52 protein-coding genes and 2 pseudogenes (1 of these 54 running past the window's edge) are annotated in these 55373 nt (G+C 70.7%); 30 read left to right on the top strand and 24 right to left on the bottom strand.

Annotated features, from left to right (window positions below; genetic code table 11):
- Positions 1–332 precede the first annotated feature (332 nt).
- Positions 333–710: a hypothetical protein gene (locus ACFFIC_RS28755; RefSeq protein WP_377056942.1), complete on the bottom strand. Its 378-nt coding sequence runs from the start codon at positions 708–710 to the stop codon at positions 333–335.
- 57 nt (positions 711–767) lie between these two features.
- Between ACFFIC_RS28755 and ACFFIC_RS28760 the strand changes: the two genes are divergently transcribed.
- Genes ACFFIC_RS28760 through ACFFIC_RS28785 form a run of 6 tightly spaced genes read left to right on the top strand, consistent with a single transcriptional unit; the run spans position 768 to position 9265 of the window.
- A complete protein-coding gene (locus tag ACFFIC_RS28760) occupies positions 768–1700 on the top strand; it encodes an ArsR/SmtB family transcription factor (RefSeq protein WP_377056944.1) in 933 nt (310 codons plus the stop codon).
- Between the two features lie 10 nt (positions 1701–1710).
- Positions 1711–5211 carry a methionine synthase gene (gene metH, locus ACFFIC_RS28765; protein ID WP_377056946.1) on the top strand — a complete coding sequence of 1167 codons (3501 nt, stop codon included), beginning with the start codon at positions 1711–1713 and terminating at the stop codon, positions 5209–5211.
- Positions 5212–5251: 40 nt separating this feature from the next.
- On the top strand, positions 5252–6139 hold the full coding sequence (locus ACFFIC_RS28770; protein WP_377056948.1) for a cation diffusion facilitator family transporter: 888 nt from the start codon (positions 5252–5254) through the stop codon (positions 6137–6139).
- A gap of 37 nt (positions 6140–6176) precedes the next feature.
- Complete coding sequence (locus tag ACFFIC_RS28775) at positions 6177–7127, top strand: energy transducer TonB (protein ID WP_377056950.1); 951 nt, start codon at positions 6177–6179, stop codon at positions 7125–7127.
- Between the two features lie 46 nt (positions 7128–7173).
- Positions 7174–7719 carry a cob(I)yrinic acid a,c-diamide adenosyltransferase gene (locus tag ACFFIC_RS28780; RefSeq protein ID WP_377056952.1) on the top strand — a complete coding sequence of 182 codons (546 nt, stop codon included), beginning with the start codon at positions 7174–7176 and terminating at the stop codon, positions 7717–7719.
- Between the two features lie 10 nt (positions 7720–7729).
- Positions 7730–9265, top strand: a complete 1536-nt coding sequence (locus ACFFIC_RS28785; protein ID WP_377056954.1) for a cryptochrome/photolyase family protein — start codon at positions 7730–7732, stop codon at positions 9263–9265.
- Between the two features lie 27 nt (positions 9266–9292).
- Here the strand turns inward: ACFFIC_RS28785 and ACFFIC_RS28790 are convergent, their stop codons facing one another.
- The 4 genes from ACFFIC_RS28790 to ACFFIC_RS28805 form a co-directional block, all read right to left on the bottom strand.
- On the bottom strand, positions 9293–9505 hold the full coding sequence (locus tag ACFFIC_RS28790) for a hypothetical protein (RefSeq protein ID WP_377056956.1): 213 nt from the start codon (positions 9503–9505) through the stop codon (positions 9293–9295).
- 158 nt (positions 9506–9663) lie between these two features.
- Positions 9664–10203, bottom strand: a complete 540-nt coding sequence (locus tag ACFFIC_RS28795) for a DUF4142 domain-containing protein (protein WP_377056958.1) — start codon at positions 10201–10203, stop codon at positions 9664–9666.
- Positions 10204–10258: 55 nt separating this feature from the next.
- Complete coding sequence (locus ACFFIC_RS28800; RefSeq protein WP_377056960.1) at positions 10259–10768, bottom strand: ferritin-like domain-containing protein; 510 nt, start codon at positions 10766–10768, stop codon at positions 10259–10261.
- Between the two features lie 184 nt (positions 10769–10952).
- Positions 10953–12062, bottom strand: a complete 1110-nt coding sequence (locus ACFFIC_RS28805; RefSeq protein ID WP_377056962.1) for a M20 family metallopeptidase — start codon at positions 12060–12062, stop codon at positions 10953–10955.
- 73 nt (positions 12063–12135) lie between these two features.
- Here ACFFIC_RS28805 and ACFFIC_RS28810 point away from each other — a divergent pair, with 73 nt between their 5' ends.
- The 3 genes from ACFFIC_RS28810 to dctA all read left to right on the top strand — a co-directional run bounded on the left by ACFFIC_RS28810 (position 12136) and on the right by dctA (position 15186).
- The gene (locus tag ACFFIC_RS28810; RefSeq protein ID WP_377056964.1) at positions 12136–13269 is read left to right on the top strand and encodes a threonine synthase; all 1134 of its coding nucleotides are present in this window, start codon (positions 12136–12138) and stop codon (positions 13267–13269) included.
- A gap of 97 nt (positions 13270–13366) precedes the next feature.
- Complete coding sequence (locus ACFFIC_RS28815) at positions 13367–13678, top strand: hypothetical protein (RefSeq protein ID WP_377056966.1); 312 nt, start codon at positions 13367–13369, stop codon at positions 13676–13678.
- Positions 13679–13863: 185 nt separating this feature from the next.
- Entirely contained in the window at positions 13864–15186 is a 1323-nt protein-coding gene (gene dctA / locus ACFFIC_RS28820; RefSeq protein ID WP_377056968.1) for a C4-dicarboxylate transporter DctA, read from the top strand.
- Positions 15187–15279: 93 nt separating this feature from the next.
- Here the strand turns inward: dctA and ACFFIC_RS28825 are convergent, their stop codons facing one another.
- From ACFFIC_RS28825 to ACFFIC_RS28850, 6 genes are all read right to left on the bottom strand, one after another.
- Positions 15280–15942, bottom strand: a complete 663-nt coding sequence (locus ACFFIC_RS28825; protein WP_377056970.1) for a PEP-CTERM sorting domain-containing protein — start codon at positions 15940–15942, stop codon at positions 15280–15282.
- Between the two features lie 238 nt (positions 15943–16180).
- Positions 16181–16834 carry a trimeric intracellular cation channel family protein gene (locus tag ACFFIC_RS28830; RefSeq protein WP_377056972.1) on the bottom strand — a complete coding sequence of 218 codons (654 nt, stop codon included), beginning with the start codon at positions 16832–16834 and terminating at the stop codon, positions 16181–16183.
- Positions 16835–16842: 8 nt separating this feature from the next.
- Positions 16843–18081 carry an MFS transporter gene (locus ACFFIC_RS28835; protein WP_377056974.1) on the bottom strand — a complete coding sequence of 413 codons (1239 nt, stop codon included), beginning with the start codon at positions 18079–18081 and terminating at the stop codon, positions 16843–16845.
- Positions 18082–18149: 68 nt separating this feature from the next.
- The gene (locus ACFFIC_RS28840; protein WP_377056976.1) at positions 18150–19031 is read right to left on the bottom strand and encodes a LysR family transcriptional regulator; all 882 of its coding nucleotides are present in this window, start codon (positions 19029–19031) and stop codon (positions 18150–18152) included.
- 100 nt (positions 19032–19131) lie between these two features.
- Entirely contained in the window at positions 19132–19959 is an 828-nt protein-coding gene (locus tag ACFFIC_RS28845) for a DUF2076 domain-containing protein (RefSeq protein WP_377056978.1), read from the bottom strand.
- A gap of 83 nt (positions 19960–20042) precedes the next feature.
- On the bottom strand, positions 20043–20498 hold the full coding sequence (locus ACFFIC_RS28850; protein ID WP_377056980.1) for a CoA-binding protein: 456 nt from the start codon (positions 20496–20498) through the stop codon (positions 20043–20045).
- A 134-nt stretch (positions 20499–20632) separates the two neighbouring features.
- On the opposite strand from ACFFIC_RS28850, the gene ACFFIC_RS28855 reads away from it, so the two are divergent.
- Complete coding sequence (locus tag ACFFIC_RS28855; RefSeq protein ID WP_377056982.1) at positions 20633–22306, top strand: glycoside hydrolase family 17 protein; 1674 nt, start codon at positions 20633–20635, stop codon at positions 22304–22306.
- Here the strand turns inward: ACFFIC_RS28855 and ACFFIC_RS28860 are convergent.
- On the bottom strand, positions 22293–22526 hold the full coding sequence (locus ACFFIC_RS28860; RefSeq protein ID WP_377056984.1) for a hypothetical protein: 234 nt from the start codon (positions 22524–22526) through the stop codon (positions 22293–22295). The two genes, ACFFIC_RS28855 and ACFFIC_RS28860, sit on opposite strands and share 14 nt — an antisense overlap.
- Positions 22527–22717: 191 nt before the next feature.
- Here ACFFIC_RS28860 and ACFFIC_RS28865 point away from each other — a divergent pair, with 191 nt between their 5' ends.
- Complete coding sequence (locus tag ACFFIC_RS28865) at positions 22718–23221, top strand: YciE/YciF ferroxidase family protein (RefSeq protein ID WP_377056986.1); 504 nt, start codon at positions 22718–22720, stop codon at positions 23219–23221.
- 108 nt (positions 23222–23329) lie between these two features.
- On the opposite strand, the gene ACFFIC_RS28870 is transcribed toward ACFFIC_RS28865, so the two are convergent.
- Positions 23330–23644, bottom strand: a complete 315-nt coding sequence (locus tag ACFFIC_RS28870) for a DUF167 domain-containing protein (RefSeq protein WP_377056988.1) — start codon at positions 23642–23644, stop codon at positions 23330–23332.
- Positions 23645–23657: 13 nt separating this feature from the next.
- Positions 23658–24056, bottom strand: coding sequence for a hypothetical protein (locus ACFFIC_RS28875; RefSeq protein ID WP_377056990.1), 399 nt, complete (start codon positions 24054–24056; stop codon positions 23658–23660).
- Between the two features lie 137 nt (positions 24057–24193).
- Here ACFFIC_RS28875 and ACFFIC_RS28880 point away from each other — a divergent pair, with 137 nt between their 5' ends.
- From ACFFIC_RS28880 to ACFFIC_RS28900, 5 genes are all read left to right on the top strand, one after another.
- Positions 24194–25027 carry a S49 family peptidase gene (locus ACFFIC_RS28880; RefSeq protein ID WP_377056992.1) on the top strand — a complete coding sequence of 278 codons (834 nt, stop codon included), beginning with the start codon at positions 24194–24196 and terminating at the stop codon, positions 25025–25027.
- Positions 25028–25087: 60 nt separating this feature from the next.
- A complete protein-coding gene (locus ACFFIC_RS28885; protein ID WP_456306979.1) occupies positions 25088–25999 on the top strand; it encodes a glycine--tRNA ligase subunit alpha in 912 nt (303 codons plus the stop codon).
- A complete protein-coding gene (glyS, locus tag ACFFIC_RS28890; protein WP_377056993.1) occupies positions 25999–28236 on the top strand; it encodes a glycine--tRNA ligase subunit beta in 2238 nt (745 codons plus the stop codon). Before ACFFIC_RS28885 ends, glyS begins: the two co-directional genes overlap by 1 nt.
- 12 nt (positions 28237–28248) lie before the next feature.
- A complete protein-coding gene (gene ppdK, locus ACFFIC_RS28895; protein WP_377056995.1) occupies positions 28249–30933 on the top strand; it encodes a pyruvate, phosphate dikinase in 2685 nt (894 codons plus the stop codon).
- 728 nt (positions 30934–31661) lie between these two features.
- Positions 31662–32687: a hypothetical protein gene (locus ACFFIC_RS28900; protein ID WP_377056997.1), complete on the top strand. Its 1026-nt coding sequence runs from the start codon at positions 31662–31664 to the stop codon at positions 32685–32687.
- 207 nt (positions 32688–32894) lie between these two features.
- Here ACFFIC_RS28900 and ACFFIC_RS28905 read toward each other — a convergent pair whose 3' ends face one another.
- From ACFFIC_RS28905 to ACFFIC_RS28920, 4 genes are all read right to left on the bottom strand, one after another.
- Positions 32895–33725, bottom strand: a complete 831-nt coding sequence (locus tag ACFFIC_RS28905) for an exodeoxyribonuclease III (protein ID WP_377057001.1) — start codon at positions 33723–33725, stop codon at positions 32895–32897.
- Complete coding sequence (locus ACFFIC_RS28910; RefSeq protein WP_377057003.1) at positions 33725–34408, bottom strand: fumarylacetoacetate hydrolase family protein; 684 nt, start codon at positions 34406–34408, stop codon at positions 33725–33727. The genes ACFFIC_RS28905 and ACFFIC_RS28910 overlap by 1 nt, the downstream gene beginning before the upstream one ends.
- Before the next feature lie 333 nt (positions 34409–34741).
- Positions 34742–35539 carry a gamma-glutamyl-gamma-aminobutyrate hydrolase family protein gene (locus ACFFIC_RS28915; protein ID WP_377057005.1) on the bottom strand — a complete coding sequence of 266 codons (798 nt, stop codon included), beginning with the start codon at positions 35537–35539 and terminating at the stop codon, positions 34742–34744.
- A 97-nt stretch (positions 35540–35636) separates the two neighbouring features.
- A complete protein-coding gene (locus ACFFIC_RS28920) occupies positions 35637–36287 on the bottom strand; it encodes a LolA family protein (protein ID WP_377057007.1) in 651 nt (216 codons plus the stop codon).
- A gap of 282 nt (positions 36288–36569) precedes the next feature.
- On the opposite strand from ACFFIC_RS28920, the gene ACFFIC_RS28925 reads away from it, so the two are divergent.
- The 10 genes from ACFFIC_RS28925 to ACFFIC_RS28970 all read left to right on the top strand — a co-directional run bounded on the left by ACFFIC_RS28925 (position 36570) and on the right by ACFFIC_RS28970 (position 45580).
- Entirely contained in the window at positions 36570–37175 is a 606-nt protein-coding gene (locus tag ACFFIC_RS28925; protein ID WP_377057009.1) for a hypothetical protein, read from the top strand.
- 120 nt (positions 37176–37295) lie between these two features.
- On the top strand, positions 37296–37634 hold the full coding sequence (locus ACFFIC_RS28930; RefSeq protein ID WP_456306980.1) for an ArsR/SmtB family transcription factor: 339 nt from the start codon (positions 37296–37298) through the stop codon (positions 37632–37634).
- Positions 37635–37867: 233 nt separating this feature from the next.
- Positions 37868–38782 carry a cytochrome c oxidase subunit II gene (gene coxB, locus ACFFIC_RS28935; protein WP_377057011.1) on the top strand — a complete coding sequence of 305 codons (915 nt, stop codon included), beginning with the start codon at positions 37868–37870 and terminating at the stop codon, positions 38780–38782.
- Between the two features lie 26 nt (positions 38783–38808).
- On the top strand, positions 38809–40416 hold the full coding sequence (gene ctaD / locus ACFFIC_RS28940; RefSeq protein WP_377057013.1) for a cytochrome c oxidase subunit I: 1608 nt from the start codon (positions 38809–38811) through the stop codon (positions 40414–40416).
- Between the two features lie 54 nt (positions 40417–40470).
- Entirely contained in the window at positions 40471–41439 is a 969-nt protein-coding gene (locus ACFFIC_RS28945; protein WP_377057015.1) for a heme o synthase, read from the top strand.
- Complete coding sequence (locus tag ACFFIC_RS28950; RefSeq protein ID WP_377057017.1) at positions 41439–41609, top strand: hypothetical protein; 171 nt, start codon at positions 41439–41441, stop codon at positions 41607–41609. The genes ACFFIC_RS28945 and ACFFIC_RS28950 overlap by 1 nt, the downstream gene beginning before the upstream one ends.
- Positions 41610–41635: 26 nt before the next feature.
- On the top strand, positions 41636–42277 hold the full coding sequence (locus tag ACFFIC_RS28955) for a cytochrome c oxidase assembly protein (RefSeq protein ID WP_377057019.1): 642 nt from the start codon (positions 41636–41638) through the stop codon (positions 42275–42277).
- Between the two features lie 181 nt (positions 42278–42458).
- Complete coding sequence (locus tag ACFFIC_RS28960) at positions 42459–43325, top strand: cytochrome c oxidase subunit 3 (protein WP_377057021.1); 867 nt, start codon at positions 42459–42461, stop codon at positions 43323–43325.
- A gap of 84 nt (positions 43326–43409) precedes the next feature.
- Complete coding sequence (locus ACFFIC_RS28965) at positions 43410–44099, top strand: SURF1 family protein (protein ID WP_377057023.1); 690 nt, start codon at positions 43410–43412, stop codon at positions 44097–44099.
- Entirely contained in the window at positions 44096–45580 is a 1485-nt protein-coding gene (locus ACFFIC_RS28970) for a carboxypeptidase M32 (protein WP_377057025.1), read from the top strand. Before ACFFIC_RS28965 ends, ACFFIC_RS28970 begins: the two co-directional genes overlap by 4 nt.
- A 10-nt stretch (positions 45581–45590) precedes the next feature.
- On the opposite strand, the gene ACFFIC_RS28975 is transcribed toward ACFFIC_RS28970, so the two are convergent.
- Together ACFFIC_RS28975 and mbfA are read right to left on the bottom strand one after the other, a co-directional pair.
- Entirely contained in the window at positions 45591–46412 is an 822-nt protein-coding gene (locus tag ACFFIC_RS28975; RefSeq protein ID WP_377057027.1) for a DUF2272 domain-containing protein, read from the bottom strand.
- A 51-nt stretch (positions 46413–46463) separates the two neighbouring features.
- On the bottom strand, positions 46464–47420 hold the full coding sequence (gene mbfA, locus ACFFIC_RS28980; protein WP_377057029.1) for an iron exporter MbfA: 957 nt from the start codon (positions 47418–47420) through the stop codon (positions 46464–46466).
- An 82-nt stretch (positions 47421–47502) separates the two neighbouring features.
- On the opposite strand from mbfA, the pseudogene ACFFIC_RS28985 reads away from it, so the two are divergent.
- Positions 47503–47616, top strand: a pseudogene (locus ACFFIC_RS28985) (hypothetical protein); the annotation flags it as partial.
- On the opposite strand, the pseudogene lpxK reads toward ACFFIC_RS28985, so the two are convergent.
- From lpxK to ACFFIC_RS29005, 4 genes and pseudogenes are all read right to left on the bottom strand, one after another.
- A pseudogene (gene lpxK / locus ACFFIC_RS28990) lies at positions 47565–48512 on the bottom strand (tetraacyldisaccharide 4'-kinase); the annotation flags it as partial. The pseudogenes ACFFIC_RS28985 and lpxK sit on opposite strands and share 52 nt — an antisense overlap.
- 17 nt (positions 48513–48529) lie before the next feature.
- Positions 48530–49864, bottom strand: coding sequence for a 3-deoxy-D-manno-octulosonic acid transferase (locus ACFFIC_RS28995; RefSeq protein WP_377057133.1), 1335 nt, complete (start codon positions 49862–49864; stop codon positions 48530–48532).
- A gap of 2 nt (positions 49865–49866) precedes the next feature.
- Positions 49867–50685 carry a lysophospholipid acyltransferase family protein gene (locus ACFFIC_RS29000; protein WP_377057031.1) on the bottom strand — a complete coding sequence of 273 codons (819 nt, stop codon included), beginning with the start codon at positions 50683–50685 and terminating at the stop codon, positions 49867–49869.
- Between the two features lie 68 nt (positions 50686–50753).
- The gene (locus ACFFIC_RS29005; protein ID WP_377057135.1) at positions 50754–51170 is read right to left on the bottom strand and encodes a DUF1489 family protein; all 417 of its coding nucleotides are present in this window, start codon (positions 51168–51170) and stop codon (positions 50754–50756) included.
- 163 nt (positions 51171–51333) lie between these two features.
- Here ACFFIC_RS29005 and ACFFIC_RS29010 point away from each other — a divergent pair, with 163 nt between their 5' ends.
- From ACFFIC_RS29010 to sdhC, 3 genes are all read left to right on the top strand, one after another.
- Positions 51334–53652 (top strand): methyl-accepting chemotaxis protein, encoded by a 2319-nt coding sequence (locus tag ACFFIC_RS29010; protein WP_377057033.1) that lies wholly within the window; start codon positions 51334–51336, stop codon positions 53650–53652.
- A gap of 112 nt (positions 53653–53764) precedes the next feature.
- The gene (locus ACFFIC_RS29015) at positions 53765–54772 is read left to right on the top strand and encodes an aspartate-semialdehyde dehydrogenase (protein WP_377057035.1); all 1008 of its coding nucleotides are present in this window, start codon (positions 53765–53767) and stop codon (positions 54770–54772) included.
- Positions 54773–54981: 209 nt separating this feature from the next.
- Positions 54982–55373, top strand: the 5' portion of a protein-coding gene (gene sdhC / locus ACFFIC_RS29020) for a succinate dehydrogenase, cytochrome b556 subunit (RefSeq protein WP_377057037.1). The gene runs 61 nt beyond the window's last position; only the first 392 of its 453 coding nucleotides appear in the window; the start codon lies at positions 54982–54984; the stop codon falls past the right edge of the window.

A 55373-nucleotide genomic window follows, 5' to 3' on the forward strand; every position in this document is an offset into this window, starting at 1 on the left:
CGTACACAACATAAACCCCCACATGCTCATAAACAGCATGTGGGGGTTCGCCGTTGAAGAGTGTGCGAGACTTCGCTTGTCAGGGAATGCACCTTTTTGCATAGCCTGCGTCCACTCACCGCTGCTTTGAAGTCAGCGAGCCTGTCGCACCCGCCGAAGCTTCAGTTCTTTCATCCCATCGTCGTGGTGCTCATTCCCCGACACGGGATGATGGCCTTTCCTCTAAAGAAGCGTTGGTTCAGCACCTTGCCCACGTAGAGTGCAGGCTAGGAACCGAGCGGGCGTTGAACCAGATTCCCGCAAGGTAACTACGCCTGCGACCTCCAGCCTTTTCACAAGTCTGCAGCCCGGAAACGGCTGGAAACCACCGCGTCTCCGCGCAACGCACTGGCCAGGGCCGCGCGAGCGTCCTCGCCGGGCACGAAGGCCACCACGCGGTTGAACCAGGGCGACTGCCCCCGCACCCTCGCCAGGAACAGCCGATCCATCGCCTGCGCCAGCGGCGTGCGACCGTTACAGCACGTGCAGGCCTGTGGGTGCGAGGACAGGTAGAGGTCGAAGCTCGCCATGGCGACAGCTCCCTCCGGCAGGTCCGGTGGAGGAGCCTCCGCCAGGATCGCTGAACCGGGATGCGCGGCGAGGGTGGCCCGCATGGCCGCCTCGTCCCCGACCGACACGACGGGAATACGGCCATCCGCAAAGACAGGCATGGTAGAGGCGCTCCTTCTCGATAGACATAAAGATATCGTTATGTCATGATCAAGGGCATGGACGAAATTTTGGCCCAGCTTCGCGCCGCCGCCGAGCCGACCCGCCTTCGCCTGCTCGCCCTCTGCGCGCGCGGGGCGCTCTGCGTGACCGACCTTTGCGCCGCCCTCGGCCAGTCTCAGCCGCGGTTGTCGCGGCACCTCAAGCTGCTGGTAGAAGCCGGATTGCTGGAGCGGATGCCGGAGGGGCCAAACGTCTACTTCGCCCTGTCGGCCCGAGCGGGGCTGGCGCATACCATTCTGGCCCGCTTGCCGGAGGATGACCCGCTGCTGGCGGCCGACCGGCGGCTGGCCGCCCGCCTCAGCGCCGAGCGCGCGCGCGCGGCGTCGGAAGCTTTTCGCAGCGCGGGCGCCGATTGGGACGAGATGCGCGCCCTGGGCCTGCCCGCCCCCGCCATCGAGGGAGCGTTGTGTGATGCGCTGCCGCCCCGCATCGCGCGTTTGCTGGATGTTGGCGCCGGCACCGGGCAGTTGCTGGAACTGGTGGCCGATCGCTGCGACGCAGCGCTGGGCGTGGATGCCAGCCGGGACATGCTGGCGCTGGCCCGCGGGCGTCTGGCCGAGCGTGGCCTGGCTTCGCACTGTGCCGTGCGGCAGGCGGACATGTACCGGCTCCCTTTCGCGGACGCCTCCTTCGACGCCGTGACGCTGCAGATGGTGCTCCACTACGCCGAGGACCCCGCTGCCGCCCTGTCCGAGGCCGCCCGCGTTCTCTCCCCCGAGGGCGTGTTGCTGGTGGTGGACTTGGCCCCCCATGCCCGCGCGGATCTCATGGAGCGCCACGCCCATCGCTGGCCGGGCTTCGACGATGCCCAGCTGGCCGGCTGGCTCGGAGCCGCCGGCTGCTCTCTGTCCCCCCCGGTCGAAGTCCCCGGCCCCCTGAATGTCCGCCTGTGGTCCGCGCATCGCGCGACCGCCGTGCAGCCCGCCTGAGAGAACACCCATGTCCCGACCGCACCTCCTCGACGCGTTGCGCGACCGTGTCCTCCTCTGCGACGGCGCCATGGGCAGCCGCGTCCAGTCCCTGACGCTCGACATCGAGAAGGACTACTGGAACCAGGAGAACTGCACCGAGGTCCTCAACCTCTCCCGACCGGACCTCGTGCGGGACATTCACCGCGGCTACTTCGAGGCCGGGGCCGACATGGTGCTGACCAACACCTTCGGCGGCAGCCCCATCACCCTCGGCGAATTCGACCTCACGGACCGCACGCACGAGATCAACAAACGCGCGGTGGAACTCGCGCGGGAGGCGAGCGAGGGCTTCTCCGACGGGCGTTCGCGCTGGGTCATCGGCGACATCGGCCCCGGCACCCGCCTGCCCAGCCTGGGCCATATCGCCTACGACACCTTGGAGGCGGCGCTCACCGAGCAGTGCCGCGGCCTGATAGCCGGCGGCTGCGACGCCATCCTGACCGAAACCAACCAGGACACGCTCTTCATCAAGGCGGCCGTCAATGCGGCCAAGACGGCGATCGCGGAGGCGAAGGCCAGTATCCCCATCTTCGTGCAGGTCACGGTCGAGACAACCGGCACGTTGCTTGTCGGCCCCGACATCGCCGCCGCCGCAACGGTGGTGGATTCGCTCGACGTTCCCCTCATCGGCCTCAACTGCGCGACCGGCCCGCAGGAAATGGCCGAGCACGTCCGCTGGCTGTCGCAGAACTGGCGCGGCCTTCTCTCCGTCCAACCCAATGCCGGCCTGCCCGAGCTCGTGGACGGGCACACCCACTACCCTCTCGGCGCCGCCGAGATGGCAAGCTGGATGGAGCGCTTCGTCACCGAGGACGGGCTGAACCTCATCGGCGGCTGCTGCGGCACCTCCATCCCGCACATCCAGGCGCTCGACTCCATGCTCCGCCGCCTCGGCGGCGGCAGCGCCCGGCCCGCGCCTGTCACCCGCAAGCCCGTCTGGATGCCCTCCGTCGCCAGCCTTTACGGCGCGACGGCGCTTCGGCAGGAGAACGCCTACTTCTCCATCGGCGAGCGCTGCAACGCCAATGGCTCCAAGATCTGGCGCCAGCGGCAGGAAGCGCATGACTGGGACGGCTGCGTCGCGATCGGCCGCGAGCAGGTGGCGGAAGGCTCCAACTCCCTCGACATCTGCACCGCCTTTGTCGGCCGCGACGAGGTCGCGGAGATGAACGAGGTCATCACGCGCTTCACGAGCAGCGTGAACGCGCCGCTGGTGATCGATTCCACGGAAACGCCCGTGATCGAGGCCGCGCTCAAGCTGCATGGCGGCAAGCCCATCATCAACTCGATCAACTTCGAGGACGGCGAGGGCCATGCGCGGGACCGGCTGGTGCTGGCGAAGAAGTTCGGCGCCGCCGTCATCGCGCTGACCATCGACGAAGTGGGCATGGCCAAGACGGCCGAGGACAAGCTGCGGATCGCCGAGCGGCTGGTGGACTTCGCCTGCACCAGGCACGGGCTGCCGCAGAGCGACCTGATGATCGACCCGCTGACCTTCACCATCGCGACGGGCAACGAGGACGACCGCAAGCTCGGGCAGTGGACCCTGGAGGGGATCAGGATGATCCGGGAGCGCTTCCCGGAGATCCAGATCATCCTCGGCCTGTCCAACATCTCCTTCGGGCTGAACCCGGCGGCGCGGCACGTGCTGAACAGCGTGTTCCTGGACCACGCGGTGCGCGCGGGGATGACGGGCGCCATCGTGCATGTGAGCAAGATCAAGCCGCTGCACCTGATCCCGGAGGAGGAGGTGCGGGTGGCCGAGGACCTGATCTTCGACCGCCGCGCGGAGGGCTACGATCCGCTGCAGAAGCTGCTGGAGATCTTCTCGGGCCGCAAGGCCGCCGACACCGCCAAGCGCGCCAAGGCGGAGACGGTGGAGGGGCGGCTCAAGGACCGGATCGTGGACGGCGACCGCAAGGGGCTGGACGACGAGCTGGCGGACGCGCTGGGCCGCGGCATCGCGCCGCTGGCCATCATCAACGACATCCTGCTGGACGGGATGAAGGTGGTGGGCGAGCTGTTCGGCGCGGGCAAGATGCAGCTTCCCTTCGTGCTGCAATCCGCGGAGACGATGAAGGCGGCTGTGGCCTATCTCGAACCGCACATGATCAAGGTGGAAGGCCAGGAGAAAGGCACCATCGTGCTCGGCACGGTGAAGGGCGACGTGCACGACATCGGCAAGAACCTGGTCGACATCATCCTGACCAACAACGGCTACAAGGTGGTCAACCTCGGCATCAAGGTGCCGCTGGCCGACATCGTCACCGCCGCCCGCGAGCACAAGGCGCATGCCATCGGCATGTCGGGGCTGCTGGTGAAGTCCACGGTGGTGATGCGCGAGAACCTGGAGGAGATGTCGCGCCAGGGCGTCGATATTCCGGTCATGCTCGGCGGCGCGGCGCTGACGCGGAACTACGTCGAGGACGACTGCGTGAAGGCCTATGCCTGCGGCCGCGTGGCCTATGCGCGGGATGCCTTCGACGGCCTGCACCTGATGGACCGCGTCATGGGCAACGGCTTCGACGACTACCTCGCCGCCTTGCAGGCCAAGCGGTCCGGCAAGGGGCGGAACGAGCGCCGGACGCTCGGCGTGGCGGATGCCCGCGGCTTCGCGCCGGTCGAGATCGGCTATGCCCAGGAGCGGCGGCGGCGCGAGACCGCCGACGAACCCGTCCCGGTGCCGCCCTTCTGGGGCGCGAAGGTGATCGAGGCCCCGCCCAAGGCCATCGTGCCCTTCATCAACGAGCGCAGCCTGTACCAATTCCAGTGGGGGTTCCGGAAGCAGGGCCGTTCGCTGGAGGACTTCATCGGCTGGGCCAAGCAGGAGCTGCGCCCGGTGCTGCGGCGGATGCTGGCCATCGCCGAGGAGGGGAACATCCTCAAGCCCCAGGCCATCTACGGCTACTGGAAGTGCGCGGGGCAGGGCAACGACCTCGTGCTCTTCGAGGAGGACGGGGTAACCGAGGCCGCCCGCTTCACCCTGCCGCGCCAGCCCAAGGCGGATGGCGACTGCATCGCCGATTTCGTGCGCGACATCGACGACGGCCCGGAGAAGCGGGACGTGATCGGCCTGCAGGTCGTCACCGTCGGCCAGAAGGCGAGCGACATGGCCCGCGAGTGGTTCGAGGACAACCGCTACCAGGACTACCTCTACCTCCACGGCCTCTCGGTCGAGATGGCGGAGGGCATGGCGGAATACGTCCACAAGCGGATCCGCGCCGAATGGGGCTTCGCCGGCGAGGACGCGCGGGACATGGAGAAGATGCTGTCCCAGGGCTATCGCGGCGGGCGGTACTCCTTCGGCTATCCGGCCTGCCCGAAGCTGGAGGACCAGGAGCCGCTGCTGCGGCTGCTGAAGGCCGAGCGGGTGGGGGTCGCGATTTCCGACGAATGGCAACTGCATCCGGAGCAATCCACCTCCGCGATCGTGCTGCACCACCCGCGGGCGAAGTACTTCTCGGTCTAGGGGCGGGCGGGGTATGTCGGCGGGGATGAGCCCCCCTCGGATGAGCCCCACCGAACGCACCGCCTGGACCAGCCTCGGGGTCGGCCTGTCCGTGCTCGCCCTCAAGGGGGCGGCATGGTGGCTGACGGGCAGCACGGCGCTCTTCGCGGACATGCTGGAAACGGTGGTGAACGTCGCCGCCGCCTCCGCGGCCCTGGCGGCCGTGCGCTATTCCGCCATGCCGGCGGACGACAACCATCCCTATGGCCACGCCAAGGTCGAGTATTTCTCGGCGGTGCTGGAGGGGGCGCTGATCCTGGTCGCGGCCTCCATGATCCTGCAGGAGGCGTACCAGGCCTGGTTCCGGCTCCGCGCGCCCGACCAGCCCGCGCTGGGCCTGGCGCTCTCGGCGGTGGCCACCCTGATCAACGCCACCTGGGCCACCATCCTCAGGCGGCGGGGCAAGCGGCTGGGATCGCCGGCGCTGGTGGCGGATGCGCACTACCTGATGTCGGACGTGGTGACATCGGCGGGCGTGATCCTGGGCGTGGGGCTGGTCACGGCCACGGGCATCCTCTGGCTGGACCCCCTTCTGGCGGCCGCCACCGCCGTGATGATCCTCTTCTCCGGCGCCAGGCTGCTGCGCGAAAGCGTTGGGGGCCTGATGGACGAGGCCGTGCACACGGAAGACCTGACCAACATCCGCGGCCTCGTCTCCACGCAGGCGGAGGGGGCGATCGAGGCGCACGACCTCCGCACCCGCCGCGCCGGGCGCATCACCTTCGTGGAGTTCCACCTCGTCGTTCCCGGCGCCATGACGGTGGCAGAGGCGCATGTGATCTGCGACCGGATCGAGGCGGCGCTCAAGGAGGCGCTGGGCAGCGCGGTGATCACCATCCACGTGGAGCCCGAAGGAAAGGCCAAGCACAGCGGCGTCGTCGTGCTGTGACGCGCGCCCGCCGGAACATGGCCCCGAGGCACCGCGCTTGAGCGCCACGGCCTGGGACTTCGCCCCCGTCGCGTCCCCGGCCTTGCGCCCACGGGGCCGCCGGGCGCGGCGCGGGTCCTGGGCCTGGTGGCTGGCCACCGTCCTGCACGCCGCCCTGCTGGCCGCGCTGTTCGTCAGCATCGATCCCGAAACCCTGCCCGAACCACAGGTGGTGGAGGGTACCCCCATGGTCTGGGAAGGACCGGTGGGCGCGGCGGAGGGGGCACCGGAGCTTTCGACCGACCTGCCCGCTTCCCTCGCGGAGCCGGCACCCGCCCCTGAGGCACCTTCCCCTTCCGCGCCGGCGGAAGCGCCGGCGGAGGCGGCTGCCTCCAGGGCGCCGCCAAGCGTTGCGCCCGCCGGCGGGGCACCAGGCGATGTTCCCGCCCCGGAGGCCGCGGCCGCCCAGGCCGCGCCGCCCGCGGCCACGTCCATGCGGCCGGTGGCGCCTCGCCTCCCTTCCGCAGATCCCGCGCCAACCGAAGCCCTGCCGCTTCCGCCCCCCGCCGCACCGCCGCCGCCCGCCCCCGCGCGCCCGGCGCCCGCCGCCCCGCCGGCCCCCGTGGCCACGCCGGCCGCTCCCGGCGCGCCAATGCGGATGGTGGAGGTGCCCCTGGCCACGACCGGGGCCATTCGCCTGGGCGCAGGCAGCGCCGGTGCGCCCGGGGAAAGCCGCGCGGTGGGCGCACCGCAGCCGGGTTGCCAGGACATGATCGGCTACCCACCCTCCGAGCGGGCGCGAGGCATCACGGGCGCGGTGAACCTGCGCCTGCGCGTCTCGGATGACGGGCGTGTCGTGGAGGCGCGGATCACCGAGCCGAGCGGGTCCTTCGCACTGGACGAGGCCGCGCGCAGCGGCATCCGGCGCTGCCGCTTCATCCCCTCCCTCCGGGACGGCATCGCGGTCTGGGGCAGCCGGGACTACCGCGTGGTGTTCCGCCTGGACTAGACCTGTTCACCCCGCACGCGACCCGCGCCCCGGGCAAGGAGTTGGCATGGTCAAGCTCGACGTCATCACCACCCGCGGCGGCGACACGGGTGAGACATCGCTCGGCAACGGCGCGCGCGTTTCCAAGGATGCCCCGCGCATCGAGGCGCTCGGCGCCGTGGACGAGGCCAACACCGCCGTCGGGATGCTGCGCCTGCACACCGCGCAGGAGGAGGACGCGATGCTCGGGCGCATCCAAAACGACCTGTTCGACCTGGGCGCGGATCTTTCCGTGCCGGGCACGGAGGGTGGGCTGCGGGTGAGCGCGGCGCAGTGCCTGCGGCTGGAGCGGGAGCTGCAATCCATGAACGAGGGGCTGCCCCCGCTGCGCTCCTTTATCCTGCCGGGCGGCACCCCGGCGGCGGCCCATGCCCATCTGGCGCGCACCCTGGCGCGGCGGGCCGAACGCGCGGTGGTGGCGCTGGCCGCGGCGGAGCCCGTGAACGGGGATGCCGTGCGCTACCTCAACCGCCTGTCCGATCACCTGTTCGTGCTGGCGCGCAGCCTGAACACCGGGCAGGACGTGCTGTGGGAGCCCGGCGCCACGCGGTAGTCCGCGCCCCGTGGCCGGCACGCTGCGGCTGGTGCTGGGGGACCAGCTCTCGGAAAGCCTGGCCGGGCTGCGCGACCTCGATCCCGCCGCCGACACGGTGCTGATGGCCGAGGTGGAGGCGGAATGCACCTATGTCCGCCACCACAAGCAGAAGATCGCGCTCGTTCTCTCGGCCATGCGGCATTTCGGGCAGGCGCTGGCGGCGCTGGGCACGCGGGTTCGCTATGTGCGTCTGGACGATCCCGCCAACACCGGCAGCCTGGAGGGGGAGGTGGGCCGCGCGGTGCGCGAGCTGCGGCCCGATCGTGTGGTGGTCACCCACCCCGGCGAATGGCGCCTGCTGGAGGCCATGCGCGGCTGGGAGGAGGCGCTCGCCTTGCCCGTGGACATTCTGGAGGACGACCGTTTCCTTTGCTCAATCCACGAGTTCCGCCGATGGGCCGCGGGCGAGCGCCAGCTCCGCATGGAGTTCTTCTACCGCGCCATGCGCCGCACCCATGGCGTGCTGATGGAGGCGGACGGCGCACCGCTGGGCGGCGCCTGGAACTTCGACCGGGAGAACCGCGCGCCGCTGCGCCGCCTGCCCCCGGTGCCGCCCCGCCCGGTGGTGGAGCCGGATGAGACGACGCGCGGGGTCATGGTGCTGGTGGAGCGGCGCTTCCCCGGCCATTTCGGCGCGCTGGAGGGCTTCGGCTGGCCCGTCACGCGGGCGCAGGCCGTGCGGGCGCTGGAGGATTTCGTCGGGCGGCGCTTTCCCGGCTTCGGCCTGCACCAGGACCAGATGGCGGCCGGCGAGCCCTTCCTGTTCCACGCGCTGGTGTCCACCAGCCTCAACCTGGGCCTGCTGCTGCCCTGGGAGGTTTGCGCGGCCGCCGAGGCGGCCTATCGCACGGGGCACGTGCCGCTGGCCGCCGCGGAGGGCTTCGTGCGCCAGGTGCTGGGCTGGCGGGAATACGTGCGCGGCGTCTACTGGCTTCGCATGCCCGGCTACCGGGCGCTGAATGCGCTGGAGGCCTCCCGGCCGCTTCCCGGCTTCTTCTGGACGGGCGAGACGCGCATGAACTGCGTGCGGCAGGTGGTGCGGCAGACGCGCGACCACGCCTACGCCCACCACATCCAGCGCCTGATGGTGACCGGCAACTTCGCGCTGATGGCGGGGCTGCACCCGGACGCGGTGAACGAGTGGTACCTGATCGTCTTCGCCGATGCCTATGAATGGGTGGAGCTGCCCAACGTGCACGGCATGGCGCTGCACGCGGATGGCGGGCTGATGGGCTCCAAGCCCTATGCCGCCAGCGGCGCCTACATCAATCGCATGAGCGACTACTGCCGCGGCTGCGCCTATGACGTGCGCGAGGTCGCGGGGGAGGGGGCCTGCCCCTTCAACAGCCTTTACTGGGACTTCGTCGCCCGCCACCGTGACCGTTTCGCGGCCAACCCGCGCATGGGGCCGGTGGTGCGCGCGCTGGACCGGATGGACGCCGCCCGCCTGGGCGCGATCCGCGCACGGGCGGCAGGCGTGCTCGAGGACATGGCGGCGCTCTAGCGCACCGTCGGGCGCGGCGCGGCGCGTTCAGGCCGTGGTGTCGAACACCATCCGCAGCCGGGCGCTGAATATCCGCTGGTTGCTCTGCATCGTCCCGAGCACGCGCTTTGCCTCGGCCAGCGCTTGCGGCTGGTGCAGCCCTTCCAGCCGCGCGATCAGCGCCCGCTGCTGCCGGATGCGCGCCTCGTTCTCGCGCGTGACGCGCAGCGCTTGTTCGAAGGGTGTCTCGTCCGTCCGCATCTGCCCTGAACTCCCGCCTGCAGCGGAAGCGCTAGGGCTGGAAATGCGGGGGCGCACCAACATGGGATGAAGCATGGCCGAATGCGAAAGGGGCGCGACCGGTGTTTCCACCGGCCGCGCCGCCTGGACGCGATCCTTCCGATCCGGTGCCGCGCGGATCAGGCGCGGGACGAGAGAGCCTGCAGGAAGGCCAGGTGCTCACGGATGCGGTCCGCCGCCAGGATGGCGATGGCCCTGTCCGTCGCGGGGCCGCCGCTGGTCTGGATGATGGCGTTGTAAACCGTCAGCGCCTCCTGGTGACCCTGAAGTTGCGCCATCAGGAACAGGCGATCGAACTCCGCACCGTTGGCGGACTGCAGCTGCTGCAGCATGGCGGCCTTCTCGGCCGGCGGCGGGGGCGGGGGCACCGCCGAAGCGGTGACGGCCAGCGCCTGCATGATGCCCTGCTGCTCGCTCACCTCGAAGGGCGCGAAGCGGCGCAGCTCAGGCCGCTGGGCCTTTGTGACGCCGAGCTGCGCGGTCTGCATCAGGAAGGCGCCGCCCTGCACCGCGGTGGTGCGCATCGAAACGGGGTCGGTGCTGGACGCGATCTCGCGCGCGGACATGCCGGGCTGGGCCGAGGCGGCGCAGCCGGCGAGGCCGGCCCCCGCGAGGGCCAGGCCGAGCATCCGGCGGTCGAGCAGGTTGGACGTGTTCATGGCTTTCTCTCCGCTGTTCAGATGGTGCGGCCGGACATGGCCGCCGTCGCGCGGATCAGATTCCCGCCTTCTGGCCCTGCGCCGCACGCGTCGCAAAGGTCCGCACGGTGGCCTCGAGGTTGTCCTCGCACCACTGCGCCATGCGCTCTTCCTCGCGCAGCGACTGCGTCAGCGCGGTCGGCGCGCTGGTGTCGCCTGCCATGTCCGCGAGCACGAGGAGCGACTTGTAGGAAGCGATCTCGAAGTGCTCGAAAGCATAGTTCGCGAGGCTGTTCTTCAGCACCTCATCTTGCATGGGCGCATGGGCAAGAGCCGCCACGTTGCCCATCAGGCCCGTGACGAAATCCTTGATGGAAGAATTGGACGAGCCGAGGGAGGCCAGGATGCCGTCGAGGCGCTCGCGCTGCTGCTCGCTTTCGGTGATGTGGCGACGAAGCGCGGCCTCCATTTCCGGGTAGTTCTCCAGCCGCTCCACCTGCCGGGAGAGAAGCTCGATCGCCTGGGTTTCGAGGGCGCGGGCGTTGACCAGACCGGTGACGTAGAGGTCGCGCGTGCTTTCCTGCATGAAAACCATCCTTCGCTTGGCGGGTTCGGGGGGAAGCCGACCTGCCGCCCGACGGCGATGCGCGGTGCGGGCGGAGTCAACGTTCCTTCTGTCGAAACACCCCAACGCGCGGCAGACAGCGACGGTTGATTCTTTGCCAGGGCGAGGCAACACGAATCCGAGAGTGGGCCGGACCCGGCCCAGGTCAGCCTTCGGTGAGAAGCCGCCGGAACAGCGGCACTGCCGCGCCCAGCGCCGCCACGGGCACCCTTTCGCGCGGGGTGTGCGCGAAGGCGATGTCTCCCGGCCCCAGCACCACGCAGGGCGCTAGCGCGTTCAGGCGCGTGGCATCCGTGCCGAATGGGACGGTGCGCGCCGGGCGTCCCGTCACGGCCACGGCGGCCCGGACCAGCGGGTGGTCGGCGGGCAGTTCCGGCGGGGATCCGTCCACCACCATCTTCAGTTCGAGTCCGGCGCGCGCCGCGGCATCCCGCACCGCGTCCAGCACCGGTGCCGGGTCCAGCCCGCGGGAATAGCGGAACTTCATGCGCGCCGTGGCGCGCGCCACGGTGACGTTGATGGCGGTGCCGTGGTTGTCGATCACGATGTTCAGGTCGGGGAAGGGGGGCTCGTAGGCCTCGTCCCAGAAGGAGCGGTCCGAGCGCAGGCGGTCGTGAAGGGCACGCATCTCGGCCAGGAAGGGAATCAGCGCCAGGTTGGCGTTCATCCCCTGGCCGGTGGAGGAATGTGCCTGGCTTCCCGTCGCCACCACCTCGAAGTTGACGGTGCCGCGGTGGCCGCGGATGGGCTCGAGGTTGGTGGGCTCGGCCACGATGATGCCGCGCAGCTTCGCGCGGCGGGCAAGGTCCGACTTTTCCACGATCAGGGCGGCGCCCGCCTTGGTGGTTTCCTCGTCCGTGGTGATGAGCAGGGTCACCGGGACATGGCTGGGCAGGCCGCGCGCGGCGACGATGCAGGCGGCCACCGGGCCCTTCATGTCGGCGGCGCCCAGCCCGTGCATCAGGCCTTCAGCGTCCACCCGGCCGGAGAAGGGGTCCTCCTCCCAGCCGGTGTCGGGCACGGTGTCCATGTGGCCGGACAGCGCCATCCCGCCGGGGCCCCCTCGATGCGCCACGATGGCCCGCTTGGCCACCCCGGCCGCGTCCGCGTAGTCCAGCCGCTCCAGGTCGAAGCCGGCAAGCGCCGCCTCAACCCGTTCCGCGACCGGCAGGTTGGAGATGAAGGAGCGGCTGTCGATTCGGATGAGGTCGCGGGCCAGCGTGGCCACGTCCTCGGCGTCGGTTCGATCGATCATGCCCACGGTATCCCTTGCGGGCCGCGCGCCCGCAAGACAGCTTGCCCCGGCCTGTCCTGCTTGAGGAAAATCCGTGCCCGCCTACCTCGACCCCTTCAGCGGCCGCACCTGGCCCATCGAGACACCCCGCTGGTGCGGCGACGAGGGGCAGGCCCTGCTGCTGACCGACCTGCCTGGCGTGGGCCGCGAGGCCATCGAGCCCGCCGCGCCGGGGCTGTGGCGCTATGCCGCGGCCCTGCCCTTCCGCCCGCGCGAGCCCATCACGATGGGGGAGGGGCGCACGCCGCTGCTGCCCCGGCGCCTGCACGGGGTGGATGCCCTGCTGAAATGCGAGTGGCTGATGCCCACGGGGTCCTTCAAGGACCGTGGCGCCTCGGTGATGCTCTCGCTGCTGCGGGAGCAGGGTGTGACGGCCGTGCTGGAGGATTCCTCCGGCAACGGAGGCGCCGCCATTTCCACCTACGCGGCCGCCGGTGGGCTGCGCGCCCGCATCCTGGTGCCCGACAGCACATCCCCGGCCAAGACCGTCCAGTCGCGCGCCGCGGGGGCGGAGATTCAGCTTACCCCCGGCTCGCGCCAGGACTGTGCCGAGGAGGCGCTGCGCCAGGGAAGGGATCCGGCCTCCCCCTTCTTCTACGCCAGCCACAACTGGCACCCCTTCTTTCTCCAGGGCACCAAGACGCTCGCCTACGAACTGTGGGAGGACCTGGGCTTCGAGGCGCCGGACGCCGTCGTGATCCCCTGCGGGGCCGGGTCCAACGTGCTGGGCTGCGACATCGGCTTCGGGGAGCTGCTGCGTGCGGGCGCCATTTCCCGGCTGCCGCGGCTCTATGCCGCCCAGCCCGCGCATTGCGGACCGCTGGCGAGGGAAGCCCTGGGCCTGCCGCCGGTGCCGCCCCGCCCGACCATCGCGGAGGGCACCGCCATCGCCCAGCCGATCCGCCCCAGGGAGGTGCTGGCTGCGCTGCGCCGGAGCGGGGGCGGCGGCGTGCTGCTGGAGGAACAGGAGATCGCCGAGGCCTCGCTCGCCCTGGCGCGGACGGGGATATACGTGGAACCCACCTGCGCCCAGGCCGCGGCCGCGCTGGGGAAGCTGGCCGCCCGGGGAGAGGTGCGCGACGGGGAGCGGGTGGCGGTGATCCTGACCGGCACAGGCCTCAAGGCCACGCCGCGCTATGCGGAGCTGCTGGGTATCGGCGCGGTGTGAGCGACCTGTCCGTTCCGCAGGCCGTCAAGTTGCGCCGCGCCGAATAGATCAATCGCGCCTGCGGCAACCGGGCGCGATTGATCCCCGTTCGTTCGCGATGATCCTGCAGCTCGATCCGCCCTTGCCGATGGAAACAAGCCGCGGCCCCGGGCTCGCCCATTTCATGATCGACTACGGGCCGGAATCCCACCTGATGTGGGTGGTGTTCATGGACGCGGACGGCGCCTGCTGGACCGTGCCCAATCCGGAGGTCCGCATGCAGGCCAACTGGTCCATGCAGCGCCGTCCGAACGGCAAACCGGTTTCCGTGCATCCGACGATCAACGTCGCCTCCGATGCCAGTAGCGGTCCTGTGCCGGAGCTGTTGAACGGGCACGCCAGCGGGGCACCAGCCGCTACCTTGAAGTGATGCCCTAAGTACCGTCGTGGTTACATGACCGTATTTTAACCCGGGCGGCAAGACGAAGCGTGAGCCATGACTTGCCCGCGTGGCCGTCCGCCCGCCGATTCAATTGTCTTCTATAAGTCACCTGTCATATGCCTCCCCCGAATAGGCCAGGGGCAGGCGAGGCCCTTGCCGAACGGAAGGGCCTCATGATCCGACGCGCAGTTTCCCTGCTCTATGTGCAGGTCCTCATCGCCATCGTGCTGGGCATCGCGGTCGGGGTGATCTGGCCCCATGCCGGGGAGGCCATGCGGCCGCTCGGCGATGGCTTCGTGAAGCTGATCCGCATGGTGATCGCACCGGTGGTGTTCTTCACCATCGTGCACGGCATCGCCTCGGTGCGGGACGCGCGCAGCGTCGGCCGCGTCGGACTGCGCGCGCTGCTTTACTTCGAGGTGGTCTCCACCTTCGCGCTGTTCATCGGACTGGCGGTCGCCAAGATCTTCCGCACCGGCGAGGGCTTCAACATCGATCCCAGCCAGATGAACGCGACGGCCATCCAGGGCTATGCCCAACGCGCGGCCAACGACAGCGTGGCCACCCACCTGATGGCGATCATCCCCGATACCTTCGTCGGCGCCTTCGCCAACGGCGACCTGTTGCAGGTGCTGCTGCTGGCCGTGCTCACGGGCTTCGCCATCAACGGCCTTCCCGAACGCCTGCGCGAGCCGATCTCCCACGCGGTGAACTCGCTCGGCGCCATCTTCTTCGGCGTGGTCTCCATCGTGGTGAAGGCGGCGCCCGTCGGTGCCTTCGGCGCCATGGCCTTCACCATCGGCGCCTACGGCTTCGGCTCGCTCGCGAGGCTGGCGGAACTGGTGGCCACCTTCTACCTCACTGCGCTGTTCTTCGTGATCGTGGTGCTGGGCACCATCGCCCGCTTCTGCGGCTTCTCGATCTTCCGCTTCATTGCCTACATCAAGGAGGAGTTGCTGATCGTTCTCGGCACCTCCTCGTCCGAGAGCGTGCTGGCGCAGATGATGCGCAAGATGGAGGCGCTCGGCGCCTCGCCGAAGGTCGTCGGGATCACCGTGCCGCTGGGTTATTCCTTCAACCTGGACGGCACCAACATCTACATGACCCTGGCCACGATGTTCCTGGCCTATGCCACCAACACCCACCTGACCTTCGGGCAGGAGATGACGATCCTGCTGGTGGCGATGCTGACCTCCAAGGGTGCCTCGGGCGTCACGGGGGCGGGGTTCATCACCCTGGCCGCGACGCTCTCGGTGATCCCCGACATCCCGATCGCGGCTCTGGCGGTGCTGATCGGCATCGACAAGTTCATGAGCGAGGTGCGCGCGCTGACCAACCTGATCGGCAACGGCGTCGCGTGCCTGGCGATCTCCCGTTGGGAGGGAGAACTGGACCCGGTGAAGCTGCGCAACGCCATGGGCAGCCAGCCCATCGCCGGCGCCGGGCCCCAGCCGCTTCCGGTGGGGCCGCTGCCGGTGTCCAACCGGGGGGACTGACGAAACCGCCGGAATGGAGAGGGGGGCGTGCGTGCCCCCCCGTCCCGGGCCTCCCCGCCTGGCGGGGAAACCCCCTTTACGACACTCCTGGTGTCACGCCGCCCGCTTGCGCCGGACCAAGCCCAGCCCGGCCAGGGCAACGCCGAACAGCGCCATGGAGGCGGGCTCGGGCACCGGCACGGGCAGCGATCCGGAGGCCACGACGCGGCCGCTCAGGTCGCAGTAGTCGTTGATGCAGCCACCGAAATCGAGGCGGTAGTCCGAGCCGAGCCGCACCGTGAAGGTGCCGTTCGCGAAGGTGTTCAGCGTGAAATTGTCGCCGCCGCCGATGATGCTGGCGCCGCCCACCGGCAGGCCGAAGGGCGAGCTGGTGAAGCTGTAGCCGGAGACGACATCCACCGGGCCGCGCCCGAACAGGTAGGTGTTGTCCACCACGACCTTCTTGTCCGGATTCTGGAGCGTGAACTGGAAATCGGGGAAAGTGGCGATCACCTCCGGGCTGTAGCCGCCCACCGGCGAGTCCGTCCCGCTGCCATTCCTGGCACCCAGGTTGAAGCCTGAACGGTACTCCTCGTCCGAGACGATCAGCCGCCCGCTGAAGCGAAGGGGGACGATGGTCGGGTCACCCGTGCCGTACTCGGTGCCGCGGGCCGGACCGGCCTGCACGAAGTTGAAGATCACGCTGGCCGAGGCGGGCAGGGCCGCGAGGCTCATCGCCATGCCTGCCGCCAGCGTCACGATTGTCTTGAAGTTCATGTGTTTCCCTTCGGCGGAAGCCTTCTTGGCTCCTCGCAAATGTTCTATGGAGGGAAACGTGCCAGCGGAAACAATCGATTGAATTCAGAATCTTATCGAAAACTAGACGGGAGTGACGAGCATGCGTGCCAATAATCGCGACTCGTTCCGAGTTGTGGTGTGGGCGGGTGCGGAAACAACGTGGCGCTGATCGGCATGCGCGACCGCTGACACACGGCTTGAACAAGGTGAATTGGCCTCAAACCCCGCGCCCCCCATAGACGGGAAGCGACCATCCCCGCCCGAGCGCCGCCGCCCGGATTGCGAAGGCCAGCGCGGCGCCCAGCCCCACCGCCAGGGGCCGCCCCGCGCCGAGCGCTTCCAGCGCCACGAAGCCGCCCGCGCCCGCCGCGGCGGCGGTGGCGTAGATCTCCCGCCTGAGGATCAGGGGGATCTCCCCGCAGACGACGTCGCGGATCACGCCGCCGAAGCTGGCGGTCATCACGCCCATCAGCACGCAGACCCAGGCCGCCGCACCGGCGCGCAGTGCGGCCTCCGCGCCCAGCACGGCAAAGACCGCCATGCCCGCCGCATCGGCCCAGAGCAGCAGGGTCACGCGCGGGGTCCGCGCGCGGCCCATTCCGCGCCGCTTCAGCACGGGCGCCAGGAAGAACACCGCCAGGGCGAAGCAGGCCGCCAGGATCGCCAGATCCGGCCGCCGCAGCCAGGCCACGGGAAGGCCGAGCAGAAGGTCGCGCAACGCTCCGCCGCCGAAGGCCGTGATCCCCGCCACCAGCAGGAATCCCACCGGGTCCATGCGCTTGCGCGCCGCCGTGAGGGCGCCGGCGGTGGCGAAGGCCGCCGTGCCGATCCAGCCCAGCACCTCGAGAACGAGGTCAAAGGGTGCGGCCAAGCCCCGGCCTATTCGGCGGGAAGGGGGGAGGGGGCCTTCGCCGTGCGCAGCGCCTCGCCGCGCGCCGATCCCGCGCAGAACAGGGACAAGATCAGCAGCAGCGCCACCACCGGCAGCACCAGCCAGGCCAGGCCGTTGTCCAGCATCAGGCCGAAGGGCACGGGCGTGATGGCACCGCCCAGCGGCAGGCCGGAGGAGATGAAGCCGAAGACCTTGCCCATCTGCCCGGGCGGCGCCGCGTGCTTCACCATCACGTCCCGCGGCGTGCGCGAGGCCCCCAGGGAACCGCCGGCGACGAGCGCCACGAAGGGCAGCACCGCGCCCGGCAGCGGCACCAGCCCCATCAGCAGGAAAAGGCTGATGGAGAGCGCCGTCAGTCCGGTGACGAAGGTGAAGTGGCTGGAATAGCGATCGGCATACCAGCCGCCGACCAGCACGCCGCCCGTGGCGCCGACCACGTAGCCGGTGAGGGTGAGCGAGGCGACGTCGAGCGGTGTCTGCCACAGGCGGTCCAGCGTCGCGATCAGGAAGGACTGCACCCCCACCCCGGCCATGGCGGAGAGCAGGAAGAAGGCGAAGAACATCAGCATGGTGCGCGACAGCAGCACCGGACGCCCGACCGGGGCGCCGCGCGTCTTCGGCCGCGCCTGGTCCTGCAGGATGCGCGACTGCAGCACGATGGCGGCCACAACCGGCACGCCCAGCAATCCCACGGCCAGCAGCGCGTAACGCCATCCCAGGCCCAGGGTCTGCGTCATCAGGCCGATCAGCAGGGGCGCCGCGGCGAAGCCCAGGTTGCCCGTGAGGGTGTGCATGGCGAAGGCGCGGCCCATGCGCTTCTCACCGATGCTGCTGCCGAGGATGGCGTAGTCCGCTGGATGGATCACCGAGTTGCCGATGCCCGAGGTGATCGCGAGCGCCAGGATCACCCAGTAGTTCGGCGCGAAGGCCATGCCGGCGATGGAGAGCGCCATGATCAGCGTGCCTCCCACCAGGAAGGGGCGCGCGCCGTAGCGGTCCACCAGAAAGCCGACCGGCGTTTGCCCGAGGGCCGTGACCGCGCTCATCAGCGCGACGGACAGGCCGAGCACGGCGTAGGAGACGCCGAACTCCTCGCGCCAAATCGGAAAGAGAGGCGCGAGGCAGAGCATGTAGAAGTGGGAAAGGAAGTGGCCGGTGCCAATCAGCCCGATGATCCGCCAGTCCCGGTTGGGGGCGGGCTGGGCGGGGGCTTGGGCGTCGGGCATGGGCGGAAACTGCGCCCGCGCCCGCGCGCCGGTCAATCGCGGGATTCTCAGGCCGGGCCGGCGTTCGGTCAGGCGGCCAGAGGCGCCGCGCGGGCCACGGTGCCCTGGATCGCCTCCACCAGCGGGCCGGCCAGCGGGGCGAGGCCGGCGAGGTCGCCGAACACCGCCATGTCCGCCGAGCCCAGCCCTGGCAGCCCTGCCAGCGGCGCCAGGCCCTCCGGCAGCCCGGAGGCGCCGATCACCGTCGCGCCCAGCCCCGCCTGCGCCGCGGCGGCGACACCCAGCAGGCTCGGGGAGGTGTAGGTGATCTCGAAACCGAGCCCCGCGCGGGCGAGCGCCGCCAGGGCGCGGTCACGGAACATGCAGCCGGCGGGAAGCATGGCGAGCGGCAGGGGGCGGCCCTCGGGCGGAGCCCAGCCAGGGGCGGCGGCCCAGACCACCGGCTCGATCCAGAGCAGCGCGCCCTCGCTCTCGCCGTCGCGCCGCTTGCCGAGCACCAGGTCGAGCGACCCCGCCTCCATGGACCGGCGCAGCTCGTGGGAGCGGCCCACCTCCACCTCCAGCCGGATGCCGGGATGGGAGCGGGCGAAGCGGGCCAGAAGCGGGGCGAGGTTGCGGGGCACGAAGTGGTCGGCCACCCCCAGGCGCAGCCGCCCGGACACGGGGGGCGCCACGAGCCGCCGCACGGCTTCCTCGTTGAGGGCCAGCATGCGGCGGGCATAGGCCAGCAGGGTTTCCCCCTGCGGGGTGAGGGCGACGGAGCGGCTGGTGCGCTCCAGCACGCGCTTGCCGAGAAGTTCCTCGAGCCGGCGGATCTTGAGGGAGATGGCGGACTGGGTCAGGCCGAGGGCGGGGGCCGCCGCGGTGAAGCCGCCCCGCTCGGCGACCTGCACGAAGCAGCGCAGCAGGTCGAGGTCGAGATCGGGAACGCGGCCCCTGAAATCACTCATCGAAAATCGCTCATGGGGCGCAGGCTGCGCCGCGCCCCATGATTCCGTCAATCAGGACCGCCAGGGTTCACCCCGTCGATCCATGAGCGCCGCTGATGGCTCAGATGTCCTCGTCGAAGCCCCCGGCATCGTCGTAGCCGGCGGCGTCGTCGTATCCGGAGCCGTTGTCATAGCCGGCGGCGTCATTGGCGCCGGCCGCGTCGTTGCCGCCCCAGCCGCCCTGGTCCGACACCGGCGAGGCGTCGTTGCCGGCCGCCCCGGGATCGGTCCAGGGGGAGGAGGACGGCGTGTTCACCGCCTGCTCGCCGAAGCCACCGGCCCCGCCGGCATCCGCCGCGGGGGTGGCGCCGGCCGCCGCGGTGGCCGCATGGGCCCCGCCGCCGGAGAACATCCCCATCATCATGTTGCCGAGCACCATGCCGCCGGCGACGCCCGCCGCGGTGGTGAGCGCCGTGCCCAGGAAGCCGCTTCCGCCGCCGCCCTGCTGCATCATGCCCGGGGTCATCGCCCCCATCGGAGGCTGGATCGGCTGCGGGCGCGGCGTCATCGGCACCTGCTGGCGCTGCCCGCCGCCGAACATGCCGCCGAAAAGCCCGCCGCGGGACTGCTGGGTGGCCTGGGCCTGGCGCTCGGTGTTCTCCAGCTGCCACTCCAGCTCCTGGATGCGGTTCTGCGCCTGCACCAGAGCGGCCTCCTGGACGAAGGCGGTCTGGGTGATGCGGTAGCGCGCCTCCGGATGGCGGCTGAACAGGTCCCCGATCAGGCGGTCCGCCTCCGGGTCCACCGGGGGCAGGTTCGGGGCCTGCTGGGTGTTCGGGACGCTGCGCGCCCCCCAGGGCCCAGTGGAGGTCGCGGCCGGCTGCGCGGCGGCGGCGCCTGAGACGCGCTCCACGTAGCCGGAAATAATGCGGCGCTCTTCCTCGGTCATGTCCCTCATGGCTCCTAGTTGCGGGCGAGTGCCCGCGACGGTCGCGAGATGGTCCGGCGGGGCAAACCTTTCAAGAGTTTAATCTAAGCCCCCGCCGGCACGCGCGGGGGGAGGCCGAGAGGGCCCCATTCGATGGCCGGGCAGCGATCCATGACGATGGTGATGCCCGCCGCCCGCGCGCGCGCCGCAGCCGCCTCGTCCCAGATGCCGAGCTGGAGCCAGACGGACTTCGCGCCCAGCCGGATGGCCTCGTCCACCACCGCGCCCGCCTCTTCGGAGCGGCGGAACACGTCCACCATGTCCAGCGGGCCGGCCTCCTCCAGGGAGGAAACGGACTGCATGCCGTGCACGGTGCGCCCGCCCAGGGCCGGGTTCACCGGGATGGCCGTGTAGCCGCGCCCGAGCAGGAAGCCGAACACGCCGTTGGAGGGGCGGCCCGGCTTGTCCGAGGCGCCGACCACCGCGATCCGCCTTGTCGCGAGCAGCAGGTCCCGCACCTGGGCATCCGTCAGCCCGTCTCTCGCGCCCGTTCGTGCCACGCCGTGTCTCCCGAATACCGTCAGGGGCAGTTGGGGCCGGAGCGGAAGCGTTCCAATGGGCGGTCCCAATGCGGCGGCATTCCGGCGGGCGCCGCCTTCCAGGGGCCATGGCCCGCCGCTACACCCGATCCATCATGCCCGCGCCCCGATCCCCGCTCGCCGCCGCCGCGCTCCGCGCCCCCGCCGCCGGCTCCGCCGTTGCCCTGGCGGCCGTGCTGGCGCTGGCCGTGCTGGTGACGATCCTTCTCTGGTGGTTCCCCAACCGCGAGCAGGCCGGCGACGTGCCCATGCCGGCGGACCGGTTCAACAGCGTCTCCTTCGCCCCCTTCCGCGACGGCCAGAGCCCGCTGCGGGATGTGTTCCCCACCGCCGCGCAGGTGGAGGAGGACATCGCCCTGATCGCGCCGCGGGTGCGCGCCATCCGCAGCTATGCCAGCATCGAGGGCGACTACGAGGTGGCCGAGATCGCCGGGCGCCACGGCGTGAAGATGTGGAAGGGCGCCTGGCTGGGCCGCGACCTCCGCCAGAACGACCGCGAGATCGCCGCCCTGATCGCGACCGCCAACCGCCACCCCGAGGTGGTGGAGCGCGTGGTGGTGGGCAACGAGGTGCTGCTGCGCCGCGACCTGCCGGTGGAGGAGCTGGCGCGCCAGCTGGACCGGGTGAAGGCCGCCGTGCGCCAGCCCGTGACCTATGCCGACGTGTGGGAGTTCTGGGCGCAGTTCCCGCAGCTGGCGGAGCACGTGGACATCGTCACGATCCACATCCTTCCCTACTGGGAGGACGAGCCGCTGGGCGTGGACCGGGCGATGGCCCACACGCGCGACGTGTATCGCCGCATGAAGGCGTTGTTCCCCAACAAGCCCATCGCCATCGGCGAGGTCGGCTGGCCCAGCGCCGGACGTTGGCGCGAGGCCGCCATGCCGTCCCGCGTGGAGCAGGCGGTGTTCATGCGCCGCTTCATCCGGCTCAGCCAGGAGGAGGGCTTCGACTATAACTTCATCGAGGCCTTCGACCAAGTCTGGAAGTACCGCAACGAGGGCACCGTGGGCGCGGCCTGGGGCCTCTGGACGGCCGACCGCGCGCCGAAGTTCGAGCTGTCCGGCCCGGTGCGGGAAAACCCGTGGTGGGCCTGGTACGCCGCCGCCGCACTGGCGCTCTCGGGCGCGATGTTCGCGGCCACCGCCCGGCTCTGGCCGCGCGCGCCCCGCTGGCCGCTGGCGGTTCTGGCGGCGGCGCTGGGCAACGCGCTGGCCTTCGCCTTCTGCGGCACCTGGCCCTATGCCTTCGACGAGCACCTGAAGCTGGCGGGCATCGTGAACCTGCTGGGGCAGGCGGTGCTGGCCGCGCTGCTGCTGCGGCGCGCGGGGGCGCGGCTCTCGGGCGACCCGGTGGAGCCCGCCCGCAACGGCGCCCAGGCCAGCGCCAACATCCGCGCCCTGTTCCGCGGCCGCATGTGGTTCCGCGACTGGCGCGCCTTCGCCTTCGAGGACCTGCTGTTCCTGTTCACCTTCACGGCGGCGCTGCTGCAACTGATGCTGGTCTTCGACCCGCGCTACCGCGACTTCCCCTTTCCGACCTTCGCCGTGCCGCTGGTGGCGGTGATCGCCCGCGCGCTGCTGCGCGACCTGCCGCGGCGCGGCGGCGGCTGGGCGGAATGGCTGGCGGGCGGCGTGCTGCTCGCCTGCGCCCTGGCCAGCGCGGCGGTGGAGGGGCCGCACAACCTCCAGGCCCTGGGCTGGGCCGCCTGCGCGGCCGGGCTGGCGCTGCCGCCGCTGTTGCGCGTCGGGCCGCTCAGCCGGGCCTGAGGGCCGCAGCGCGGCCGCCTTCGGCCAGGGCGAGCAGGCCGCGCGGCGTCACCCGCACGGGTTCGGCGCGCAGCACGAGGCCGCGCTCCACCGCTTCCTCCCAGACCATGAGGCGCGGGCAGGAGGTTCGCCAAGCCTCCATCACCTCGGCATAGGGGCGTGGCTGGCGGGCCACCCATTCCACGAGGTCCAGCACCAGCGGCTCCGTGATGGCTGCCATCGGTTCTCCCCCTCCAGAGGCGAGGCGGCAGTCTGGTCCGGGCAGGGGCGGGACTTCACCTGCAATCCGAACCGGGCCGCGAAGCCTTCCGGCGGGCGCAACGGACTCCCCGTGTTCGGCGTTCTCTGGGCGTCGCCGGGCGGGCGGCCCTTCATCGACCCCCCGAAGCAACCACACGGAAGGCGATCCCCATGGGCCTATTCTCCAAGCCGATCAAAACCCTGGACGACCTCTTCGTTCACACCCTCCAGGACATCTACTACGCCGAGAACCGGATCACGAAGGCTCTGCCCAAGATGATCGAGAAGACGACGGACCCGCAGCTGAGGCAGGGGTTCGAGCTGCATCTGCAGGAGACGCGAAACCAGATCGTCCGGCTGGAGAAGGTGTTCCAGATGCATGGCCAGCCCGTGAAGGCCGTCACCTGCGCCGCCATGGACGGCATCCTTGAGGAAGCCGAGGAAATCATGGGCGACGTGGCCGACAACGAGGTGCTCGACGCCGCGATGCTGGCCTCCGCCCAGGCGGTGGAGCACTACGAAATCACCCGTTACGGCACGCTCATCGCCTTTGCCCGCCAGCTCGGCCGCGCCGATTGCGCAGCGGTGCTGGAGGAGAACCTGGCCGAGGAGAAGGCCACGGACAAGAAACTGACGGCGATCGCCGAGGGCAAGGTCAACCGCATGGCGGCCTGAGCGTTCGAAGCTCGCCTAGGATCCACCAGGGCGGGGCGCCGGCCGGAAACCCTTCGCGGGTGAAAGGCCGGCGCATCCCCGCGTGCGGATGGGTCCTGTCTGAACCTCTCAGCCCAAGGCGGCCAGCCTCACCGCCAGTGCGCCGGCATCCCCCTCGATCCGCAGCGTCTTCTCGCGCGAGGTTGCGCCCTGCACCACGGAAACGCGGGATGGCGCCACCGCCAGGGCCCCAGCCAGCACCAGGCAGAGGGCACGGTTCGCCCGGCCATCCTCGGGCGCCGCATTCACGGCGATCCGCATCCTCGGGCCATCCACTCCTGCCGCCAGACCTTGCAGGCCTTCCCTGCGGGCGCGGGGCTGGGCTTTCACGCGCAGTTCGATCCCGCCCTCCACAGGCCGCCAGGGCTTGGGCCAGGCCGCCAACAGCCTTCGCTCCTCAGCCGCGGGCGCCCGCCCGGGAGGAAGGGCGCGCAACGGTGCGGGCATTCGCCTCCACCCAGGCCCAGCCGCCCAGGGCCGCGCCGACCATGCCCCATGTGGCGTTGAAGTTCAGCACGGCGATGACGCCCAGCGCCACCGCCGCCGCCCGCACTGCGAAGGGCGCGCCGATGAAGGCCCAGAAGCCAAGCGCCAGGGCACCGGCGCCCCAGAGCTGCCAATGCTGAAGCCACAGCAGCGCCGCCCTCGGCCGGCAGGCGAAGGGCGCCTGGGCCATGTCCAGGCAAAGCGCCCCCCAGGCCCGGGGCTCCACATAGACGTGGCGATAGGCCACCATCAGCCCGATGGCGGCAGCCACCGCCAGGATCGCCCGGATGTCGTGCTTGGTAACGGTCATGCACCGGAAATCGCGCGAAGCGCCGCGCGGTGCAAGCGGCATCACGGTGGCGGATGCGGCGGGATTGGGGCGGTGCCCGCCGGGCGTGTCCGGCCGGGCGCCTTGAACCCGGGGCGGGCCGCGCGACCTTTGGCCGCATGAAGCTCTCCTTTCTCGACCGTTCACCCAGAATCGCCGTGGTGCGCCTGCAGGGGCTGATCGCCCCGCGGGCCAATGGCCTGGCTGGCCCGACCCTTTCCGCCGCCGCACTGGACCCGGTGCTGGAGCGCGCTTTCGGTTTGAAGCGGCTCGCTGCCGTTGTGCTCTCCGTCAACTCCCCCGGCGGCTCCCCCGCCCAGTCCTCGCTGATCGCCGCCCGCATCCGGCAGCTGGCCGGCGCGAAGAAGGTTCCCGTGATTGCCTGCGTGGAGGACGCGGCGGCCTCGGGCGGCTATTGGCTCGCCTGCGCGGCGGACGAGATCGTGGCGGACCCCACCTCCATCATCGGCTCCATCGGCGTGATCTCCTCGGGCTTCGGCTTCGAGGAGGCGATCGCGCGCCTGGGCATCGAACGCCGGCTGGTGACGGCGGGGGAGGACAAGTCCTTCCTCGACCCCTTCCGCCCCGCCGACCCGGCCCAGCAGGAGCGGCTGCGCGAGCTGATGGCCGGGCTGCATCGCGAGTTCATCGAATGGGTGGAGCAGCGCCGCGGCGGCCGCCTGCGCAAGGATGGTGAACCCCTGTTCAGCGGCCGCTTCTGGACCGGCCGCAGGGCGCTGGAACTCGGCCTCGTGGACCGGCTGGGCGATCTGCGCGGCGAGGTGACGCGGCGCTTCGGGGAGGACGCGAAGATCGTCCCTCTCGGCGCCCGCCGGCCGCGGCTGCCCTGGCGGCTTCTTTCGGGCGCGGAGGGCTGGACGCCGGCGGGCGCCGCGGAGGGGGCGCTGGCGGCGATCGAGGCGCGCACCGCCTGGAGCAGGCTCGGTCTCTGAAGCCCGGCGCCCGGGGCTTCCTTGCCGGGCCATGGCGGGCGCCCCTATACCGGCGCCGCCATGACCAGCACCGCGCCCGCCCAGATACAGCCACGGACACGATCGGCCGACGAGGGCGGACCACTGCCCTTCCAGGACATGATCCTGGCGCTCCACGCCTTCTGGTCGCGCCAGGGCTGCGCCATCCTGCAGCCCTACGACATGGAAATGGGCGCGGGCACCTTCCATCCCGCCACCACGCTGCGGGCGCTGGGCCCGAAGCCCTGGCGCGCGGCTTACGTCCAGCCCAGCCGCCGCCCGACCGACGGGCGCTACGGCAACAACCCGAACCGGCTGGGCGCCTACTACCAGTACCAGGTCATCATGAAGCCGAGCCCGCCCGACCCGCAGTCGCTGCTGATCGAGAGCTACAAGGCCATCGGCATCGACCCCATGCTGCACGACATCCGCTTCGTCGAGGATGACTGGGAAAGCCCCACCCTCGGAGCCTGGGGCCTGGGCTGGGAGGTTTGGTGCGACGGCATGGAGGTGACGCAGTTCACCTACTTCCAGCAGGTCGGCGGCATTCCCTGCGCCATTCCCTCTTGCGAGCTGACCTACGGGCTGGAACGGCTCGCCATGTACATCCAGGGCGTCGAGAACGTGTACGACCTGAAGTTCAACGCCGCCGGCCTGACCTATGGCGACGTCTTCCTGCGCAACGAGCGCGAGTTCTCCGCCTACTCCTTCGAGCACGCCAATGTGCCGGTCCTTTTCCGCCACTTCGCGGAAGCCGAGGAGGAGTGCAACGCGCTCTGCGACGCGGACCTGCCGCTGCCGGCCTATGACCAGTGCATCAAGGCCAGCCACAGCTTCAACCTGCTGGACGCCCGCGGCGCCATCAGCGTGACCGAGCGCGCCGCCTATATCGGCCGCGTGCGGGCGCTGGCGAAGCGCTGCTGCGACGGCTGGCTGGCGGGGGAGGCCCCCTGATGCCCGAACTCCTGCTCGAACTCCTCTCCGAGGAAATCCCGGCCCGCATGCAGGCCCGCGCCGCCGAGGACCTCGCGCGGCTGCTGGGGGAAGCACTGAAGCCCGTGGGGCTGGCGCTCGATGGGGCGCGCACCCTGCACGGGCCGCGCCGCATCGCGCTGGTCGCCAACCTGCCCGCCGCCACCCCGGCCAGCGAGCGCGAGGAGAAGGGGCCACGCCTCGGCGCCCCCGAAGCGGCGCTGGGTGGCTTCGCCCGCAAGCACGCGCTGCCCGAGGCCGCCGTGGCGGCCATGCGCGCCGCGGCCGGGGCCTCGGACGCGCCGGTCTACGAGGCGGACGGGCTGACCATCCTGGCCCGGCCCGAGAAGTCCGGCGCTTCGTTCCTGCTGCGGCTGCGCAACGCCCCCCGCCCGAGCGCGGCGGTGCTGGCCGAGGCCGTGCCCGCGCTGGTCCGCCGCTTCCCCTGGCCCAAATCCATGCGCTGGGGGACGTCCGACCTGATCTGGGTCCGTCCCTTGCAGCGAATCCTTTGCCTGCTGGATGGCGTCGTGGTGCCCCTGGCCCTGGCAGATGGCGGGGACGCCGCCCATGGCCTGCGCTCGGCCGACCTCACCGAGGGCCATCGCATCCAGTCGCCCGGCGCCTTCGCCGTGACCTCCGCCGCGGCCTACGAAGCAGGGCTGCGCGAGCGCTCCGTCATCCCCGACGCCGCCGAGCGCGAGCGGATGATCGAGGCCGGCATCGCCGCCCTGGCGGGCGCCGAGGGGCTGGAGGTGGTGCCGGACCGCGGGTTGCTTTCGGAGGTGGCGGGGCTGGTGGAGTGGCCGGTGCCGCTGCTGGGCCGCATCGACGACGGCTTCATGGACCTGCCGCCGGAGCTGATGCGGACGACGATGCGCGTGAACCAGCGCTACTTCGCGCTCCGCCACGCGGATGGCCGCCCGGCCGCGCGCTTCGCCCTGGTGGCCAACATCGCGGCGAGGGATGGCGGCGCGGCGATCGTGGGGGGCAACGAGCGGGTGCTGCGCGCCCGCCTGTCGGATGCGCGCTTCTTCTGGGACCTCGACCTCAAGCAGCCGCTCGACTCCTTTCTGCCGAAGCTCGATCAGGCGGTGTTCCACGCGAAGCTCGGCACCCAGGGAGACCGGGTGCGCCGGCTGGAGCGGCTGGCGCGGCACATCGCGCCGGCCGTGGGCGCCGATCCGGCGCTGGCGGCCCGGGCCGCGCGGCTGGCCAAGGCCGACCTCGCCTCGGGCATGGTGGGTGAGTTCCCGGAGCTCCAGGGCGTCATGGGCCGCTACTACGCGCTCCATGCGGGGGAGGACCCGCGCGTGGCGGAAGCCATCGGGGCACATTACCGGCCGCTCGGCCCCGGTGATGCGGCGCCCTCCGAGCCCGTGGCCGTGGCCGTGGCGCTGGCCGACAAGCTGGACCAGCTTGCCGGCTTCTTCGCGGCCGACGAGCGGCCGACGGGCTCCGGCGACCCTTACGCCCTCCGCCGGGCGGCGCTGGGCGTGATCCGCATCGTCCGGGAGAACGGCCTGCGCCTGCCGCTGGCCGATGCGGTGGCGGAAGCCTTCTTCGGCTACCCCATGGCCCAGGGCACCACCGCGACCCCTGAATTCGGCATGGCCGTGGCCGCCGAACGGATGAACGCCGGATGGAAGCCCGGCCCCGGCTCGCTTCACCCGCCGATGGTCGCGGCCTTCGCCCAGGGGGTGGTGGAGTTCCTGGCCGAGCGCCTGCGCGTGCAGATGCGGGCCGAGGGGCTGCGCCACGATCTGGTGGCCGCCGCCTTCGGCACCTCGGGCGACGACGACCTGAACCGGCTGCTGGCGAGGGCCGACGCGCTCCGCGATTTCCTGTCGACGGCGGAGGGAACCGACCTGCTGGCGGCCTATCGCCGTGCCGCCAACATCCTCCGCATCGAGGAGAAGAAGGACGGGCGCGGCTTCGCCCCCGCCATCCGGCCGGACCTGCTCCGCGCGCCCGAGGAGATCGCTCTGGCCGCCGCCCTCAAGGCGGCCCGCCCGGCGGTCAAGGCCGCGCTGGCCCGGGAGGACTTCGAGGGAGCCATGGCTGCCCTGGCGCCTTTGCGGGTCCCCGTGGATGCCTTTTTCGACCGTGTAACCGTTAACGACCCGGATAGGGAATTGCGTGAGAACCGGCTAGGCTTGCTGGCGTTGCTGCGCGAGGCCATGGACGAGCTCGCCGACATTGCGCGCATCGAGGCTTGAAGGAACAGGTTTATGACAAGCTGGGTCTACGGCTTCGGAGCCGGCCGGAACGACGGTCGCGCGGACATGCGGAACCTGCTGGGCGGCAAGGGCGCCAACCTGGCGGAGATGGCCTCCATCGGCCTGCCGGTGCCCCCCGGCTTCACCATCACCACCGAGGTCTGCACCTATTTCACCACCAACGCCTCCACCTATCCCGCCGACCTCGAAGGGCAGGTGAAGGAGGCGCTTGAGCGCATCGAGTCCGCTGTTGGCGCGAAGTTCGGCGATGCCGCCAACCCGTTGCTGGTTTCCGTGCGGTCGGGCGCGCGGGTTTCCATGCCGGGCATGATGGACACGGTGCTGAACCTCGGCCTGAACGACACCACCGTGCAGGGCCTGGCCACGGCCTCGGGCGACGCCCGCTTCGCCTGGGACAGCTATCGCCGCTTCATCCAGATGTACGGCTCCGTGGTGCTCGGCGTGGACCATCACCGCTTCGAGGAAATCATCGAGGAGGCGAAGCTCTCCCGCGGCGTGGTGGAGGACACCCAGCTTTCGCCCGAGGACTGGCAGCGCGTCGCCGGCGAGTACAAGGACATGGTGCGCCAGGTGACCGGCGCCGACTTCCCGATGGACCCGCACGCCCAGCTCTGGGGCGCGATCGGCGCGGTGTTCGGCTCCTGGATGAACCAGCGCGCCATCACCTACCGCCGCCTGCACGACATCCCCGCCAACTGGGGCACGGCCGTGAACGTGCAGGCTATGGTGTTCGGCAACATGGGCGACGACTGCGCGACGGGGGTGTGCTTCACGCGCGACCCCAGCACGGGCGAGAACGTCTTCTACGGCGAGTACCTGATCAACGCCCAGGGCGAGGACGTGGTGGCGGGCATCCGCACGCCGCAGCCGATGAGCGAAGCCCGCGCCAAGCCCGGCGAGCGGAGCATGGAGGCCGCCATGCCCGCGGCCTATGCCGAGCTGGTCGCGGTGCGCGACAAGCTCGAGAAGCACTACGCGGACATGCAGGACATCGAGTTCACGGTCCAGCGCAACAAGCTCTACATGCTGCAGACCCGCAACGGGAAGCGGACGGCGGCGGCCTCCCTCAAGATCGCCGTGGACATGGCGGAGGAAGGGCTGATCGACCGCACCGAGGCCGTGCGCCGGGTGAACCCGGGCTCGCTCGACCAGCTCCTGCACCCGACGCTGGACCCCAGCGCCAAGCGTACCCTCCTCACCCGCGGCCTGCCGGCCTCCCCGGGTGCGGCCAGCGGCGTGGTGGTGTTCACGGCCGACGAGGCCGAGGCCCGCGCCGCCAAGGGCGAGAGCGTGATCCTGGTGCGTATCGAGACCTCGCCCGAGGACATCCACGGAATGCACGCGGCGCGCGGCATCCTCACCACCCGCGGCGGCATGACCAGCCACGCGGCGGTGGTGGCGCGCGGCATGGGCCGACCCTGCGTGGCGGGCGCGGGCGGCGTGGTGGTGGACTATTCCTCCCAGGTTCTGGCCGCCGGCGGCGTGCAGGTGCGGGCGGGCGAAACCATCACGCTGGACGGCGCGACCGGCGAGGTGTTTGCCGGCACGGTGGCCATGGTGGAGCCCAAGCTGTCGGGCGACTTCGAGACGCTGATGGGCTGGGCCGATGGCGTGCGCCGCCTGCGCGTGCGCGCCAATGCCGAGACGCCGCTCGATGCCGACACCGCCCGCAAGTTCGGCGCGGAGGGCATCGGCCTCTGCCGCACCGAGCACATGTTCTTCGATCCCGCCCGCATCGGCGCCGTGCGCCAGATGATCATGAGCGAGACCGAGGGGGGCCGGCGCGACGCGCTCGCCAAGCTGCTGCCCTTCCAGCGCGATGACTTCGTGGAGCTGTTCCGCATCATGGCGGGCCTGCCCGTCACGATCCGTCTGCTCGACCCGCCGCTGCACGAATTCCTTCCCCACAAGGAGGAAGAGCTGGCCGAGGTGGCGGCGAGCCTGGGCGCGGACCTCGCCACCATGAAGCGCCGGGCGAGCGACCTGTCGGAGGCCAACCCCATGCTCGGCCACCGCGGCTGCCGGTTGGCGATGACCTATCCGGAGATCGCGGAGATGCAGGTGCGCGCCATCTTCGAGGCGGCGATTATCGTCGCCAAGGAGGCGGGGCTTGCGCCGGTGCCGGAGATCATGGTGCCGCTGGTGGCCACCCAGCGCGAGCTGGAGATCAGCCACGAACAGATCGACCGCGTCGCCAAGGAGGTCTTCGCCGAGGCGGGAACGACGATCGAGTACTTCGTCGGCACCATGATCGAGCTGCCGCGCGCGGCGCTGCTGGCCGACAAGATCGCCGAAAGCGCCGACTTCTTTTCCTTCGGTACCAACGACCTGACCCAGACGACCTTCGGCCTGTCGCGCGACGACGCCGGCAAGTTCCTTCCCTTCTACGTGGAGAAGGGCATCCTGCCGAAGGACCCCTTCGTTTCCATCGACGTGGACGGGGTGGGTGCCCTGGTGCAGATCGCGACCGAGAAGGGGCGTGCCACCAAGCCCGGCCTCAAGCTCGGCATCTGCGGCGAGCACGGTGGTGACCCGGCCTCGATCCAGTTCTGCGAGAACACGGGGCTGGATTACGTCTCCTGCTCGCCCTACCGCGTGCCGGTGGCGCGGCTGGCGGCAGCCCAGGCGGCGCTCGCCAATGCCTCGTCCCCGGCCATGGCCGACCGCACGGCCTGAGCGGATCTCTCGTCGCCCGGCCTCCCATTCCGGGCCGGGCGACATTCTGCGTGGAGCCGCACCATGCGGCAGGTCCCGCGTGAACACCCGAACACCATTCCCTTCCGCGAAGGTGCCTTCGCTGCTGCCGTCACCCCGTCACCGCTCCGGAGCGGCGGCGTCCACCTCTGCGAGCGCCTCTGGCCAGAGGCCGTGTGCATCTCGGTCACGAGCGGGTTCGCCGCCATTCCGCGCTGGAGTCGGGTAACCCCCCCGGAGTTCCAGTGCGCGCAAGGTCCGGAAGGCCGGACCCACCCTTCACCACGCAGGCGGCGCCCCGGCTGAGAGGCCGGGCTTGTCAGGACGTTGGGTGGAGGCGACCGCGGGAAAACCTTGCACCGGCCCGGCATGTGCCCGCCACCGCCGTGGTCTTGAACGCCGTGGCGTCTAAGCCCCGCGGTGCAAGCACAATAAGCGGCGGTCCCTCATAGGCACTGGCCATCGGACGCCCGAGTATTACATTTCCATGACAGGGTTCCCGGTGCCCGGGGCGCCGCTTCGTGGCCTGCTGCGGCTGGCCCTGGGGCTCAACCACCAGGCTCAAGCGCTTTGGAGGCGGAATGAAAGAATGATCGCTCCCAGCATTCGGCGCCGTTGGTCAGGCAAAAACCCTGCGGGTGATAGCGCAGGAGGTATTCTGAAGAATGCTGAAACAGACAACTTGTTTTTTCTCTGATGAGTGAAGCACCATGGACATCGACCATGTTTATACTTGGGTGAACTCCGCGGACGAGGATCTGATGGCTCTCCGTTGCCGCTATGCGGAAGCGGAGGTCAAGACCGATCAGGTTTACAGGAGCGGCTCCGTCAGGGTGGAAGACAATGGTGAGCTGAAAGCCAGCATTCGGAACGCAGCGAAGTTCGTCCCTTTTGTGAGGCATACTTACGTCGTTGGCAGCGGTTCCCCACCAGGATGGCTGTCCGCTTTCGATAATGTCACTTATATCGAACAGAACGCGATCCTGCCGCAGGAAACCTTGCCTTGCTTTCAGTCGGATCTGGTGGAGCTCTATATCCACAGAATACCCGGATTATCAGAGCACTACATCTACTCGAACGACGATTACTTTTTTGCAAAGCGGCATGCTCCGTCGGATTTTTTCGACTCGCGGGGACGGCCGCTGGTCAGCCAAGCTCACTGGATAGCGGCGAGCGGGCCGAAATCGACCTATCGCGCGATGGAATCCAATGCAATCCGAGCTTTGAGCAAGCGCTTTCCCTTGCCGGAATTCACCACCGGCAAGTTGCCCGAGACGGACGAAGTGGGGCGACGGCAACGCTGTCGCATGTGGCTTCGCGGAGTTAAACCGGTCAATGCCATCTCGCATGTAAGCCAACCATTCCTGAAGTCGGAGTGGCAGAACTTTCACCGGATTTTCTCTGACGATTTAATCCCGCTTCACAAGCAGAAATTCCGGTCGGCCTATGGGCTCACCGTCAACATGATGTACCACTACTTTCTGCACGCTCGGGGCGTGGCGAAGCTCCGGTATGAACCGAACCACGTGTTGTTCAAAAGATCAGACAGCAAGCATGAAAGGCAGCGCTTCCGTGACAGGGTCCTGGCACGCGACTCCAGCATCGAAAGATTCTGCCTGAACGACGAAATCGTTGAGCAGGACGACGAGTGGCTTGAATTCGTGCCTGCCCTGCTGTCCGAGTTGCTTCATGGGGACATGGTCAGTTCCCGTGAAAACGCTCATGCGGATTTCTAGGAAGCACGGCTCCCCCCTTCGTGCGGTTGCCCCTTGCTCGGCGGCGGCACACAAAGGGGGACGTCCAGGGTATTCCCCATAGCCGGGAGATCGAGCCCGTGACGATCTTCCATGGCCTCGGCGACAGCCTCCCCCTGGCCTACAGGCGGCGCTTCGAGACAGAGAAGCTGCGCGACGATCCGGCGGAAGGCTGAAGGGTGGGCCTCCCTAGGCCGCGACCTCCACCATCACCGGCACGTGGTCGCTCGTTTGCACCCAGTCCCGCGCATCCTTCAGCACGGCGTGGCGGATGAGGCCGGGCGCAAGGTCCTGGCTGACCCAGACATGGTCCAGCCGCCGGCCCCGGTCGGCCGCGCGCCAATCCTTCGCGCGGTAGGACCACCAAGTGTAGAGCTTCTCCTCCGGCGGCACGAAGTGCCGCAGCGCGTCGTGCCAGGTGCCTGCCTCCTGCCAGCGGGTGATAGCCTCGATCTCCACAGGGGTGTGCGAGACGATGTCGCGCATCTGCCGGTGGCTCCAGACGTCGTGCTCGAGCGGCGCGATGTTCAGGTCGCCGACAAGGACGGCGCGCTTCGCCGGGCCCCGTGCGGCGGTCCAGGCGGTGACCTCGGCCACGAAGTCCAGCTTGTGCGCGAATTTCGGGTTGACCGCGGGGTCAGGCACGTCGCCGCCGGCGGGAACGTAGAAGTTATGGACCTCCACCGGTCCGCCGGGCATGTCCACGGCCACGCCCAGGTGCCGGCAGTCCCCGCGCCCGCACCAGTCGCGCCCATCCGGCAGCACCGTCAGCGGGCGACGGGAAAGAACGGCGACGCCGTTGTAGCCCTTCATGCCCGTGATGATGCGGTGGGCGAAGCCGAGCGCCTCCGCGGCCTCGTGCGGGAAGTGCTCGTCCGGCGTCTTTGTTTCCTGCAGGCAGAGGACGTCGGGGGCGAGCGCCTCCACGACACCGGTCAGCAGCGGCGCGCGGAGGCGGACGGAGTTGATGTTCCAGGTGGCCACGCGCAGCGGCGTGGCCCCCTTGGCGCCCTTCGGCATCAGGCGATGCGGACCGTGACCGTTCCCACGCCCTCGATCGTGCCCTCAAGAAGATCGCCCTTCTGAACGGCCGCGACGTTTTCCGGCGTGCCCGTCATGATGAGGTCGCCTGGGGAGAGCTGGACCAGTCGGGACAGGTTGGCGATCACCTCGGGCACGGCCCAGATCATCTTGGACAGGTCGGATGTCTGGCGAACCTGGCCGTTCACCTTCAGCTCGATCAGCCCCTTGCCCGGATTGATCGATCCGGCCGGCACCAGCTCTCCGAGGGGAGCGGAGTGATCGAAGGCCTTGCCCATGTCCCAGGGGCGGCCGGTCTTCTTGGCGGCGTTCTGCAGGTCGCGGCGGGTCATGTCGAGGCCAGCGCAGTAGCCCCAAACGTGGTTCAGCGCGTCGGCCTCGGCGATGTCGGACCCTCCGACTCCGATGGCGACCACCAGCTCCATCTCGTGGTGAAGCTCCTTCGTCTCGGTCGGGTAGGGCATGTCGGCGCCGTTCACCACGATCGAGTCGGCGGGCTTGGTGAAGTAGAAGGGCGGCTCGCGGTCGGGGTCGCTGCCCATCTCGCGGGCATGCTCGGCATAGTTGCGGCCGACGCAGAAGATGCGGCGCACGGGAAACAGGCCGCCCCCATGCACGGGCAGGGCCGCGACGGCGGGCGGGGCGATGACGTAGTCGGCCATGGTTCTGGGGGTCCGATCCGGTTCCGGGAACGGCCGACGGTATAGGGCTGCGCGGGTGAGGCGGAAAGCCGCCCAAGGGAAACGCGGACGCGACTCGGGCCGCAAAAAGATGGCGCCCGGTGAGGGGGGTCACCGGGCGCCGGTACGCTATTTTCCGATCGGATTTAGTCTTAGGTCGGGCGAGCCGGCAGGGGAGGCCGGCCACCACTGGCTCATCACCAGCAGCCAAAGATTACCAATATCCACAGGGGAAATGCAAAGCGCCTCGCGGAAAAAGCGAACACAGACGCGTGAGTGCCAGCAAGGCCGGCACCCCGAAGCCCAGTGAAACGCCTATTCCGCGGCCACTGCCAAACCAAAGGAAGCGCGCCGGGCGGCGAAAGTTGCGGCCGCTTCGCCAAAGCGGTCAAAGATGCGGCGGGACAGGGCATCCCGCTCCCAATCGTATTCCGGGTGCCACTGAACGCCCACGGCGAAGCCCGGGGCACCATCGATGCTCGCAGCCTCGATGGTGCCATCGGGTGCCCAGGCCTCCGGCCGCAACCGTGGCGCGGCGCGGGCCACGCCCTGGTTGTGCAGCGAGTTCACGGGCACCGCGGCTGGATCGAAATCCAGCCCGGCCCAGAGGCGCGCCAAGCCACTGCCGGAGGCCACTTGCACGGAGTGGGCCTTGCCGGTCTTGACCCGCGCCAGGGTCTGGTCGCTGGGCGTGGAATGGTCCATCCGCCCGTCCAGGTCCTGGATGCGCTGGTCCAGCGAACCACCGAGGGCGACGTTCAGCTCCTGGAAGCCGCGGCAGATCGCCAGCAGGGGAACCCCTTCGGACACCGCGTCGCGGATCAGGGGCAGGGTGGTCGAGTCCCGCGCCAGATCCTCCGGCGTGCCCTCCGCATGGCAGGGGCCATCGTAATGGACAGGGCAGACGTTGGAGCGGCTGCCGGTCAGCAGCAGCCCGTCCAGGCGGGAGAGAAGCTCACGCGACACCTCTTCCCCGGCGGCGGGAAGGAGAACGGGCATCCCGCCCACCGGACCGAGCACGACCCGCACGTAATGGTCAGACGCAGCGTGGTTCGGCATCCCAGTGGGACCGAAGGGTTTCACGCAACAGGAGATGCCGATCAAGGGCCGCATGGGATGCTATGTCGCAGTTGCACCGTGTCAGTTTCAAGGCAGAACCGCTGCACCGCACACCAATTCCACCGCACGTGCCCGCAGCGCCTCATTTTTCTTAATTGTTGTCCACTGGCGAGGCCATGAAGCGCGGGTCGTTGAAGTCAAAGACGGCGCGGTCCAGCCGGATGCCGGTCTCGATGGCGGACAGGGTGACCCGGGTGGTGCGGCTCTGCCCGTCCACGACCAGCCACTGGCGCAACTCCATGGGGTTATCGGCGAAAACCAGGGTGATCCGCCCTTCCGCCGGGTTGCCGGTGCGGAACAGCGTCACGCGCAGCAATCCCTGCTCGCGCTGCACGCCCGCCACCGTCACGTCGCCCGACAGCGCGATCCGCTCCCGCAGCAGGATGCCGAGCGGCGTCGAGCCGACCGGCACAATCGAGGGCTGACGCAGCTCCTTGTCGTAGTGCATGAACTGGCCGGCATTGGCGATCAGCAGCAGGGGTTCCGGCGGGTCGTAGTCGAAGCGCATCCGGCCCGGCCGCCAGATCAGCGCCGTGCCCTGCGCCGTCGCACCGTTCTGGGCGATCTGGATAAAGCGAGCACGAAGCGTGGTGAGGCCGTTCAGATACGCCTCCACCCGCTGCAGATCCGTCCTGTCGCGGGCGGAGGCTGCCGGCGCCTGCCCCTGGGCGCCCGCACTGGCTGGCAACAGCAAGGGCATCGGCAGGAGGGGAAGGGCGGAAAGGAGGCGGCGTCTGCGCATTCCCGCCAGATGGCGCGGAGCGGCTGCCGGGGGAAGGGGAGGCGGGCTGCCAAGCTGGCGCGCTCAACGAAATCCCCCCGAACGGATACGGCCCATCGCAGTGACCGGGAACGACGGGGAAGGAACCGGAGAGGCTGTCGGGCGTTAACGGAGGCTAAATCCTGGTGCGGTTCAACTCCCCGGATGGATCAGACGCGCAGAGCCTCGGCGGCTCATCCCCGCCACTCCGGCCCGGGAGGCTGGGTCCGGCGGGGGATCGCCAATCGGTCCGCAACCCATTCCGTGGGTGCGGGGGCAACCCTGCGCGCCGTCCGGGCCGGCATGGTGGCGCCCACGGCCATTGTTGCAGTGTCCGTCGCGCGGGGGCGGCTTGCGGAACTGGAGCCCTTGCTGCTCACCCTGGCCCGCTCGCGTGCGGCGGGCGGGTTGCCGGTGGCCCATGGCGCGCTGGCGGTCCTGGTGATGGCGGCGGAGCCCTCGGAGGCACTGGGGATCGTTCGGACCCTCGCCCCCGACTACCCCTTCCACCTGCGCGTGGAGGGCGAGACGGGCGACATGCTCCGGCTGGTGCGCCGCGCCGCTGCCTGGGCCGCGACGCTGGACGTTCCGGGCGCCCCGGTGCTGCTGGCCGATCCCCGCCGCGCCGCCTCGCCGCGCTGGGCCTATCGGGCCGTGGCAGCATTGAGGGACGGCGCCGATGTGGTGTCGCGCCACACCCGCACCTGGGAGCGCCTTTTGTGCGGTCCCGCCCCGCCGATCGCCGTGTCCGGTCACGCGCAGCGCGCCATGGAGCGGTGGTCCCGCGCCCGGGGCGGCGCCGCCTGGGCCGAGCGCGACTCCCCCTGGCGCCGCCCCGCCGTGGCCGGTCTGCAAGCCGTCACCGCCTGAGCCTTGGGGCGAGCCTCTTCCCGGGGGGGGGGCGCACCGGCAGGCGCCGCTCCGGCTTCGCGGCCTGGACAGAAGCCTCCCGCCACCGGAGACTCGGCCGCGAGAGCAGTGAGGTGGACGGTGCGCGGCAGGATCGGCGACGACCAGGTGGTGGAGCTGGCCGAGATGTTCCGGCTGATGAGCGACCCCACCCGGCTCAGCATCATCTTGGCCTGCCTCGACGCGCCGGCTTCGGTGGGGGAGATGGCGGAGCGCATCGGCATCTCCGGCAGCCTCGTGTCCCACCACCTCCGCCTGCTCCGCGCCGCCCGCTTGTTGCAGGCGGACCGGCGCGGGCGGCAGGTGTTCTATGCCGTGATGGACCAGCACGTGCGCTCCATGCTGACGGACATGGTGGACCACGTGACGGAGGCCGGACCCGAGGGCGAGACCGAGGGCGAGGTCGCCGCGCCCGGCTGAGCCGCGGCTCACCGGAAGGACCAGGGCGGGGAAAGTTCCCGCCCCCTCTTTCGGCGCGGCGGGGCCACCCAATCTTGTGCGGCACGGCAACGCGTGATTAGTGTCGCCGGCGCCATGCCCCGCCACCCGCGGGGCTGGCCGGCGCGCAGGCGCCGGGGCGGTTTCAGTGGAGCGGCGCGTGGCCGCCGGACGCGCGGTGCGCGGCTTGCGGGACACCGGATCAGGACGGCGGAATGCTGCGGATTTTCTCGAAAGCTGGGGCGCTCTGGGCAGCCCTGGGATTGATGCTCCTGAGCGGGGGCGGGGCCTTCGCGCAATCGCCTGCCCCGACGCCGGGCGGCGAGGCGCTGGGCGCCCCGCAACCCTGGGGCCTGGGCCTGCAGGAGGCCTTCGGGCCGGTGAAGGCGGCCATCCACGACTTCAACGACCTCGTGCTCTACATCATCATCGCCATCACGATCTTCGTGGCGGGGCTGCTGGCCTATGTGATGTGGCGCTACGCGGCGGTGCGGAGCCCCAACCCCTCGCGCACCAGCCACAACACGGTGCTGGAGATCGCCTGGACGGTGGTCCCGGTGCTGATCCTGCTGGTGATCGCCATCCCCTCCTTCCGCCTCATCTACTACGAGGACCGGGCGCGGGATGCGGACATGACGGTGAATGTGCAGGGCCGGCAGTGGTACTGGCACTACGAGTACCCCGACAACGGCAGCTTCGCCTTCGACAGCTACCCGGTCCCCGAGGGGGAGCTGCGCCCTGGCCAGCTTCGCAACCTGTCCGTGGACAATCCCCTGGTGATCCCGGTGGGAGCCACCGTCCGGGTGCTGACCACCGGGCATGACGTGATCCACTCCTTCTTCGTGCCCAGCCTGGGCGTGCAGAAGTACACCATCCCCGGCCGCACGCTGGAGACCTGGTTCCGCGCCGACCGCGAAGGCACCTTCTACGGCCAGTGCAACCAGATCTGTGGCAACAACCACTGGTTCATGCCGATCGCCGTGCGCGCCGTGCCAAGGGCCGAGTTCGACACCTGGGCGGCCGAGGCGAAGACCAAGTTCGCCCAGGGAACGGGTCCCGGCTGGCCCGAGCGCGACCGCGCCACCTCCGTGGCCGCCGCTGATACCCCCTCCGTGGAGGCCCGCCGGTAAGGCGGCCTGACAGGAAGAGAGAGACCATGGCGCACGCCGCCCCAGACACCGCCCATCACGGGCATGACGACCACCACGACCATGCCCCGGGCTTTGTGTCCCGCTGGCTGTTCTCCACGAACCACAAGGACATCGGAACCCTCTACATCCTCTTCTCCGTGGTGGCCGCCTGCGTCGGCGTCACCCTCTCGGTGCTGATGCGCATCGAGCTGCAGGAGCCGGGCATGCAGATCTTCTCCGGTGGGCAGGCCTGGAACGCCATGGTTTCGGCCCACGGGCTGGTGATGGTGTTCTTCGTGGTGATGCCCGCCCTGATCGGCGGCTTCGGCAACTGGTTCGTGCCGATCATGATCGGCGCGCCGGATATGGCCTTCCCCCGGCTGAACAACATCTCGTTCTGGCTGATCGTGCCGGCCTTCATGCTGCTGGTCAGCTCGATGTTCGTCGGCCAGGGCGCCGGCGCGGGCTGGACGATCTACCCGCCGCTGTCGGACAGCACCTACCAGTCGGGCCCGTCCATGGACATGGCGCTCTTCGCGCTCCACCTGGCCGGCGCCTCCTCGATCCTGGGTGCCGCCAACTTCATCACCACCATCTTCAACATGCGCGCGCCCGGCATGACGCTGCACAAGATGCCGCTGTTTGTCTGGGCGATGCTGGTCACCGCCTTCCTGCTGCTGCTGTCCGTGCCCGTGCTCGGCGGCGCCATCACCATGCTGATCACCGACCGCAACTTCGGCACCTCCTTCTTCAAGCCCGAGGGCGGCGGCGACCCCGTGCTGTTCCAGCACCTGTTCTGGTTCTTCGGCCACCCCGAAGTCTACATCATGATCCTGCCGGCCTTCGGGATCGTCTCCCACATCCTGTCCACCTTCTCCCGCAAGCCGATCTTCGGCTACCTGGGCATGGCCTACGCCATGGTGGCCATCGGCGTGGTGGGCTTCGTGGTCTGGGCGCACCACATGTTCACCTCCGGCATCTCGGTGGACACGCGGGCCTACTTCATGGCGGCCACGATGATCATCGCGGTGCCGACGGGCATCAAGATCTTCTCCTGGATCGCGACCATGTGGGGCGGCTCGCTCGATTTCCGCACGCCCATGCTCTACGCGATCGGCTTCGTCTTCCTGTTCACGGTCGGTGGCGTCACGGGCGTGAAGCTCGCCAATGCCGGCGTGACGGTGATCCTGCACAACACCTACTACGTCATCGCGCACTTCCACTACGTGCTGTCGCTCGGCGCGGTGTTCGGGATCTATGCCGGCTTCTATTACTGGATCGGCAAGATGAGCGGCTACCAGTACCCGGAGTTCTGGGGGAAGGTGCAGTTCTGGACGACCTTCGTGGGCGTGAACATCACCTTCTTCCCCATGCACTTCCTGGGCGCCCAGGGCATGCCGCGCCGCTACCCGGACTATCCCGACGCTTTTGCGGGCTGGAACCTTGTGGCCTCGATCGGGTCCTACATCTCGGCCCTGTCCTTCCTGCTCTTCATCTGGGTGGTCGTCCTGACCTTCCTCCGCAAGGAAAAGGCTGCGGCGAACCCCTGGGGCGAGGGCGCGACGACGCTGGAGTGGCAGGTTTCTTCCCCGCCGCCGTTCCACACCTTCGAGGAACTGCCCCACATCCGCTGATCCCGCTGCTTCGCGGTTGCAGCCGGACTGGCCGGGACGATATGGAGCGTCACCATGAGTGACCTGATGAGGAGGGGGGCCACGGCCCCCCTCGCCGTTTCCCCCCTCCACGCGACAACCGACTGGTCGGAGCTGCGCGACTGGTTCGCGCTTCTGAAGCCGCGCGTGATGACCCTGGTGGTCTTCTCCGGGCTCGTCGGGCTGCTGGTGGCGCCGGGCCATATCCACCCGGTGCTGGGTGCCGTCGCCATCCTCTGCATCGCCGTGGGCGCGGGCGCGGCCGGCTGCATCAACATGTGGTACGAGCGCGACATCGACGCGCTGATGCGCCGCACGGCGCGGCGCCCGATGGCGGCAGGGCGCATCGCGCCCGAGGCCGGGCTCGCCTATGGCGTGATCCTGGCCGGGCTTTCCGTGGCGCTGATGGGGCTGGCCACCAACTGGGCCGCGGCCGGCTGGCTGCTTGGCTCCATCCTGTTTTACGTTCTCATCTACACCGTCTGGCTGAAGCGCCGGACGCCGCAGAACATCGTCATCGGCGGCGCCGCCGGCGCCTTCCCGCCGATCATCGGCTGGGTCGCCGTCACCGGCCACCTGGATGTCCTGCCGCTGATCCTGTTTGCCATCGTCTTCGCCTGGACGCCGCCGCATTTCTGGTCGCTCAGCCTCTGGGCGCACGAGGATTACGAGCGTGCGGGCGTGCCCATGCTGCCGGTGGTGGCGGGCGCGCGGGAAACGCGGCGCCAGATCATGCTCTACACCGTCGTGCTCGCCCCCCTGGGCCTGCTGCCGACGCTGCTGGGCCTGGCCGGCTGGGTTTATGGCGTCTACGCCATCTCGCTCGGGGCCGGCTTCCTGTTCCACGCCTGGCGGGTGCTGCGCGAGCCGCAGGATGCAACGGGGGTCAGCCTGGTCCGGGACGCGGCGGCGCGTGCCGCCTTCCGCTTCTCCCTTCTCCACCTGGCCGGGCTGCTCGGCGCGCTGACGCTGGACCACTGGCTGCGCACGACGGGGATCCTCTGATGCCGCAGCCCCAGCTTCCCGTCGAAGCCCCCTCCATGAGCAAGGAGGAGGAGGTCGAGTTCTACCGCCGCCGCCGTGGCCGCAACATCGGCATGCTGGTTGTGCTGATCGCGCTGGTGGTCATCTTCTTCTTCATCACCATCGCCAAGCTGACCACGCCCGGTCCCTGACGCCCCTTCCGCAAGGCGCATCCTCCATGCCCGAATCCAGCGAACCCGGCCGGCTGAAGCAAGCGCAGCAGGCTGGCAACCGCCGCATCGCCCTGGCGGCCGGCGCCACCGTGCTCGGCATGGTCGGGCTCTCCTTCGCCGCCGTCCCGCTCTACGCCGCCTTCTGCAAGGTGACTGGGTACAACGGCACGGTGCAGACCGGCGGGCCCGCGGCCCCTGGCGCGGTGCAGCGGCAGGTGACCGTGCGCTTCGCCGCCAACACCCATCCCTCCCTGCCGTGGCGCTTCGAGGCCGCGCAGAACGCCATGCCGGTGCATCTGGGCGAGCAGGGCCTGGCCTTCTACCGCGCCTCCAACCCGGCCGAGCGTGCGGTGGAGGGTGTCGCCACCTACAACGTGACGCCGGAGGTGGTGGGCAAGTATTTCCACAAGACCGCCTGCTTCTGCTTCGACGCGCAGACCCTGCAGGCCGGGCAGGAGGTGGAGATGCCCGTGTCCTTCTGGGTGGACCCGGCCATGGCGGATGATCCCAACACGCGCGATATCCGTACGATCACGCTGAGCTATACCTTCTTCCGCACCATGGCGGATGCGGAGCGCTCCGGCGCGCTGGCGAGCGCTGGCCCCCATGTCGGCCGCAACGCCGGACCTCCCGTGGTCACGCGCTGAGCCCAGGGGTGGGCCTGCGCGCCCGGGCGGGCGCCGCTCCCGCCCCACCAACCCTTGATCACCGCGGCCGTTTGCGGGATTGATGCATCGCACGCCCGGGGCCCTCGGCCCCGTGTTGATCGAAGGGGCCTCGGCCCCAGGCCACCAAAGGGGGCTCGACCCCACTTCACCAGGACGCGCTATGGCTCTCGACACCACCACGGCCGGCATGGCGATCGACAGCTCCGAGCCGCCGCCGCCGCACAAGCATCCCTACCACCTGGTGGATCCGTCCCCCTGGCCGCTGGTTTCCGCCTTCTCGGCAGGCGCGCTGCTCTTCGGGATCGTGCTCTGGTCGCATTACAACATCCACTGGATGTTCGGCCTCGGCCTCGTGGGCACGCTCGCCTCCATGTTCTTCTGGTGGCGCGACGTGGTGCGCGAGTCCAAGCAGCCCGGCGTTCACACCCCGATCGTGCGGATCGGCATGCGTTACGGCATGTCGCTCTTCATCGCCTCCGAGGTGATGTTCTTCGTGGCCTTCTTCTGGGCCTATTTCCATTTCGCGCTCTACCCCGAGCACGTGGCCGGCGCCGAGACGGCGATCTGGCCGCCCAAGGGCATCCACACCTTCGATCCCTTTGGCCTGCCCTTCCTGAACACGATGATCCTGCTGCTGTCCGGCTGCACCGTCACCTGGGCGCACCATTCGCTGATCGAGGGCGACCGCAAGGGCATGTTGCAGGGCCTGGCCCTCACGGTGTGCCTTGGGCTCTTCTTCACCACCCTTCAGGCGGTCGAGTACTCCGAGGCGCCCTTCGCCTTCGCCGGCGGCGGCGTCTATCCCTCCACCTTCTTCCTCGCCACGGGTTTCCACGGCTTCCACGTGATCGTCGGCACCATCTTCCTGGCGGTCTGCCTCATTCGTGGCTGGCGGGGCGATTTCACGCCCAAGCGCCACTTCGGCTTCGAGGCCGCTGCCTGGTACTGGCACTTCGTTGACGTGGTGTGGCTGTTCCTCTTCATCTGCGTCTACCTGTGGGGCGCGGGCGAGATCGCCCAGCACTGACGCCTCCCCTTTGCTCTCGCGAACCCCGTCCGGCCTGCCGATTCATCGGCCGGGCGGGCGGGGTTCGTCGTTGAAAGGCCGCCCATGCCGCCCCGCGCCCGGCGAATCCTCCCGGCCGTCCTCGCCTCCATCCCCGTTCTGGTCATCCTTCTCGTCCTCGGCACCTGGCAGGTCCGGCGGCTGCACTGGAAAACCGACCTGCTGGCCCAGATCGCCAGCGCCGAGGCCGGTCCCCCGCTGCCCCTGTCCGACACGCCCCAACCCTTCTCCAAGGTCGAGGCCAGCGGGCGCTTCCGCTACGACCTCGAGGCCATCCTGGGCGTGGAGGTGCGCGGCGCGTCACTCGGCACCCACCTGCTGACGCCGCTCGAACGGGAAGGGAGGCCAACGGTGCTCGTGGATCGCGGCTGGGTTCCCCTGGAGCGCCGCGGCGCCGCGATCACCCGCCCCGAGGGGCCCATTGCCGTCACCGGCTACGTTTCCCCCCCGCAGGACCGTGACTACTTCGCCGCCACGGACGATGTGGCGGGGCGCCGTTTCTACACCGCCGATGCCCGTGCGATCGGCCTGGCGCTCGGACTGCCCGCCGTGATGCCCGATCTCCTGGTCGCCCTCGCCCCGGCGGGGGCGGCGCCGGACGCGCTGCCGCAGCCCGCGCAGACCATGCCGCGCCCGCCCAACTCGCATCTCGGCTACGCCATCACCTGGTATGGGCTCGCCGCCTCCCTGGTGGGTGTGCTGGTCGCCTGGGCCATCCGCAAGGACGAGACATGAACGAGGCCTATGCCCGGCTGAAGGACCGCTTCGCCCGCATCGCGACGCTTGGGGAGGCCTCGGCCATGCTGTCCTGGGACGCCTCCGCCATGATGCCGCCCGGCGGCGGCGCGGCGCGGGGGGAGCAGCTTGCGGTGCTGGCGGGAGTCTCCCACGCCATGCTGGTGGCGCCCGAGGTCGCCGACGACCTCGCGGCCGCGGAAGCCGGAGGGGACTGGGATGCCGCCAACCTCCACCTGATGGGCCGCGCGCACCGGCGCGCCGCCGCCGTGCCGGCCGCGCTGGTCGAGGCCATCGCCCGTGCCAACTCGGCTTGCGAGAAGATCTGGCGGGAGGCGCGCGCGGCGTCGGATTTCGCGGCCGTGCGCCCGGCGCTGGAAACGGTGGTCGCGCTCCAGCGGGAGGCCGCCGCCGCACTCTCGGCCGCCACGGGCCTGGCGCCCTACGACGCGCTGATGGACAGCTTCCAGCCCGGCATCGGCGCCGCCGACGTGGAGCCGGTCTTCTCCGCCTACGAGGCCTTCCTGCGCGAGGCCCTGCCGCGCGCGGAGGAGATCCAGGCGTCGCGCCCGGCGCCGGTCCGTCCCCAGGGACCTTTCGCCACCGAGACCCAGCGTGCCCTGGGCCGCCGCCTTTCCGAGCGCCTGGGCCTCGACTACGACCACGCGCGCCTGGACGAGAGCCTGCACCCCTTCTGCGGCGGGACACCGACGGATGTGCGCATCACCACCCGCTATGTGCCCGAGAGCTTCGAGCAGGCCATGCTCGGCATCCTGCACGAGACCGGCCACGCCCTGTACGAGCGCGGGCTGCCGGAGGCCTGGGCCCGCCAACCCGTGGGCGAGGCCGCCGGCATGGCCACGCACGAGTCGCAGAGCCTGATCATCGAGATGCAGGCAAGCCGGTCGGATGCCTTCCTGTCCTGGCTCGGCCCCGAGCTGCACAGGGCCTTCGGCGGCGACCCCGCGCCCTATGCCGCGGAGAACCTCGCGCGCCTCTGGCGCCGGGTGGAGCGCGGCTTCATCCGCACGGAGGCGGACGAGCTGACCTATCCCGCCCATGTGATCCTGCGCTTCCGGCTGGAGCGGGCGCTGATCGCGGGCGAACTGCCCGTGGCGGACCTTCCCGGGGCATGGGCAGAGGGGATGCGGGCCCTGCTCGGCATCACCCCGCCCGACGACCGCCGCGGATGCCTGCAGGACATCCACTGGCACGACGGCGCCTTCGGCTACTTCCCTTCCTACACGCTGGGGGCCATGGCGGCAGCCCAGCTCATGGCCGCCGCCCGCGCGGCCGTGCCCGGCCTCGACGGGGCCCTTTCGCGCGGTGACTTCTCACCCCTGCTCGGATGGCTGCGCGCCCATGTCCACGGCCAGGGCTCGCGCCTCGGCTTCCAGGACCTGATGCGCGCGGCGACGGGCCGCCCGCTGGAGGCCGCGGACTTCATGGCGCATCTGCGCGGCCGCTACCTCGGCGGCTGAGCGCTGCCGCCTAGAGCCGGTTCTCGAACACCACGAAGAACGGCGCGCGCTCGGGCGGCGGCGGCAGCAGGCGTCCCTCCGCGTCGGCCGGCACGCGGCGGCGCAGCACCACGTCCAGCACGTTCCCGCCAATCATCTCCACCGCGCCGCCCTCCGCCCGCACCACGATGTCGCAGTGCATGGGGCGGAACCACCCGGCTTCGGCCAGGCGAGCCTGCCAGTCGGCCAGGGGTGCCGCGGAGCGGTCGGCGCAGACCAGGTCGCCCGAGCGCGGCGCGCGCTCCGCAGGGGCGTGCGGGAGGAAGCCGGCGCCCTCCGGATCGGCGAGCGCGTTGCCGATCAGGCGGTCCACATAGAGCGCGTGGCTCGCCGAAGGACTGAAGGGCAGTCCGGCCGCCGCCATGGCGTGACTCACGAAGGCCGCCGACCAGGCGGGGGTATTGAAGGCCGCCATCGACACGTTCGCCGGAACCACGGTGAAGGGAAGGCCCGAGACCGGATCGAGCGAGGCCGATTCTGCCGGGGGCGCGGTAATGGTGTCGCGGAAGTGCCGGTGGGCCTCGATCACCTCCGGCCCCTCGGGGGTGGCGGCCCAGTATCCCATCAGCCGCTCGAACAGCGCGGGCGAGGCATCCGGCACGCGCTCCGGCGCCGCGGGCCAGCCTTCCACCGCGATGGAGCCCCAGTCCCGCCACTCCCGCTCCGCCGCCGCGGCCAGGCGCGCGGCACCGGGTCCCGGAAGGCCTGAACCGCCTGGCGGACGCTCCGGCGCCGGGGGAGGGGAAGCGGTGCAGGCGGCGAGCAGGAGAGCCAGCAAGGGCAGGAGGCGCATGCGATGTTATCGCATCGCAACGGCCCTCGGTTTCTCCCGCGGGCTAGCGCCTCAGCCGCTGCCGATGGCGATCCCCGCCAGCAGCACCAGAAGGCCCCCCAGCACGATCTGCACCAGCGCCGCGCCGAAGGGCGTCTCCATGTAGCGCCAGCGGATCCAGGCGATGGCGATCAGTTCCAGCACCACGATGGCACCGGCCACGATCGTTGCCGTCCAGAAGTCGGGGATGAGGTAGGGCAGGGTATGGCCGAGGCCGCCGATGGCCGTGGCCAGCCCGCAGGCCAGGCCGCGGATCCAGGGGCGGCCCCGCCCGGTGATGGCGCCATCATCCGACATGGCCTCGGTCAGGCCCATGGAGATGCCGGCGCCCACCGAGGCCGCGAGCCCCACCAGGAAGGTCTCGTGCGTGGACTGCGTGGCGAAGGCGGCGGCGAAGATGGGCGCGAGGGTGGAGACGGATCCGTCGATCAGCCCGGCCAGCGCCGGCTGCACCACCTGCAGCACCAGCAGCCGCCGCGCCGTCGCGTCCTCCCCGGCCACCGCTGCCTCGGTCAGGTGCGTCTCGGTCAACCGGTCGGCGAGTGCGCCGTGCTTCTTCTCGATCAGTGCCAGGTCGCCCAGTAGGCGCCGCACCTCCGTATCGCGGGCGCGCGCCGCCGCGCGGGAATAGAATTCGCCGGCCTCCAGCTCCATGATCGCCGCCTGCCGCCGCACCACGTCGATCCGCAGCTCCTCGGCCAGCCAGACGGGGTTGCGCTTGAGGAAGCCGCGCACGTCCTGGCGAGTGATCAGCGGCAACTCGCGGCCGAACTTGCGCTCGTACAGCGCGAGCAGGGCGTTGCGGTGCTCGCCCTCCTCGTCCGCCATGCCGTCGAACACGGCGGCGGTGGCGGGGAAGTCGGCGCGCAACCGCATGGCGAAGGTCGCGTAGATGCGCGAATCCTCCTCCTCGTTGGCGATCGCGAGCGCCAGGGTCTCGGGCTCGGAGAGGTCCTCGAAGCGTTTCATCCCGCCTTGGTAGCCCTGCTGTGGGCTCGGAGGGAAGGGCAAGCGAAATCAGTGCTTTGGACGCGATCGGGAGTTATTCGCGATTGCGTGCCCGGCCGCGCCTCAGGCGGGCACCGGCACCCGCGACACCAGGGGGTCCAGCATGGCTTCCAGCCGCGCCGGCTCGTCCCAGGCCAGCGTCACCGTCACCACCGTCACCCGCGCGCGGAAGGCGGCAGGAATGCGCACGAAGTCCTTCTTCGTGGTCACGGGAACGGCGCGCAGCCGGTCGGCTTCAGCCAGCAGTTCGCGCATGTCCCCGGCATCGTAGGGATAGTGGTCCGCATAGGAGGCACGCCCTGCGATGATCGCCCGGGCCTCCGACAGGGTGGTGAAGAACTTGCGGGGATTGGCGATGCCGCAGAAGGCGAAGACCGCCTGGCCCGCGAGCTGCGCCGCCTCCGGCCCCGGCACGGTGCGCGCCCGCAGCACCGGCAGGCCCGGGGAAAGCTGGGTCAGGGCCGCGTGCTCGTCCTCGCCCATCAGCACCGCTGCCTGCGCCCGCGAGGCCGCCGCCGAAACCGGCTCCCGCAGCGGCCCCGCCGGGATCACGCGCCCGTTGCCGAAGCCATAGGAGCCGTCGATTGCCAGAAAGGAAAGGTCCTTCTCCAGCGTCGGGTTCTGCAGCCCGTCATCCATCACGATGGCCTGCGCGCCGGCCTCCACCGCCGCGCGGGCGCCGGCCGCGCGGTCGCTGGCCACCCAGGTCGGCCGCTCCGCGGCCAGCAGCAGGGCCTCGTCGCCCACCGCCTCGCTGTCGTGCCGGCCGGGCTCCACCCGAACCGGCCCGCTCAGCTTGCCGCCATACCCACGGGTGAGGAAGTGCACGGCGACCCCGCGGTTCGCCAGCCGCATGCCGATGTCGAGCGCGAGGCCGGTCTTGCCCGCCCCGCCCGCCGTCGCGTTGCCGCAGCAGATCACCGGCACCGGCGCGCGCCACCCGGCCTTCGCCACGCGGCGCGCCGTGGCCGCCGCATAGAGCGCCGCGAGGGGGGAGAGCAGGAGGGGCGCGATGCCGCCGCCATCCCCGGTCCAGAAATCGGGGGCACGCATGGTGCCGTCGGTCGTCCTTATGCTGCCGGCCGCGCCCCGTCCCCTTGGTGGGGAGAGGCGGGCAGGAGGGCCTCGATCGCGCCGGCCATGCGCTCGGGCAGGGCCCCGGCATCCGCCGCGATCCGGGCGGCGGCCTCCGTCATGGACCGGGCCCGGTCCGGCTCCGTTAGCACGCTGCCCGCCGCCTCGGCCAGCGCCTCGGGTCCGTCCACCCGCAGCGCTGCCCCGGCCTCGACCATGCGGTCCGCGATGGCCGTGAAGTTCTGCGTGTGCGGGCCGAGCAGAACCGGGCAGCCCAGCCGTGCCGCTTCCAGCGGGTTCTGCCCACCATGCGGCACCAGCGACCCGCCGATCAGCGCCGCCCCGGCGAGGCGGTAGTGCAGCCCGAGCTCGCCGATCGTGTCGGCCAGGTAGATCGCGGTGCCCGGCCCCGGCATCTCCCCTGCCGAGCGCAGCGCGATCCCGCCCGCCTCCGCCAGTTCCCGCGCGAGCGCCGGGCCGCGCTCGGGGTGGCGGGGAGCGATCACCGTCAGCAGCCCCGGCAGGCGCGCGCGCAGGCGGCCATGCGCCTTGGCCACCTGCGCGTCCTCGCCCGGATGGGTGCTGGCGGCCAGCAGCACGGGCCGGGCGCCGATCGCGGCCCGCATGGCGGCGAGCTCAGGTTCCGGGGCGGGCAGGGGGCGGGCGGAGAACTTCAGGTTTCCCCACGCCCTTGCGTCCGCGGCGCCCAGCGCGCGCAGCCGTGCCGCGTCCTCCTCCGTTTGCGCGGCGACCAGGGCGAAGGCGCCGAACAGCCGGCGCGCGACCGCCGGCAGGCGCCCCCAGCCCCGGGCCGAGCGCGCCGAAAGCCGTGCGTTCACCAGTGCGATCGGCACGCCACGCGCCGCGGCTGCCCCGATCAGGTTGGGCCAGATCTCGCTCTCGATCAGCACGGCGGCGTCGGGCCGCCAGCCGTCCAGAAAGCGCGCGGCATGGGCGGGCACGTCGAGGGGCACGAAGCGGTGCTGCACGCGCGGCGCCAGACCGGGCGGCAGGCGCTCGGCCAGAACCTGCGCCGCCGTTCGCGTGCCCGTGGTCAGCAGGAAGTGAAGGTCGGGGCGCACCCGCGCCAGGGCCTCCACCAGGGGCAGGGCGGACTGGCTCTCGCCCACGCTGGCGCCGTGCAGCCAAAGAAGCGGTCCCGGCGGCCGCGCCGCGCCCTCGCCGCGGCGCTCGCGGAGCCGGGCCGGGTCTTCCTTGCCGCGCCGCGCCCGGCCCGCCAGCCAGAAGGGCAGCAGGGGGGCGCCCAGCGTCGTCACCGCCCGCCAGGCCGCGAGCGGCAGCCCGGCGCGCCAGCCGCCATCCGGCAGCACGCTCAAGCGCCCTGCGCCTCGTCGGGCGCCGCCAGGGTGGGCAGCAGAACCGGCGGGGGCCGCCCGGCCAGGGCCCGGGCCGCCGCCAGCGCCGCCCCGGTGCCGGTTCCGGCCCGGCTCGCTTCGGCCCAGGCATCGGCGGCCTCGCATGCCTCGGTCAGCCAAGCCTCCACGGCGGCGCGCCCGGCTTCCCCGCAATCCGGCGGCACGGTGAAGGGCGGAAGCAGGATCATCAGCCCGCGGGCGAAGGGCAGGGGCACCACGCTGCGGTCCCAGGAGCGCAGGCGGATGCAGCGCGTGGTGGCCGCGGCATAGGCGAAGACGGGCGCGCCCGAGAAGGCGGCCAACTGCCCCACCCCCGTCGCAGCCACCCGCCGGGGGCCGCGCGGCCCGTCCGGCGTGATGGCCACAACACCCTGCGCGCGCAGCACCCGCAGCATGGCGCGCAGCGCGGCGCTGCCCCCCTTGGAACTTCCGGCCTTGCTCGATGAGCCGTGGATGGTTTCCAGCCCGAAGCGCGCGACGACGTTGCCGATGAACACGCCGTCCCGGTGGCGGGACACCAGCACCTGCGGCCGCTTGGGGGCGAGCCCCGGCACCAAGCCCCGCATGGTGACCCAGAGCGAGGGGCCGAGCGTCAGCCGCTCGTGCCAGAAGGCGAGGATGATCGGCCCGTCCGCCGCGCCGTTCCGCAGGGCCTCCGTCGCGCCCTCCGCCGCCAGGGTCCAGCGCGTGGTCCGGTGGGCAAGGGCGACGTAAAGCCCCAGCAGCCGGGCCGCGAGGGAAAGGAAGCGCGGATGGCGCGTCAGCCGTCGGAACATGGGATGCGGGCCATGGCGTCGCGCGGCCGTAGCACGGGCCGCGCCGGAGGTCACGGGTGGGCCGCTCCTCAGAGCAGCCCGAGGTCGGAGAGCGCGCGGCGCAGCCTGGGCGGCAACTCGTCGATCCCCTCCGCCACCGCCTCGCCCTCCGCGATGTCCGGCGGCGCGGCGGCTGCCTCCAGGTAGCGCCAGCCCTGGAAGGGCTTCATCGGCCGCGGGTGCACGGGCACCAGCCCCGGTTGCAGCACCAGCGCGGTGGCGGCCGTGCCGTCCGCCCGCCGCACCGACTCGATGGCCAGGATGCGCTGCCGCACCCGGAGCACCCCCGCCACCACCCAGTAGATCGATCCGCCCTGCAGGATCTCGGGCGCGCGCTTCGGCGTCATGCGGGTGACATGGCGCAGCCCCTCGGCCTCGCGGGCGCGGAGGGCCTGGCCACGCTCCATCGCCTCGACGTCCTTGGGCCCCACGGCCAGCTTGATCATGTGCAGCACGCGGCGCGATCTGCGCCCTCGGCGCGCCGGCCGCAAGCGCGGTTTCGCGTCCGGCGCGTTCCACGTGGCGACCCCGGCGTGGGCGGCCTTATCCGGGGATTAGTGTTTTCGGCGCCTGATGGGGCAACCCGCCTCAGGAGGCCCGTGCCGCAAAATGCGTTCCTTTCAGAACCTGTCGGTCGCCCGGAAGCTCGGCGCCACCGCCGGCCTCACCCTGTCGCTCCTCGCCGGGCTTGTTGGCCTCGTCTGGATGGAGTTGCGGGAGATCGGCCGGCAGGGGGAAATCGTCACCGCCGCCGCCCGCGTGGTCGGGCTTGTGGAGGGCGCGGCCATCCACGCCGCACAGGCCCCGGTGGCCGAGGGGGAACTGAACAGCGCCCAAACCCTGCCCGCCGCGCGGGAGGCGGCGCGCGCCGGCACCGCCGCCCTGTCCACCGCCGCCGGGCTGGCCGGAGAGGCGGCGGCGGCCACCAGCCTGCCTGCCGCGCAGGCGGCCGCACGCGCCGCCCTGCCGGCCATCGCTGCCTATCGCGCGGCCCTGGACCGCATGCTGGAGGCGCGCGCCCGCATGATCGAGGCCCGCGACGAGCGGCTCTACCGTGTGAACGGCGAATTCGACCAGGGCATGGAGGCCGTGCTCGGCGCGCTCGAATTCGAGGTGCCCGACCGCGCGCAGATGGACGAGATCCGCAACCGCGTGATCACCTTCAGCAACGGCGTGAACGAGGCGCGCCTGGCCGTGCAGCGCTACCTCATCACCGGCGACGACGCCCAGGCCCGACGCACCCGCCGTGCCCTTGCCCAGCAGCGGGTCCATCTGCGCGGCGCGCAATCCTTCGCGATGTCCGACCGGCTGAAGGAGGACGTGGCGCGCCTTGCCACGATCGCGGGCGGCCTGGCGGAGGGGGCCGAGACCATTCTCAAGGCCGTGGCGGAACTGGCCACGATCCGGCGCGATGAGGCCGAGCCCGCTGCCCAGGCGACCCGCGCCGCGCTCGACGAAGCGGTCCGGCTCCTCCAGGCCGACCAGGCGGAGCACCGCGCGGAGATGAACGCCACGATGGACGACGTGGAAAGCGTCCTGCTCTGGATCGGCGGCACCGTGGCGCTGATCCTGCTCGGCTCCTCCTGGGCCAGCGCGCGGGCGATCGGCGCGCCGCTGCGCCGCGCCGCCGCGCGGGTGAAGGCCATCGCCTCGGGCGACACGGCCGCGGGTGAAAGCCGTGCCGAGGTCGCGGACCGCGCCTGCCGCGACGAAACCGGGCGGATCGCCGCCGCGCTGGAGGAATTGCGCGGCACGGTCGGGCGCGCCTTCGCCCAGGCCCAGATGATCGAGCAGATGCCGCTCGGCCTGATGGCAGCCGACCCCGCGCTGCGCATCACCCACGTGAACGCGGAGATGGCCGCGGTGCTCGCCCGCCTCGGCCTGGAGGGGCCGGTGCTCGGCCGCGTCCTCGATTCGCTGCCTCTCGATGGCCTGTCCGGGCAGGTCGGCGTCTTCTCCGATCCCGCGCGGCTTCCCCACCGCGCCCGCCTGCGCATCGGCGCGGACGTCGTGGACCTTCAGGCCTCCGCCATCCGGACCGGCACCGGCGCCTATGCGGGGCCCATGCTCACCTGGCGGCTGGCCACGGAGGAGGCCCGCCTGGCCGATACCTTCGAAGCCGAGGTCGGCGCCGTGGTGGAGAACCTGGCGGGAGAGGTCGAGGCCCTGCGCCGCGCCGCGGGCGGGGTGCATGACACCGCCGGCCGCTCCGGGCAGGAGGCTGCGCAGGTGGCCGATGCCGCTTCCCGCGCCAGCGGGGAGGTGGGGTCGGTCGCCGCCGCGGCCGAGGAGATGGCCGCCTCCATCACCGAGATCACCCGCCGCGTGACCGAGGCCGCCGAGGTGGCTGCCCTGGCCGTGTCCGAGGCGCGCGCCACGGACGGCACCGTGCGCGGCCTGTCCGCCAGCGCCGCCCGGATCGGCGACGTGGTGCGACTGATCGGCGACATCGCCGGCCAGACCAACCTGCTGGCGCTGAACGCCACGATCGAGGCGGCGCGGGCGGGCGAGGCCGGGCGCGGCTTCGCGGTTGTGGCGAGCGAGGTGAAGACCCTGGCGGCCCAAACCGCCAAGGCGACCGAGGACATTTCCGTCCAGATCCAGCAGATGCAGGCCGCGACTGCCGGTGCGGTGGAGGCCATCCGCGGCATCGGCGCCACGGTGGAGCGCACCAGCGGCATCGCGACGGCCATCGCCGCCGCCGTGGAGCAGCAGGGCGCCACCACGCGGGAGATCGCCCGGAGCGCCGCCCAGGTGGCGGGGGGCACGGACACGGTGAACCAGGCCATCGCCGGCGTGCGGGCCGCGGCCGACGAAACCGGGACGGCCGCCGGGGCCATGCTCACGGCCACCGAGGCGCTGGCGGGGCAGACCGCCATCCTCCGGGAGAAGTCAGCAGGCTTCCTGCGTGCCGTGCGCTCCGCCTGACCCTAAGGACGGCGGATCGCGCCGACCCCGCCCCGCTTGCGCGCGGGGCGGGATCGGCCCATCTGCGGCCCGCCGTTCCCGGCGGAGGGTGCCGGCGGGAGGGTTGCGTCACATGAGCTATCGCATTGCCGTTTCCGGGGCGCCCGGCCAGATGGGGCGCGAAATCGTCAAGACACTGGCGGAACGGGACTTCCCCACAGCCTCGCTCACGGCCCTTGCCTCGGGCCGGGCGGTGGGCGGCACGATGTCCCATGGCGAGCAGGACGTGGTGGTGGCCGCGGTGGAGCGGCACGACTGGTCGGCCACCGACCTTCTCTTCATGGCGCCCGGCACACCCGCCCCTGTTCTGCTGGCCCGCCGCGCGGCCGCGGCCGGCTGCACGGTGATCGACGCCACGGGGGCCGGGGGGCCGGACATCCCGGTGGTGGTGCCGGAGGTCAATCCGGGCGCGCTGTCCGCCAACCCGCGCGTGGTGGCCAATCCGGTGGCGGGTGCCATCCTGCTCGCCCTGGCATTGCACCCGCTGCAGGCCATCGGCGGCCTGGTCCGGGTGGTCGCCACCTCGCTGCAGCCGGTTTCCGGTGCGGGCCGGGACGCGATGGACGAGCTGTTCAGCCAGACCCGCGGCGTTTTCGTGAACGACCAAGCCAATCCCGAGCAGTTCACCAAGCCCATTGCCTTCAACCTGATCCCCCATGTCGGCGCCTTCGGCGAGGACGGCCGCACCGAGGAGGAGGAGGCGATCGCCGAGGAGCTGCCGCGCCTGCTGGGCGGCCAGATCGCCGTCACGGCCACCTGCGTGCGCGTGCCGGTCTTCATCGGGCAGTCGGTCGCGGTGCATGCCAGCTTCGACCGTCCCGTGTCGGAGGCGGAGGCGCGGGAGGCGATTCGCGGTGCGCAGGGCCTGACCCTTCTCGATCGGCGCGACGACGGCGGCTACATCACGCCGCTTGAAACGGTGGGCGAGGACCCGGTCTTTATTTCCCGCCTCCGGGCCGACCCCGCCCTGCCGCACGGCCTCGCGCTTTGGTGCGCGGGCGACAACCTCCGCAAGGGGGGCGCCCTGAATGCCGTTCAGATCGCGGAGGAAATGGATCGGCGCGGCGCCTTGCGCCAGTGAGGCGCAGGGAAAGGGCACCGCTGAGGCAGAGGCGCAGGGTGCCGGGCACGTGGTGATGGACTTGCGAGTCTTTCGCAAATGCTTGATATGGCGCGCCCTTGTCCACCCCCGGGCGCGCCGCCGCAATTGACGCTTTGCCGTGCCGCACCATAAAAGCGGCGGCCGGTTGCCGAACTGTGACAGGCCCGGACGCAACCGCAGGACGGCCCATGGCAGCAAATCACCACGACGCGCGCGAGGCCACGATGGTCGGCCGGCGCACGGACGGCACCCTGGTCCGCCGTCCGCTCTCGCCGCACCTGCAGGTCTACGACATGCTGCAGATGACCAGCATCACCTCCATCATGCACCGCATCACCGGCAGCGCGTGGTCGGTGGGGCTGCTGTTCTTCGTGTGGTGGATCACCGCCCTGGCCTCGGGGCCCGAGGCCTATGCCACGGTGCAGGGCTTCATGGGCAGCTTCATCGGCGTGATCCTGCTCTTCGGCCTCACCGCCGTGATCTGGTACCACACGCTCGCCGGCGTCCGGCACCTCTACTGGGATGCCGGCTACGGCTACGACATCCTCACCACCTATCGCACGGGCTGGGCCACCATCAT

Origin of the sequence: Muricoccus vinaceus, assembly GCF_042433125.1 — a bacterium.
Taxonomy (GTDB): Bacteria; Pseudomonadota; Alphaproteobacteria; order Acetobacterales; family Acetobacteraceae; genus Roseomonas; species Roseomonas vinacea.

Excerpts from the sequence above, each read along its gene's own strand:
- ACFFIC_RS28755 (WP_377056942.1), bottom strand. The coding sequence starts at position 710 with ATGCCTGTCTTTGCGGATGGCCGTATTCCCGTCGTGTCGGTCGGGGAC.
- ACFFIC_RS28760 (WP_377056944.1), top strand. The coding sequence starts at position 768 with ATGGACGAAATTTTGGCCCAGCTTCGCGCCGCCGCCGAGCCGACCCGC.
- metH (WP_377056946.1), top strand. The coding sequence starts at position 1,711 with ATGTCCCGACCGCACCTCCTCGACGCGTTGCGCGACCGTGTCCTCCTC.
- ACFFIC_RS28770 (WP_377056948.1), top strand. The coding sequence starts at position 5,252 with ATGAGCCCCACCGAACGCACCGCCTGGACCAGCCTCGGGGTCGGCCTG.
- ACFFIC_RS28780 (WP_377056952.1), top strand. The coding sequence starts at position 7,174 with ATGGTCAAGCTCGACGTCATCACCACCCGCGGCGGCGACACGGGTGAG.
- ACFFIC_RS28790 (WP_377056956.1), bottom strand. The coding sequence starts at position 9,505 with ATGCGGACGGACGAGACACCCTTCGAACAAGCGCTGCGCGTCACGCGC.
- ACFFIC_RS28795 (WP_377056958.1), bottom strand. The coding sequence starts at position 10,203 with ATGAACACGTCCAACCTGCTCGACCGCCGGATGCTCGGCCTGGCCCTC.
- ACFFIC_RS28800 (WP_377056960.1), bottom strand. The coding sequence starts at position 10,768 with ATGCAGGAAAGCACGCGCGACCTCTACGTCACCGGTCTGGTCAACGCC.
- ACFFIC_RS28805 (WP_377056962.1), bottom strand. The coding sequence starts at position 12,062 with ATGATCGATCGAACCGACGCCGAGGACGTGGCCACGCTGGCCCGCGAC.
- ACFFIC_RS28815 (WP_377056966.1), top strand. The coding sequence starts at position 13,367 with ATGATCCTGCAGCTCGATCCGCCCTTGCCGATGGAAACAAGCCGCGGC.
- dctA (WP_377056968.1), top strand. The coding sequence starts at position 13,864 with ATGATCCGACGCGCAGTTTCCCTGCTCTATGTGCAGGTCCTCATCGCC.
- ACFFIC_RS28825 (WP_377056970.1), bottom strand. The coding sequence starts at position 15,942 with ATGAACTTCAAGACAATCGTGACGCTGGCGGCAGGCATGGCGATGAGC.
- ACFFIC_RS28835 (WP_377056974.1), bottom strand. The coding sequence starts at position 18,081 with ATGCCCGACGCCCAAGCCCCCGCCCAGCCCGCCCCCAACCGGGACTGG.
- ACFFIC_RS28840 (WP_377056976.1), bottom strand. The coding sequence starts at position 19,031 with ATGAGTGATTTCAGGGGCCGCGTTCCCGATCTCGACCTCGACCTGCTG.
- ACFFIC_RS28845 (WP_377056978.1), bottom strand. The coding sequence starts at position 19,959 with ATGACCGAGGAAGAGCGCCGCATTATTTCCGGCTACGTGGAGCGCGTC.
- ACFFIC_RS28855 (WP_377056982.1), top strand. The coding sequence starts at position 20,633 with ATGCCCGCGCCCCGATCCCCGCTCGCCGCCGCCGCGCTCCGCGCCCCC.
- ACFFIC_RS28860 (WP_377056984.1), bottom strand. The coding sequence starts at position 22,526 with ATGGCAGCCATCACGGAGCCGCTGGTGCTGGACCTCGTGGAATGGGTG.
- ACFFIC_RS28865 (WP_377056986.1), top strand. The coding sequence starts at position 22,718 with ATGGGCCTATTCTCCAAGCCGATCAAAACCCTGGACGACCTCTTCGTT.
- ACFFIC_RS28875 (WP_377056990.1), bottom strand. The coding sequence starts at position 24,056 with ATGACCGTTACCAAGCACGACATCCGGGCGATCCTGGCGGTGGCTGCC.
- ACFFIC_RS28880 (WP_377056992.1), top strand. The coding sequence starts at position 24,194 with ATGAAGCTCTCCTTTCTCGACCGTTCACCCAGAATCGCCGTGGTGCGC.
- ACFFIC_RS28885 (WP_456306979.1), top strand. The coding sequence starts at position 25,088 with ATGACCAGCACCGCGCCCGCCCAGATACAGCCACGGACACGATCGGCC.
- glyS (WP_377056993.1), top strand. The coding sequence starts at position 25,999 with ATGCCCGAACTCCTGCTCGAACTCCTCTCCGAGGAAATCCCGGCCCGC.
- ppdK (WP_377056995.1), top strand. The coding sequence starts at position 28,249 with ATGACAAGCTGGGTCTACGGCTTCGGAGCCGGCCGGAACGACGGTCGC.
- ACFFIC_RS28900 (WP_377056997.1), top strand. The coding sequence starts at position 31,662 with ATGGACATCGACCATGTTTATACTTGGGTGAACTCCGCGGACGAGGAT.
- ACFFIC_RS28905 (WP_377057001.1), bottom strand. The coding sequence starts at position 33,725 with ATGCCGAAGGGCGCCAAGGGGGCCACGCCGCTGCGCGTGGCCACCTGG.
- ACFFIC_RS28910 (WP_377057003.1), bottom strand. The coding sequence starts at position 34,408 with ATGGCCGACTACGTCATCGCCCCGCCCGCCGTCGCGGCCCTGCCCGTG.
- ACFFIC_RS28915 (WP_377057005.1), bottom strand. The coding sequence starts at position 35,539 with ATGCGGCCCTTGATCGGCATCTCCTGTTGCGTGAAACCCTTCGGTCCC.
- ACFFIC_RS28920 (WP_377057007.1), bottom strand. The coding sequence starts at position 36,287 with ATGCGCAGACGCCGCCTCCTTTCCGCCCTTCCCCTCCTGCCGATGCCC.
- coxB (WP_377057011.1), top strand. The coding sequence starts at position 37,868 with ATGCTGCGGATTTTCTCGAAAGCTGGGGCGCTCTGGGCAGCCCTGGGA.
- ctaD (WP_377057013.1), top strand. The coding sequence starts at position 38,809 with ATGGCGCACGCCGCCCCAGACACCGCCCATCACGGGCATGACGACCAC.
- ACFFIC_RS28945 (WP_377057015.1), top strand. The coding sequence starts at position 40,471 with ATGAGTGACCTGATGAGGAGGGGGGCCACGGCCCCCCTCGCCGTTTCC.
- ACFFIC_RS28950 (WP_377057017.1), top strand. The coding sequence starts at position 41,439 with ATGCCGCAGCCCCAGCTTCCCGTCGAAGCCCCCTCCATGAGCAAGGAG.
- ACFFIC_RS28955 (WP_377057019.1), top strand. The coding sequence starts at position 41,636 with ATGCCCGAATCCAGCGAACCCGGCCGGCTGAAGCAAGCGCAGCAGGCT.
- ACFFIC_RS28960 (WP_377057021.1), top strand. The coding sequence starts at position 42,459 with ATGGCTCTCGACACCACCACGGCCGGCATGGCGATCGACAGCTCCGAG.
- ACFFIC_RS28965 (WP_377057023.1), top strand. The coding sequence starts at position 43,410 with ATGCCGCCCCGCGCCCGGCGAATCCTCCCGGCCGTCCTCGCCTCCATC.
- ACFFIC_RS28970 (WP_377057025.1), top strand. The coding sequence starts at position 44,096 with ATGAACGAGGCCTATGCCCGGCTGAAGGACCGCTTCGCCCGCATCGCG.
- ACFFIC_RS28975 (WP_377057027.1), bottom strand. The coding sequence starts at position 46,412 with ATGCGCCTCCTGCCCTTGCTGGCTCTCCTGCTCGCCGCCTGCACCGCT.
- mbfA (WP_377057029.1), bottom strand. The coding sequence starts at position 47,420 with ATGAAACGCTTCGAGGACCTCTCCGAGCCCGAGACCCTGGCGCTCGCG.
- ACFFIC_RS29000 (WP_377057031.1), bottom strand. The coding sequence starts at position 50,685 with ATGTTCCGACGGCTGACGCGCCATCCGCGCTTCCTTTCCCTCGCGGCC.
- ACFFIC_RS29005 (WP_377057135.1), bottom strand. The coding sequence starts at position 51,170 with ATGATCAAGCTGGCCGTGGGGCCCAAGGACGTCGAGGCGATGGAGCGT.
- ACFFIC_RS29010 (WP_377057033.1), top strand. The coding sequence starts at position 51,334 with ATGCGTTCCTTTCAGAACCTGTCGGTCGCCCGGAAGCTCGGCGCCACC.
- ACFFIC_RS29015 (WP_377057035.1), top strand. The coding sequence starts at position 53,765 with ATGAGCTATCGCATTGCCGTTTCCGGGGCGCCCGGCCAGATGGGGCGC.